General features: G+C 68.0%; 46 protein-coding genes (2 of these 46 running past the window's edge). 22 read left to right on the top strand and 24 right to left on the bottom strand.

The window, feature by feature from the left end; genetic code table 11:
• Together AC1Z3O_RS31580 and AC1Z3O_RS31575 are read left to right on the top strand one after the other, a co-directional pair.
• On the top strand, positions 1-754 hold the 3' portion of the coding sequence (locus AC1Z3O_RS31580) for an ABC transporter permease (protein WP_483520741.1). 89 nt of this gene lie to the left of the window's left edge; only the last 754 of its 843 coding nucleotides appear in the window; its start codon lies beyond the left edge, outside the window; its stop codon occupies positions 752-754.
• Positions 751-2487, top strand: a complete 1737-nt coding sequence (locus tag AC1Z3O_RS31575; RefSeq protein WP_483520739.1) for an ABC transporter ATP-binding protein — start codon at positions 751-753, stop codon at positions 2485-2487. The genes AC1Z3O_RS31580 and AC1Z3O_RS31575 overlap by 4 nt, the downstream gene beginning before the upstream one ends.
• A 47-nt stretch (positions 2488-2534) precedes the next feature.
• Here AC1Z3O_RS31575 and AC1Z3O_RS31570 read toward each other — a convergent pair whose 3' ends face one another.
• Positions 2535-3962 carry an NAD-dependent succinate-semialdehyde dehydrogenase gene (locus AC1Z3O_RS31570; RefSeq protein ID WP_483520737.1) on the bottom strand — a complete coding sequence of 476 codons (1428 nt, stop codon included), beginning with the start codon at positions 3960-3962 and terminating at the stop codon, positions 2535-2537.
• 254 nt (positions 3963-4216) lie between these two features.
• Between AC1Z3O_RS31570 and AC1Z3O_RS31565 the strand changes: the two genes are divergently transcribed.
• Positions 4217-4381 carry a hypothetical protein gene (locus tag AC1Z3O_RS31565; protein ID WP_483520735.1) on the top strand — a complete coding sequence of 55 codons (165 nt, stop codon included), beginning with the start codon at positions 4217-4219 and terminating at the stop codon, positions 4379-4381.
• Positions 4382-4383: 2 nt separating this feature from the next.
• The gene (locus AC1Z3O_RS31560; RefSeq protein ID WP_483520733.1) at positions 4384-6723 is read left to right on the top strand and encodes a molybdopterin-dependent oxidoreductase; all 2340 of its coding nucleotides are present in this window, start codon (positions 4384-4386) and stop codon (positions 6721-6723) included.
• 190 nt (positions 6724-6913) lie between these two features.
• Here the strand turns inward: AC1Z3O_RS31560 and AC1Z3O_RS31555 are convergent, their stop codons facing one another.
• A complete protein-coding gene (locus tag AC1Z3O_RS31555) occupies positions 6914-7711 on the bottom strand; it encodes an IclR family transcriptional regulator (RefSeq protein ID WP_483520731.1) in 798 nt (265 codons plus the stop codon).
• Positions 7712-7929: 218 nt separating this feature from the next.
• Here AC1Z3O_RS31555 and AC1Z3O_RS31550 point away from each other — a divergent pair, with 218 nt between their 5' ends.
• The 6 genes from AC1Z3O_RS31550 to AC1Z3O_RS31525 all read left to right on the top strand — a co-directional run bounded on the left by AC1Z3O_RS31550 (position 7930) and on the right by AC1Z3O_RS31525 (position 14586).
• Positions 7930-9108: a CaiB/BaiF CoA transferase family protein gene (locus tag AC1Z3O_RS31550; RefSeq protein ID WP_483520730.1), complete on the top strand. Its 1179-nt coding sequence runs from the start codon at positions 7930-7932 to the stop codon at positions 9106-9108.
• A 53-nt stretch (positions 9109-9161) separates the two neighbouring features.
• Positions 9162-9710 (top strand): cysteine dioxygenase family protein, encoded by a 549-nt coding sequence (locus AC1Z3O_RS31545; protein WP_483522104.1) that lies wholly within the window; start codon positions 9162-9164, stop codon positions 9708-9710.
• An 8-nt stretch (positions 9711-9718) separates the two neighbouring features.
• Positions 9719-10483, top strand: coding sequence for an enoyl-CoA hydratase/isomerase family protein (locus AC1Z3O_RS31540; protein WP_483520729.1), 765 nt, complete (start codon positions 9719-9721; stop codon positions 10481-10483).
• Between the two features lie 125 nt (positions 10484-10608).
• Positions 10609-12729 carry an acetate--CoA ligase family protein gene (locus tag AC1Z3O_RS31535; protein ID WP_483520727.1) on the top strand — a complete coding sequence of 707 codons (2121 nt, stop codon included), beginning with the start codon at positions 10609-10611 and terminating at the stop codon, positions 12727-12729.
• 100 nt (positions 12730-12829) lie between these two features.
• The gene (locus AC1Z3O_RS31530) at positions 12830-13567 is read left to right on the top strand and encodes an enoyl-CoA hydratase/isomerase family protein (RefSeq protein ID WP_483520725.1); all 738 of its coding nucleotides are present in this window, start codon (positions 12830-12832) and stop codon (positions 13565-13567) included.
• Positions 13568-13626: 59 nt separating this feature from the next.
• The gene (locus AC1Z3O_RS31525) at positions 13627-14586 is read left to right on the top strand and encodes a Bug family tripartite tricarboxylate transporter substrate binding protein (RefSeq protein ID WP_483520723.1); all 960 of its coding nucleotides are present in this window, start codon (positions 13627-13629) and stop codon (positions 14584-14586) included.
• 73 nt (positions 14587-14659) lie between these two features.
• Here AC1Z3O_RS31525 and AC1Z3O_RS31520 read toward each other — a convergent pair whose 3' ends face one another.
• Positions 14660-15211 (bottom strand): MarR family winged helix-turn-helix transcriptional regulator, encoded by a 552-nt coding sequence (locus AC1Z3O_RS31520; RefSeq protein ID WP_483520721.1) that lies wholly within the window; start codon positions 15209-15211, stop codon positions 14660-14662.
• 258 nt (positions 15212-15469) lie between these two features.
• On the opposite strand from AC1Z3O_RS31520, the gene AC1Z3O_RS31515 reads away from it, so the two are divergent.
• The 4 genes from AC1Z3O_RS31515 to AC1Z3O_RS31500 all read left to right on the top strand — a co-directional run bounded on the left by AC1Z3O_RS31515 (position 15470) and on the right by AC1Z3O_RS31500 (position 19904).
• On the top strand, positions 15470-16888 hold the full coding sequence (locus AC1Z3O_RS31515; protein WP_483520719.1) for an MATE family efflux transporter: 1419 nt from the start codon (positions 15470-15472) through the stop codon (positions 16886-16888).
• A 459-nt stretch (positions 16889-17347) separates the two neighbouring features.
• Entirely contained in the window at positions 17348-17809 is a 462-nt protein-coding gene (locus tag AC1Z3O_RS31510) for a tripartite tricarboxylate transporter TctB family protein (protein ID WP_483520717.1), read from the top strand.
• A gap of 12 nt (positions 17810-17821) precedes the next feature.
• On the top strand, positions 17822-19324 hold the full coding sequence (locus tag AC1Z3O_RS31505) for a tripartite tricarboxylate transporter permease (protein WP_483520715.1): 1503 nt from the start codon (positions 17822-17824) through the stop codon (positions 19322-19324).
• 253 nt (positions 19325-19577) lie between these two features.
• On the top strand, positions 19578-19904 hold the full coding sequence (locus tag AC1Z3O_RS31500; RefSeq protein ID WP_483520713.1) for a transcriptional regulator: 327 nt from the start codon (positions 19578-19580) through the stop codon (positions 19902-19904).
• A gap of 37 nt (positions 19905-19941) precedes the next feature.
• Here AC1Z3O_RS31500 and AC1Z3O_RS31495 read toward each other — a convergent pair whose 3' ends face one another.
• From AC1Z3O_RS31495 to AC1Z3O_RS31465, 7 genes are read right to left on the bottom strand one after another with little or no spacing between them, the layout of a single operon-like run.
• The gene (locus AC1Z3O_RS31495; protein WP_483520711.1) at positions 19942-20955 is read right to left on the bottom strand and encodes a diguanylate cyclase; all 1014 of its coding nucleotides are present in this window, start codon (positions 20953-20955) and stop codon (positions 19942-19944) included.
• Between the two features lie 52 nt (positions 20956-21007).
• Positions 21008-22042 carry a chemotaxis-specific protein-glutamate methyltransferase CheB gene (cheB, locus tag AC1Z3O_RS31490; protein ID WP_483520709.1) on the bottom strand — a complete coding sequence of 345 codons (1035 nt, stop codon included), beginning with the start codon at positions 22040-22042 and terminating at the stop codon, positions 21008-21010.
• Positions 22039-24378, bottom strand: coding sequence for a hybrid sensor histidine kinase/response regulator (locus tag AC1Z3O_RS31485; RefSeq protein WP_483520707.1), 2340 nt, complete (start codon positions 24376-24378; stop codon positions 22039-22041). The genes cheB and AC1Z3O_RS31485 overlap by 4 nt, the downstream gene beginning before the upstream one ends.
• Entirely contained in the window at positions 24375-25091 is a 717-nt protein-coding gene (locus AC1Z3O_RS31480) for a chemotaxis protein CheW (RefSeq protein ID WP_483520705.1), read from the bottom strand. Before AC1Z3O_RS31480 ends, AC1Z3O_RS31485 begins: the two co-directional genes overlap by 4 nt.
• Before the next feature lie 10 nt (positions 25092-25101).
• Positions 25102-26412, bottom strand: a complete 1311-nt coding sequence (locus AC1Z3O_RS31475; protein WP_483520703.1) for a CheR family methyltransferase — start codon at positions 26410-26412, stop codon at positions 25102-25104.
• The gene (locus AC1Z3O_RS31470) at positions 26409-26876 is read right to left on the bottom strand and encodes a chemotaxis protein CheW (protein WP_483520701.1); all 468 of its coding nucleotides are present in this window, start codon (positions 26874-26876) and stop codon (positions 26409-26411) included. The genes AC1Z3O_RS31475 and AC1Z3O_RS31470 overlap by 4 nt, the downstream gene beginning before the upstream one ends.
• 20 nt (positions 26877-26896) lie before the next feature.
• On the bottom strand, positions 26897-28516 hold the full coding sequence (locus AC1Z3O_RS31465) for a methyl-accepting chemotaxis protein (RefSeq protein WP_483520699.1): 1620 nt from the start codon (positions 28514-28516) through the stop codon (positions 26897-26899).
• Between the two features lie 265 nt (positions 28517-28781).
• Here AC1Z3O_RS31465 and AC1Z3O_RS31460 point away from each other — a divergent pair, with 265 nt between their 5' ends.
• Together AC1Z3O_RS31460 and AC1Z3O_RS31455 are read left to right on the top strand one after the other, a co-directional pair.
• The gene (locus tag AC1Z3O_RS31460) at positions 28782-30107 is read left to right on the top strand and encodes a putative bifunctional diguanylate cyclase/phosphodiesterase (RefSeq protein ID WP_483520697.1); all 1326 of its coding nucleotides are present in this window, start codon (positions 28782-28784) and stop codon (positions 30105-30107) included.
• Between the two features lie 161 nt (positions 30108-30268).
• On the top strand, positions 30269-32749 hold the full coding sequence (locus AC1Z3O_RS31455; protein ID WP_483520695.1) for a DUF6600 domain-containing protein: 2481 nt from the start codon (positions 30269-30271) through the stop codon (positions 32747-32749).
• Positions 32750-33007: 258 nt separating this feature from the next.
• On the opposite strand, the gene AC1Z3O_RS31450 is transcribed toward AC1Z3O_RS31455, so the two are convergent.
• The 5 genes from AC1Z3O_RS31450 to AC1Z3O_RS31430 form a co-directional block, all read right to left on the bottom strand.
• Complete coding sequence (locus tag AC1Z3O_RS31450) at positions 33008-34180, bottom strand: ABC transporter substrate-binding protein (protein ID WP_483520693.1); 1173 nt, start codon at positions 34178-34180, stop codon at positions 33008-33010.
• Between the two features lie 279 nt (positions 34181-34459).
• Positions 34460-35167, bottom strand: a complete 708-nt coding sequence (locus tag AC1Z3O_RS31445; RefSeq protein ID WP_483520691.1) for an ABC transporter ATP-binding protein — start codon at positions 35165-35167, stop codon at positions 34460-34462.
• Entirely contained in the window at positions 35154-35918 is a 765-nt protein-coding gene (locus AC1Z3O_RS31440) for an ABC transporter ATP-binding protein (RefSeq protein ID WP_483520689.1), read from the bottom strand. The genes AC1Z3O_RS31445 and AC1Z3O_RS31440 overlap by 14 nt, the downstream gene beginning before the upstream one ends.
• A complete protein-coding gene (locus AC1Z3O_RS31435; RefSeq protein WP_483520687.1) occupies positions 35911-36939 on the bottom strand; it encodes a branched-chain amino acid ABC transporter permease in 1029 nt (342 codons plus the stop codon). Before AC1Z3O_RS31435 ends, AC1Z3O_RS31440 begins: the two co-directional genes overlap by 8 nt.
• A 13-nt stretch (positions 36940-36952) precedes the next feature.
• Complete coding sequence (locus AC1Z3O_RS31430) at positions 36953-37816, bottom strand: branched-chain amino acid ABC transporter permease (RefSeq protein ID WP_483520685.1); 864 nt, start codon at positions 37814-37816, stop codon at positions 36953-36955.
• Between the two features lie 410 nt (positions 37817-38226).
• On the opposite strand from AC1Z3O_RS31430, the gene AC1Z3O_RS31425 reads away from it, so the two are divergent.
• The 3 genes from AC1Z3O_RS31425 (at position 38227) to AC1Z3O_RS31415 (ending at position 41065) form a co-directional block, all read left to right on the top strand.
• Entirely contained in the window at positions 38227-39120 is an 894-nt protein-coding gene (locus tag AC1Z3O_RS31425; RefSeq protein WP_483520683.1) for an IclR family transcriptional regulator, read from the top strand.
• Positions 39121-39158: 38 nt separating this feature from the next.
• Positions 39159-39971, top strand: a complete 813-nt coding sequence (locus AC1Z3O_RS31420; protein WP_483520681.1) for an SDR family oxidoreductase — start codon at positions 39159-39161, stop codon at positions 39969-39971.
• A gap of 119 nt (positions 39972-40090) precedes the next feature.
• Entirely contained in the window at positions 40091-41065 is a 975-nt protein-coding gene (locus AC1Z3O_RS31415) for a tripartite tricarboxylate transporter substrate binding protein (RefSeq protein ID WP_483520679.1), read from the top strand.
• Positions 41066-41442: 377 nt separating this feature from the next.
• Here AC1Z3O_RS31415 and AC1Z3O_RS31410 read toward each other — a convergent pair whose 3' ends face one another.
• From AC1Z3O_RS31410 to AC1Z3O_RS31375, 8 genes are all read right to left on the bottom strand, one after another.
• Positions 41443-42834 carry an MFS transporter gene (locus AC1Z3O_RS31410; RefSeq protein WP_483520677.1) on the bottom strand — a complete coding sequence of 464 codons (1392 nt, stop codon included), beginning with the start codon at positions 42832-42834 and terminating at the stop codon, positions 41443-41445.
• Positions 42835-42955: 121 nt separating this feature from the next.
• Positions 42956-44110, bottom strand: a complete 1155-nt coding sequence (locus AC1Z3O_RS31405) for an MFS transporter (RefSeq protein WP_483522102.1) — start codon at positions 44108-44110, stop codon at positions 42956-42958.
• A gap of 284 nt (positions 44111-44394) precedes the next feature.
• Positions 44395-45753: a cytochrome-c peroxidase gene (locus tag AC1Z3O_RS31400; RefSeq protein WP_483522101.1), complete on the bottom strand. Its 1359-nt coding sequence runs from the start codon at positions 45751-45753 to the stop codon at positions 44395-44397.
• A gap of 23 nt (positions 45754-45776) precedes the next feature.
• Positions 45777-47297, bottom strand: a complete 1521-nt coding sequence (locus tag AC1Z3O_RS31395) for a metallophosphoesterase family protein (protein WP_483520675.1) — start codon at positions 47295-47297, stop codon at positions 45777-45779.
• Between the two features lie 130 nt (positions 47298-47427).
• Complete coding sequence (locus AC1Z3O_RS31390) at positions 47428-48993, bottom strand: M20 family peptidase (RefSeq protein ID WP_483522100.1); 1566 nt, start codon at positions 48991-48993, stop codon at positions 47428-47430.
• A 135-nt stretch (positions 48994-49128) separates the two neighbouring features.
• Positions 49129-49860 (bottom strand): TetR/AcrR family transcriptional regulator, encoded by a 732-nt coding sequence (locus AC1Z3O_RS31385; protein ID WP_483520673.1) that lies wholly within the window; start codon positions 49858-49860, stop codon positions 49129-49131.
• A gap of 94 nt (positions 49861-49954) precedes the next feature.
• Positions 49955-51430 carry an amidase gene (locus AC1Z3O_RS31380; RefSeq protein ID WP_483520671.1) on the bottom strand — a complete coding sequence of 492 codons (1476 nt, stop codon included), beginning with the start codon at positions 51428-51430 and terminating at the stop codon, positions 49955-49957.
• An 81-nt stretch (positions 51431-51511) separates the two neighbouring features.
• Entirely contained in the window at positions 51512-52819 is a 1308-nt protein-coding gene (locus AC1Z3O_RS31375; protein WP_483520669.1) for an MFS transporter, read from the bottom strand.
• Between the two features lie 372 nt (positions 52820-53191).
• On the opposite strand from AC1Z3O_RS31375, the gene AC1Z3O_RS31370 reads away from it, so the two are divergent.
• The 3 genes from AC1Z3O_RS31370 to AC1Z3O_RS31360 are packed head-to-tail and all read left to right on the top strand — an operon-like array spanning position 53192 to position 56367.
• Entirely contained in the window at positions 53192-53674 is a 483-nt protein-coding gene (locus tag AC1Z3O_RS31370; protein ID WP_483520667.1) for a c-type cytochrome, read from the top strand.
• Positions 53667-55091, top strand: a complete 1425-nt coding sequence (locus AC1Z3O_RS31365) for a D-arabinono-1,4-lactone oxidase (protein WP_483520665.1) — start codon at positions 53667-53669, stop codon at positions 55089-55091. The genes AC1Z3O_RS31370 and AC1Z3O_RS31365 overlap by 8 nt, the downstream gene beginning before the upstream one ends.
• Positions 55084-56367: an alanine racemase gene (locus tag AC1Z3O_RS31360; protein ID WP_483520663.1), complete on the top strand. Its 1284-nt coding sequence runs from the start codon at positions 55084-55086 to the stop codon at positions 56365-56367. The genes AC1Z3O_RS31365 and AC1Z3O_RS31360 overlap by 8 nt, the downstream gene beginning before the upstream one ends.
• Before the next feature lie 98 nt (positions 56368-56465).
• Here the strand turns inward: AC1Z3O_RS31360 and AC1Z3O_RS31355 are convergent, their stop codons facing one another.
• Positions 56466-57671, bottom strand: partial view of a hypothetical protein gene (locus AC1Z3O_RS31355; protein WP_483520661.1) — the 3' portion only. The gene runs 447 nt beyond the window's last position; 1206 of the gene's 1653 nt are visible here — the last part of the coding sequence; its start codon lies beyond the right edge, outside the window — the gene reads right to left on this strand; the stop codon is at positions 56466-56468.

Below are 57671 nucleotides of genomic sequence, written 5' to 3'. Positions count from 1 at the left end.
CGCACCCTGGTTCTACCCCGGCGATCCCTGGGCCATGGTGGCGCAGCCCAACCTGCCGCCGCTGTCGCCCGGCTACTGGCTCGGCACCGACATGCTGGGGCGCGACGTGGCGGCCGGCATCGCGCACGGCGCGCGCGTGTCATTGCTGATCGGCCTGGTGGCGACCCTGATGGCGGTGCTGGTCGGCACCGTGCTGGGCGCGTTCGCCGGCTACCACGGCGGCCGTGTGGACGATGTGCTGATGCGCCTTACCGAGATCTTCCAGACCATCCCCAGCTTCCTGCTGGCCATGCTGCTGGTGGCCATCTTCGCACCCTCGCTGGCCTCGCTGGTGTTGGCCATCGCGCTGGTGTCGTGGCCATCGGTGGTGCGTCTGGTGCGGGCCGAGTTCCTGTCCCTGCGCGAGCGGGACTTCGTCAAGGCGGCGGTGGTCGGTGGCCAGTCGGCCGCGCGCATCGTCTTCATGCAGATCCTGCCGAACGCGGCTTCGCCCATCGTGGTATCGGCCTCGCTGATGGTGGCCACCGCCATCCTGCTGGAATCGGCCATCAGTTTCCTCGGCCTGGGCGACCGCAACCTGGTGTCGTGGGGCTTCATGCTGGGTGCGGGGCGCAGCATGATCCGGCAAAACTGGTGGCTGTCGGCGATTCCGGGCTTCGCCATTTTCTTCACAGTGCTCGCCCTCAACTTTGTCGGCGATGCGCTGAACCATGCGCTGAACCCGCGCAACCGGCCGGCTGGAGGCGCGGCATGAACGCACTGCTGGAAATCCGCGACCTGAGTGTCGCGCTACCGCCCGGCGCGGACCGGCCTTTTGCCGTCGAGGGTGTTTCGCTGCGCGTGGAGCGCGGCCGCACGCTGTGCGTGGTCGGCGAGTCCGGCTCGGGGAAGTCCGTGACGGCCAATGCCGTGATGCGGCTGTTGCCGCCCGGCCGGTTGACGGTGAAGAGCGGCGAAATCCTGCTCGAAGGCGAGGACCTGCTGGCCTGTGCGTCGGCACGCATGCGCACCTTGCGCGGGAAGCGCGTCGCCATGATCTTCCAGGAGCCGATGACCGCCCTCAATCCCGTGCTGAGCGTCGGCGAGCAGATCGACGAGGTGTTGCGCGTGCACGGCTGGGGTACCGCGGCCACGCGCGCGGAGCGCGTGCTCAAACTGCTGTCCGACACCGGCCTGCCGGATCCGCCCGCGATGCGCCACGCTTATCCCTTCCAGCTGTCGGGCGGCCAGCGTCAGCGGGTGATGATCGCCATGGCGATGGCGCTCGAGCCGCAACTGCTGATCGCCGACGAGCCGACCACCGCGCTCGATGTCACCACGCAGGCGCAGATCCTCGCACTGATTCGCAAGCTGCAGCAGCGGCACGGTATCGGCGTGCTCTTCATCACGCACGATTTCGGCGTGGTCGCGGACATTGCAGATAGCGTGGCCGTGATGCAGCATGGCCGCTTGGTGGAGGCGGGCAGCGCGCACGAGGTACTGGCGTCGCCGCGCCACGCTTACACGCGGCAGCTTCTGGACGCGGTACCGCGGCTTGCGGCCGGCACCCGGCAGGCGCCGCCGCGGCCGCCGCTGTTGGAGATCGAGGGCCTGTGCAAGCGCTACGCCGGCCGCCGCCAGGGCTGGTTCGGCCGGCGCCGCGAGGTGCTGGCGCTGGACGGCGTCAGCCTCAACGTGGGCGAAGGCGAGACCGTGGGCATCCTGGGCGAATCGGGATCAGGCAAGACCACGCTAGGCCAGTGCGTGGTGCGCCTGCTGGCCCCGGACGCAGGCACGCTGGCGTTCTGCGGCCAGCCTTACCAGCACCTCGGCGAGCGCGCTCTGCGCGCGCTGCGCCCGCAGATCCAGATGGTGTTCCAGGATCCCTTCGCCTCGCTCAATCCACGCCATCGGGTCGGCCGCATCATTACCGAGAACGCCATCCTGCAAGGCGTGGGCCGTGAGGAAGCGGAGCGCCGCATGCATGAGATGCTGGCCCTGGTGGGCCTCGATGCCTCGGCCGCGCGGCGTTTCCCGCACGAGTTCAGCGGCGGGCAGCGCCAGCGCATCGGCATTGCGCGGGCGCTGGTACTGCAGCCGCGCCTGATCGTCGCGGACGAGCCCGTCTCGGCTTTGGACGTCTCGGTGCAGCAGCAGGTACTGGCGCTGCTGAAGTCGATCCGGGCCCGGCTGGGCCTGTCAATCCTATTCATCACGCACGACTTGCGCGTGGCGAGCCAGATCTGCGACCGCATCGCGGTCATGCACAAGGGGCGCATCGTGGAGCAGGGGACCGTTGCACAGATCTACGGTGCGCCGGGCCACCCGTACACGCGCAGCCTGCTGGCGGCGATGCCGGGGCGGGAATGGGAGATGCGGAGGGAGGGAGAAGGCGGGGTAGGGGACGCGCCTGCCAGCGCCCTGGATGGTGCCGGAGCGGATTCGCTCCGGCCCGCCACGCCGATGACCGGCACAGGGGCGGGCCTGCCGTTGGGCCAGGGCGCCTGAGGCCCGCCGCCGGCGGCGGCCGTCTCAGGCGCCGATGTGGCCTCGGGTCAGACCTGGGTGATGAACTTGGTCACCAGGTAGCCATCGAAGGTTTCCTGGCCGCCCTCGCTGCCGATGCCGGAGTCCTTGATGCCGCCGAAGGGCGTTTCGGCCAGTGCCATGCCGAAATGGTTGATGTTGACCATGCCGGCCTCCAGCCCGTTGGATACCTGCGTCGCGGTCTTCAGCGAGTTGGTGAAGACGTAGGACGCCAGGCCGTAGGGCAGGCTGTTGGCACGGCGCAGCACCTCCTCGGTGTCCTTGAAGCGCGTGACCGGGGCCACCGGGCCGAACGGCTCGTCCACCATCAGCTTGGCATCGTCGGGGAGGTCGGTGACGACGGTGGGCGCGAAGAAGTAGCCCTTGTCGCTCAGCCGTGCGCCGCCTGCGACGATCTTGCCGCCGCGCTGGCTGGCGTCGTCCAGGAACTGCTCCATCGACAGCAGGCGGCGCTCATGCGCCAGCGGGCCCATCTCGGTGCCGGCTTCCAGGCCGTTGCCGACCTTGATCGAGCCGATCACTTCGGTGAAGCGCGCGAGGAACTTGTCGTAGGCCTTCTCCTGGACGTAGAAGCGGGTCGGCGACACGCAGACCTGGCCGGCGTTGCGCAGCTTGAAGCGGGCCAGCATCTCGGCGGCCGGCTCGATGTCGGCGTCATCGAACACCAGCACCGGCGAGTGGCCGCCCAGCTCCATGGTGACGCGCTTCATGTGCGCGCCGGCCAGCGCGGCAAGCTGCTTGCCCACCGGCACCGAACCGGTGAAGGAGATCTTGCGCACGATGGGCGATTCGATCAGGTAGGTGGAGACCTCGCTCGGCACGCCCCAGACGATGTTCAGCACACCCGGGGGCAGGCCTGCGTCCTGGAACAGCTGAGCCAGCGCCACCACTGCGCTGGGCGAGTCTTCCGGTCCCTTCAGGATCAGCGTGCAGCCCGCGCCGACGGCGGCCACGATCTTGCGGATGGCCTGGTTGAACGGGAAATTCCACGGCGTGAAGGCGGCGCACACGCCGATCGGCTCGCGCACGACGATCTGGCGCACATTGGGCTGGCGCGGCGGGATGACCCGGCCGTAGATGCGGCGGCATTCCTCGGCGTGCCAGTCGGCGTGCTCGGCGCAGACCATCACCTCGCCGACGGCTTCGGCCAGGGGCTTGCCCTGGTCCAGCGTGATATTGCGGCCGATCTCCTTGGCGCGCTCGCGCGCCAGCTCGCCGACCCGGCGCAGGATCTTGGCGCGCTCCAGCGGCGAGGTCTTCTTCCAGCTCTCGAAGGCGCGCTGCGCCGCGGCCAGGGCGCGGTCCAGGTCGGCCTTGGTGGCGTGGGGCAGCTTGCCCAGCACTTCCTGCGTGGCGGGATTGATGACGTCCTGCTCGCGCCGGTCCCCTCCCTTGACGAATTCACCATCAATGTAAAGGGCAAGATCCTGGTACATGTCTTTCTCCTTGGTGGTTTGCGGGTGCCCTCGGGGCCTTCCCGGGGCGTGGCGACGCGTGCGCCGGATCGCGGGCAAAAACGCAAGCTTAACGTGTCACGACCGTTTGTGCATGCGGCTGGGCGAATTGCCACCTTGGCGTCGAACGGGTTCCGTAAAATGGAACTGTAGTTATATTTTATGGACCTTTCTATACTCGGCAGCAAACCGGATCCGGCTGCGCGGATACGCAGCCAGGCAGCGAGGAGGAGAGGATGTCGCAAGCTATGGCAGCGGCGGGCGCGGTGGCGCTCGTGATCGGTGGCTCAGTACTGGGGGGCGGCGCGCAGGCCGTCGCCGCCAGCGCCCGTGTGCGGCCTGCGCTGGTACGTCATGGCGGCCACGCGGTGGCCTGTCCCTTCGCTCAAGCCGCCGACTGACCATGCAAAATCACCGCAGCTATACCGCCGCCCATTGGGGCATCTACGAAGTCGAGTACCAGGATGGCCGTGCCGCACGGCTGCAGCCGATCCCGCAGGATCCGCAGCCCTCGCCGATCGGCGCAGCCATGCTGGATGCCTGCCGCGATGCGCGCGTGCGGGTGGCGCGGCCGGCCGTGCGCCGCAGCTGGCTGGAGCACGGGCCCGGTGCGCGCCCTGACTTGCGCGGGCGCGAGCCCTTTGTCGAAGTGGGCTGGGACGAGGCGCTGGACCTGATCGCCAAGGAGCTGCGGCGCGTGATCGACACGCATGGCAATGCAGCCGTGTTCGGCGGCTCCTACGGCTGGTCCAGCGCGGGACGGTTCCACCATGCGCAGAGCCAGATCCATCGTTTCTTGAACGCGCTGGGCGGTTATGTCCGGCATGCCGACTCATACAGCCTGGGGGCGGCACGGGTCCTGATGCCGCATATCGTCGCCCCGATGGACGAGCTGATGACGGTCCATACCTCGTGGGACGTGCTGGAGGCGCACACCGGCCTGTTCGTCAGCTTCGGTGGTGTGCCGGCAAAGAACGCGCAGGTCAGCGCAGGCGGCCCCGGCCAGCACGCCGTGCCGGGCGCGCTGCGCCGGATGGCGGCGGCCGGCACGCGTTTCGTCAACGTCAGCCCGGTGCGCGACGACCTCGATACCGGGGCGGATTTCGAATGGCTGGCGATCCGGCCCAACACGGATACCGCACTGATGCTGGGGCTGGCACACACGCTGCTGGACGAGCGTCTGCACGACACGGCCTTCCTGGATCGCTACTGTGTGGGATTCGAGCGCTTCGCCGGCTACCTGCGCGGCGATGCCGACGGTCAGCCCAAGGATGCCCGCTGGGCCGCGGCCATTACCGGGCTGCCGGCGCCGCGTATCGCGGCGCTCGCGCGCGAGATGGCGGCCAACCGCACTATGCTGAACATCGCCTGGTCGCTGCAGCGTTCCGACCATGGCGAGCAGCCGTTCTGGATGCTGGTGACGCTGGCCGCAATGCTGGGCCAGGTCGGCTTGCCGGGCGGCGGCTTCGGCGTCGGCTACGGCGCGGTCAATATGATCGGCAGCGCCAACCCGCGCTTCTCCGGGCCGACGCTGCCGCAGGGCGAGAACGGCGTGCGCGCCTTCATCCCGGTGGCGCGGCTGGCCGACATGCTGCTGCACCCCGGCCAGCGCTTTTGCTACAACGGCGCCGAGCACGCCTACCCGGACATCCGGCTGGTCTACTGGGCGGGCGGCAATCCGTTCCATCACCACCAGGACCTGAACCGCCTGCTGCAGGCGTGGCGCAAGCCCGAGACCATCATCGTGCACGAGCCGTTCTGGACGCCGGCGGCGAAGCTGGCCGACGTGGTGCTGCCCGCCACCACCACGCTGGAACGCGACGACATCGGCTTTTCCACGCGCGAGCGCTTCATGGTGGCAATGCGCCGTGCGATGCCGCCACTTGGCGAGGCGCGCGACGACTATGCGATCTTCTCCGAACTGGCGCGCCGCCTGGGCGCCGAGCAGCGCTACACCGAGGGGCGCGACGCCGGCCAGTGGCTGCGCAAGATGTACGAAGACGGCTGCGCCCGTGCCCGCGAGGCTGGCGTGCAGCTGCCGGAGTTCGATGCCTTCTGGGCACAGGGCATGATCGACCTGGCGCCGGAACGGGGCGGCGCGGCAGGCACCGGCGCGGTACCGGTCGTCATGCTGGAAGCCTTCCGGCGCGACCCGCAGGCGCACCCGCTGCGCACGCCCTCCGGGCGCATCGAGATCTTCAGCGAGACCATCGCCGGCTTCGGGCTGGAAGACTGCCCCGGCCACCCGTGCTGGATGCCGCCCGTCGAATGGCTGGGCGCGCCCGCGGCGCAGCGCTGGCCCCTACACCTGCTCTCGGACCAACCGGCCACGCGCTTGCACAGCCAGCTCGACCACAGCGCGCACAGCCGCGCCGCCAAGGTGGCGGGACGCGAGCCGGTCATGCTGCATCCGCAGGACGCCGCGGCGCGCGGCATCCGCGCGGGCGATGTGGTGCGCGTGTTCAATGCGCGCGGCGCCTGCCTGGCCGGCGCGGTGTTGAGCGACGGGATCCGCCCCGGCGTGGTCAAGCTCTCCACGGGGGCGTGGTTCGACCCAGGCGTGCGGGACGGTGACGCGGAAAAGCATGGCAATCCCAATGTGCTGACGCTGGACCGCGGCGCTTCGGCGCTGTCGCAGGGGTGTATCGCGCAGACCTGCCTGGTGGAGGTGGAGGCGTATCACGGGGAGGTGCCGGCGGTGACGGCGTTCGAGCCGCCGGTGGTGGTGGCGCGAGCGGAGTGAGGCGGAAGGAGCAAGGGCCTTTGCGGGCCCTTCGCTTGTCGGCTTGTCGTTTCGCTCTTGTCCGGGAGAATCGGACATAGGCCGATGCCCACGAAGCCGAGGCGGGACGGGCGGCCGCCGCCCGAACGTGCGGTGCCTGGCCCTCACCCTACCCGTGGCCGGGGAAGGCGGCCGCAATGGAATCAACCGGCTACCGCAGCACCGACACCATGCTGCGCGTGGCCAGCGCCAGCGCATTGTGCTTGCTGCCACCGCCCATGCTGTCGGTGATCTCGGCAGCGGTGTTCAGCACCAGCTCGGCGAACGGCTTGATCCTGTTCGGCTTGAAGCGCTCCGCCGGACCGGAGAGCCCCACGGCGGCGATCACGTGGCCGTTGCCGTCGGTGATCGGGGCGGCGATGCCGAAGACGGTTTCGCGCCATTCCCCGCGGTTGACCGCGTAGCCCAGCTTGCGCACCTTCTCCATTTCCTGCAGGAAGCGGGCCGGCTCGACGATGCTGTTGGGCGTGGACGGTACCAGCGAGGATGACATGCGCTGCAGCGCGCTCTCGGGCTGGAACGCCAGCATGGCCTTGCCGGTGGCAACGCAGTGGGCGAGAGCGCGGCCGCCGATCTGGGTATAGGCGCGTACGGGATTGGGGCTGTCAATCTTGTGCACATAGACCACCTCGCCGCGATCGAGCACCGACAGGTGCACGCTTTCGCCGCTGGCATGCATGAGCTTGTCCATCCAGGCCTCGGCATGGCGGCGCAGGTCCAGCCGGGACAGCACGGCCGAGCCCAGCTCCCACAGCTTGATCGAGGCGCTGTAGCCATTGCCGCTGGTGTCGCGGATCACATAGTGCATCTCGGTCAGCGCCTGCAGCAGGCGGTGCACGTTGCTCTTGGCCAGGCCCAGCTCGGCGGCGATCTCGGTCAGGCCGAGCGGGCGGTCGCTGTGGGCCAGCAGCTCGATCACGCTCAGGCCCTTGATCAGCGTATTGTTCATGTCGTCATGTCCTGTTTTCACTCACCGCCGCCGCGATGGCGACAGTGTGATGTACGGCACAGGTTCCAAAAGATGGAACGATTGTAGCCTATTTTGGAACGTGAATATAATCGATCGCATCGCGGCCCAGTGGTTCCCCTGGCGCCTCCGCCCGCGCGGCAGGCTTGCTGCGCGGGGGGGCCTGCCTGCCGGGGCCGCCAACGTTTCCGGATGTTCCGATGCACGATCTCAGCGAAAAGGACCTGCCCCTGGCGGGAGTCAGGGTGGTGGAATTCTGCACGGTGGCTGCCGGCCCCTTCTGCGGCATGCTGCTGGCGGACATGGGTGCCGAGGTGGTCAAGGTGGAGGCGCCCGAGGGCGATACGCTGCGCCAGTGGCCGCCGCTGTCGAACGGCTACTCAGAGAACTTCGCTTCGCTCAACCGCAACAAGCACTCGGTCGCGCTCAACCTGAAGGATCCGGCCGACGCCGCCCTGGCGCGGCGCCTGATCCTCGATGCCGATGTGGTGGTGGAGAACAACCGCCCCGGCGTCATGGACCGGTTCGGCCTGGGCTATGCGAGCTTCCGCGATGAGAAGCCGGGCCTCGTCTACTGCTCGGTATCGGCCTACGGCCAGAGCGGCCCGCGCGCGGGGGAGGGCGGGTTCGACCTCACCATCCAGGCCGCGGCCGGCGTGATGAGCGTGACCGGCGAGCCCGACGGGGCGCCGGTCAAGTGCGGGGTGCCCTTGGCGGATTTCTCCTCCGGCCTGTACGCGGCCTTCGCCATCGCCAGCACGCTGGCGCGCGTGCGCGCCGGCGGCGCGGGCGCCCATATCGACGTGCCGATGTATGGCTGCACGCTGGGCATCGCCGCGCTGCAGACCAGTGAATACTTCGGCAACGGCAGGAGTCCGGTCAAGCTCGGCTCCGCGCATCCGCGCAATGCGCCTTACCAGGCGTTCCGCGCCGCCGACGGCTACTTCGCCATTGCCGCCGGCAACCAGAAGCTGTGGCTGGAGGTCGTGCGCGTGGTGGAAATGCCGGAGCTGGCCGAGGACCCGCGTTTCGCCAGCACGAGCGAGCGGGCGCAGAACCAGGCCGCGCTGAAGGACCTGCTGGAAGTCCGCTTCGGCCAGCAGGGCGTGGCGCACTGGATCGACGCCTTCAACGCCGCGGGCGTGCCGCATGCCCGCATCAACGACTACGCCGCCGCGCTGGACGATCCGCAGGTCGAGCACATGGACTGGGTGCGCCCACTGACGCTGCCCGGAGGGCACCGCACCCGTACCTTCGCATCGCCGCTGCGCTTCGACGGCCAGGGCCTGCCGATCCGGCTGGACCCGCCGGCGCTTGGCGAGCACAACGCCATGGTCCGCGCGCGCCACGCGCGTGGCGATACCTCCCAGGGGGAATGATGCACGACAACATCGAACGGCTGCGCGGGTTCGTGGCCACCGTCAGCACGCAGATGGAACGCGCGCAGCGCGAGGGTGTCGGCGAGGCTGCCTTGCTGGCCGCGCTCACCGGGCCGCTGCGCGAACTGGTATCGCATGACGACTGGCTGCCCGAGGCGATGGCCGTGCCGCACCCGGTCTACTACCAGCAACACCTGCTCTACGGCGATCCGCTCGACCGCTTCTCGCTGGTCAGCTTCGTCTGGGGGCCGGGCCAGCAGACACCGGTGCATGACCACACGGTGTGGGGGCTGATCGGCGTGTTGCGCGGTGCCGAGATCGACCAGCGCTTCCGCGCCGCCGACGGCCGCGTGGTGCCCGCTGGCGAGCCGGCGCGCCTGGAGGCGGGCCATGTCGCCGCCGTGTCGCCGACGCTGGGAGACGTGCATCGCGTGCGCAACGCCTTCGACGACCGCGTCTCGATCAGCATTCACCTGTATGGCGGCAATATCGGCCGCATCGACCGCCATGTCTTCGACACGCAGAGCGGGCAGGCCAAGTCCTTCGTCTCAGGCTATTCGAACGCGCTGGTGCCCAATCTGTGGGCGCGGCCGGCCGCATGAGGACCGCGATGCACGAGACCGACCCCGCGGGCAAGCCCTGGCTGCTGCTGGACAAGCAGGGACCGCTGACCCGCCTGACGTTGAACCGGCCCGCACGTGGCAATGCCCTCTCCGCCGGCCTGGTGGCAGCGCTGGCCAGCGCGGTGCAGGCCTGCCACGAAGACGGCACGCGTCTGCTCGCCATCGGCGGCGCGGGCAAGCACTTCTGCACCGGCTTCGACCTCGATGACCTGGAGCAGGAAAGCGACGATTCCCTGCTGGCCCGCTTTGTGCGCGTAGAGCTGCTGCTCCAGGCCGTGCATGCGGCGCCGTTCATCACCGTGGCCCTGGTGCAGGGGCGTGCCGTGGGCGCGGGCGCCGACCTGGTGGCGGCCTGCGCGCGGCGCTGGGCCGCCCCCGGCAGCGGCTTCGCCTTTCCCGGTGCGGGCTTCGGGCTGGTGCTGGGCAGCGAGCGGCTGGCCGCGCTGGTCGGCGTGGCGCGCGCACGCGCATGGATCGGCGGCGGCGCGGCCATCGCTTGCGAGGATGCGTTGAGCGCCGGGCTGGTCGATACGGTCGTGCCGGCCGAAGCGTGCGATGCCGCGCTCGACGCCGAGCTGGCCCGGGCGTGCCGCCTCGATGCCATGACGCAGTCGGCGATCCATGCGGCGACCCTGGGCGGCGCCGGTGGCGCCATGGCGCGCACGGGGCAGCTCGCGGATCTGGTGCATTCGGCGGCGCGCCCGGGACTGAAGGCGCGTATTGCGGCCTATCGCGCGGGACTCAAGCGCTGAGCAGCCTGACGCTGGGCGCGGCGCGGGAAGACGGACGAAATGAAGCGAAAGACCTGGCCGGAGACAAGGCCAGGATCAAGGCAGGGATCAAGGCTGAACAACGCAAAAAAGGACGGAGACAAGAGATGAACCCAGCACAGACTTCGGCGGACAACCTCGCGGCGCTGCTCAATCCGCGCTCGGTGGCGGTGATCGGCGCCTCGGAAGACCAGGGCAAGTTCGGCGGGCGGCTGTACCGCATGCTGCTCAAGCACAAGTTCGACGGCACGGTCTATCCGATCAACCCCGTGCGCGAGACGCTGTTCGGCCTGAAGACGTTCCCGAGCATCGACGCCGTGCCCGAGGCGCCCGACATGGTGATCATGGCCGTGCCGCAGCCCAAGGTGAAGGAGCAGATCGCCGCCTGCGCGGCGCGTGGTGCCCGCGCGGGCATCATCATCACCTCCAAGTTTTCCGATGCCGGCGAGGCCGGCGCGGCGCTGGAGCGCGAGATCGTGCAGATCGCCAACGCAGGCGGCATGCGCCTGATCGGGCCGAACTGCCTGGGCGTGATCAGCCCGGCCAACAAGCTGGTGCTGTGCTCGTCGCCGGCGCTGGAAGTGGACACGCTGATCGAGAGCCCGATCGGCTTCATCAGCCAGAGCGGCGCGCTGATGGCCACCTTGTTCGACCGCGCCTACGACATCGGTATCGGCTTCACGCATTGCGTGTCTGTGGGCAACCAGGCCGACCTGGAGCTGTGCGATTTCGTCGAGTTCCTGATCGCCGACGCGCGCACCCGCGTGATCTGCACCTATATCGAGGGCATCAAGTCGCCCGAGCGCTTCGTCCAGCTCGCGCGCCGCGCGCGTGCGGCCGGCAAGCCCTGGCTGGCAGTGAAAGCCGGCAAGACCGCGGACGGCAGCCGCGCCGCCTTTTCCCATACCGCCAGCCTGGCGGGCGACCATGCCAGCCTGGAGGCGATCTGCCGGCGCGAGAACGTGGTGCTGATGGATGACCCCGCCGCGATGCTGGTGCTGGCTGCCGCCATGGCGCGCTATCCGGACAGCAAGGTGGACCGCGCGGTCATCGTCACCACTTCCGGCGGCGGCGGCGCGCTCAGCGCCGACCGGCTGGCGGAAGCCAGCATTCCGCTGGCGCGCTTCTCCGAGAGCACGCAGCAGGCGCTCTCCGTCTTCTATTCCGATGGCCAGGCCGGCAATCCGATCGACCTCGGCGGCCGGCGCCACGAGGAAGCCGCCGAGGCGGTGGACGTGGGCGTGCGGACTACTGAGATCGCGATGGCCGATCCGCAGGCGGACCTGGGCCTGATCGTCATGACGACGGCGCCGGCCCTGGCCGATGTGACGGTGCAGCTTGCGCGCGGCGGTGCGCCCGCCGGCAAGCCGCTGCTGTTCGTGATGCAGCCCGGCAAGGCGGCCAACGCCGCGCGCGCCGGCCTGCTTGCCGAGTGCGTGCCGTTCACCAACAGCCTGGGCGAGGCGGTGGAGGCGATCACCGCCTGGCGGCGCTGGTCGGCCTGGCGGGCCGAGCCGGCGGCGCAGCCGGTGGCCGGCATGGCGGTGCCCGAGGGCGCACCACCGGTTCGCGGCGCGCTCGATGAGTTCGAATCCAAGGCGCTGCTGGGTGCCGCGGGCATCCCCGTCAATCGCGGCGAGGTGTTTGCCGACATCGACGCGGCCGTGGCCGGCAGCGCCGGCATTGGTTTCCCGCTCGTGGCCAAGGTGGTGTCGCCCGACATCGTGCACAAATCCGACGTCGGTGGCGTGCTGCTGGGCGTGACCGATGCCCAGACGTTGCGCGCGGGATTGCAGGCCATGCGTGAACGCATGGCCGTGCAGGTGCCGCAGGCGCGCATCCTGGGTTTCTACCTGCAGTCACAGGAGGCGGGCGAACTGGAGCTGCTGGTCGGCGCGCGGCGCGATCCGCAGTTCGGCGCGCAGGTGGTGGTGGGCAGCGGCGGCATCCTGGTCGAACTGCTGCAGGACATCGCGGTACTGCCTGCGCCGCTGTCGCACGAGAGCGCGCTGGCGGCGCTGGCGCGGCTGCGCGTCGCGCCCCTGCTGAAGGCCTGGCGGGGCCGCGCGGCGCTGGACGTCGACGCGGTGGCCGACGTCATCGTGCGCATGGGCTGGCTCGCGCACGCGCTGCGCGGGCAGGACTTCGAGATCGAGGTGAACCCGCTGAAGGTGCGCGTGGCCGGCGCGGGCTGCGTGGCGGTGGATGCGCGCGCGCGCATCGGCTAGCAGTGCGGCATTCCGCCGGCACAGAACGGACGGCCAGCCGCATCCATCGCAACGGGGCGGCGGGCCGGCAAAGATGAAGATCCACATGGAGGCAGAAAACATGAGCGTCGTAACGATCGAGCAGCACGGCAAGGTCACGCTGTTTACGCTGAACCGGCCCGAGAAACGAAACGTCATCTGCAAGGAGACCGCCGAGCTGCTGCAGCAGGGGTTCCGCGAGTTCCACGCCTCGGAACAGCGTGTGGCGGTGATCACCGGTGCCGGCAACGAGGCCTTTTCCGCCGGCGCCGACGTCACCAACCTGCCGGAACTGTGGCGCTGCATTCCGGGGTCGGGCTTCGTCACGGATAAGCCCATCATCGCCGCGACCGCCGGCTGGGTCGTGGGCGGCGCGATGGTGCTGCACATGATGTGCGACCTGGCGATAGCGGCCGACAACACGCGCTTTTCCTACCCCGAGGCGCGGCTCGGCTTTACCGGCGGCATGATCGCCGGGCTGGCCGCGCGCGTGCCGCACAAGGTCGCGATGGAACTGATGATGCTGGGCCGCACGATGGATGCCCAGCGCGCCCGCGAAGTGGGCCTGGTCAATGACGTGGTGCCGGTCGGCCAGCAGGTGGAGGCGGCGCTGAAGATGGCCGACGAGCTGTCGCGCTCAGCGCCGCTGGTGCTGGCCACGCTCAAGCGCTTCGTCGCCCAGACCGTGATGCCGAAGGGCCCGTCGGAACTGATGGCCGACGCGATGCGCGAACTGAGCGTTGTGCGCGAGAGCGAGGACATCGAGGAAGGCATGCGCGCATTCCGCGAGAAGCGCAGCGCGCATTACCAGGGACGATAGGCACAGCGACGACAACGGCAGCGGCGCCGGCGCGCGCCGCACGGAGGAGACAAGAAAAGATGAAGCGAACCCTCAGCAGGCTGGCCGCAACCGGCCTTGCGCTGGCCATCGGCTGCGCCTCGGCATTGGCGGCGGACTACAAGGGCCCGGTGCGCCTGGTGGTGCCGTATCCGGCCGGCGGCAACGCCGACACCCTCGCGCGCCTGTTCGCCGAGCGCATGAACCGCGAGCTCGATACGACCTTCGTGGTGGAGAACAAGGCCGGGGCCGGCGGTACCATCGGCGCGCAGGCAGTCGCCAATGCGCCGGCCGACGGCAGCACGCTGCTGCTGGCGCCGACCGCCGTGCATGTGATCACACCGCATCTGCGGCCGGTACCATACGACCCGCTCAAGGACTTCGCGCCGGTGGCCAAGCTGTCGTCGTCGATCGGCATCGTCACCGCGCGGCGCGACCTGCCGGCCAAGGACATGCGGGAGTTCATCGCGTACGCCAAGGCGCACGAGGGCAAGGTGTCCTACGGCTCGGCGGGCCTGGCCACGATCACTCACCTGCAGGGCGAGGTGGTCAGCCTCAAGACCGGCGTGAAGATGCTGCATGTGCCCTACAAGGGCTCGGCGGAAGCGATGAACGATCTGCTGGCCGGACGCATCGATGTGATCTACGACAGCGTGGCCCTGCCGCAGGTCAAGGCCGGCAGGCTCAAGGCGCTGGCGGTGACCGGGATCGAGCGGCATCCCGAGCTGCCCGACGTGCCGACGCTGCACGAGCAGAAGTTGGACCTGGCCTTGCCGAGCTGGTTCGCGCTCTACGCCCCGCGCGGCACGCCGCCCGCGGTGGTCGAGCGCTACGCGGCCGCGGCGGGACGCGTGATGTCGGCCCCCGACATGAAAGGCCTGCTGATTCGCTTCAGCCAGTATCCCTCGTTCCAGGGCACGGCCGAGTTCAGCCGGCAGCTCGTGCAGGACGATGCCTTCTACACGCAACTGATCCGCACGGGCAATATCAAGCTGGAATGAGGCGCGATCGCGCCAGCCGCGGCGCGATCCGTGTTGCCGGCATGCAGTGGCGCGCTGGGTTGCAGGCTGGCGCTCATTCTCCGGCGTCGCCGGCTGCCGTATCGTCGCCGGCGTCGAGCGCCAGGCTGGCCAGCCAGCGCCGTACCACGGCCTCTTCCTCGGGCGAGAGCGAAGCGCGCAGCCGCTGCTCGTTCACCATCACGCGCTCGCGGCAGCGCGCCAGCAACGCCTCGCCTGTGGCGGTCAGCGAGATCGTCTGGATGCGCCCGTGCACCGGGTGCGGTCGGCGTGCGATGGCGCCGGCCCTTTCGAGATTGCCCACGATGACGCTGACGGTCTGCGGCGTCAGCAGCGCCAGCCGCGCGACGTCCGCGCCGGACAGGCCCGGGTAGGCTCCGGCCATGGTCAATACCACGAATTGCGGCGGCGTGACGCCGAGGTCGGCAAGCGCGCGCTCCATGCGCAGGCGGTTGCCGGCGCTCGCCTGGCGCAGCAGGTAGCCCAGGTGGCCGGCTTCGCCGCGCTTGCCTTCGCCCGCACGTGGCAGCATGCGGTCAGCGAGCGGCGCCGCGCCGGCAGCGGCGGCACCGACGATGTTGCGGGAACCCTTGCTGGCGCTGCGCATGATCGGATGGGGGGCGGTTGTTCGTGGACTGACATTATCGCAGCTATCGTCCGCTCCGGGCTGACCGGTGTGATGGTGGGACGGCGTAATGGCGAGAAGCCATGGCGGACGCCCCGAAAAGGCGGGGGCGCTTGCCAGGAACATGGCAATGGCACGATCATGGTGAGTCCGCTGCGCACTCGGCGGCCCGTCTTCTGCCATCAGCTCTGCCATCCGCTCCGCCATCAGCGCTTCGCCCATCACTCCCCGCCAATGCCCATGAAGAACAAGGCGCAACTGACCACCGGCCCCATCGCGCGCACCCTGCTGTTGTTTTCGCTTCCCGTGCTGGGCAGCAACATCCTGCAATCGCTCAATGCGTCGATCAACTCGATCTGGGTCGGCCACTTCCTGGGCGAGGCGGCGCTGACCGCCACCTCCAACGCCAACATCATCCTGTTCTTCCTGCTTGGCGTGGTGTTCGGCATCAGCATGGCCAACACGATCCTGATCGGCCAGGCGGTCGGCGCGCGCGATATCGCACAGGCGCGCAGGGTGGTCGGCACCAGCACCACCTTCTTCGTGCTGATGTCGGTGGTAGCAGCCGTGCTGGGCTACGTCTGGACACCCGACATCCTGCATGCGATGCACACGCCGCCCGATGCCGCGCCGCTCGCCGTCGTCTACCTGCGCATCATCTTCATCGCGCTGCCCTTCATGTACTTCTACAACTTTGTGATGATGACGCTGCGCGGCGCCGGCGATTCGCGCACGCCGTTCTGGTTCATGCTGTTGTCGGTGGTGCTCGACGTGGCGCTCAACCCTCTGCTGATCTTTGGCGCGGGCCCGATCCCGGGGCTCGGCATCGCGGGCTCGGCGCTTGCGACGCTGATCGCCCAGCTCACCAGCCTGGCGGCGATGCTGGCGCTGCTGCACCGGCGCCGCCATTTTCTCTGGCTGCCCCGAGGGCAGCGTTCGCTGCTGTGGCCGGACCTCTCCATCCTGCGCGCACTGGTGGCCAAGGGCCTGCCGATGGGCATGCAGATGGTGGTGATCTCCTCATCGGCCATCGTGATGATGTCGCTGGTGAACCGCCATGGCTCGCAGACCACGGCCGCCTACGGTGTGGCCTCGCAACTCTGGACCTATGTGCAGATGCCCGCACTGGCCGTGGGGGCGAGCGTGTCCTCGATGGTGGCGCAGAATGTGGGCGCCGGGCTCTGGCACCGCGTCAACAGCATCACGCGCACCGGCTTGGCCTTCAACCTGGCGATGACGGGCGCGCTGGTGACGCTGATCTATGTCTTCAACCGGCATGCACTGGGCTTGTTCCTGCCAGGCGATGGCGAGGCCATCGGCATTGCGCAGCATATCAACGCGGTCGTGCTGTGGTCCTTCATCCTGTTCGGCTTCACGATCGTACTGTTCGGCACGGTGCGCGCGACGGGCGCCGTGATGGCACCGCTGGTGATTCTCTTCGTGTCGATGTGGCTGGTGCGCCTGCCGTTCGCAAGCCTGCTCACCGCGCGCTTCGGTGCTGGCGCGATCTGGTGGAGCTTCCCCGTCGGCTCGCTCGTCTCCGTGGCGCTGGCGAGCCTCTACTATCTGCGCGGTACCTGGCGCGCCAGCCATATGCTGCCAGCGCATGTCCCGCGCCAGGCACCCGGAGAGGCGCTGCCGGACCGCGCCGCGCAATAGCGCAAGGCGAGGCGCGTTCACGTGCGCGGCGCATCGCACGTCCGCTCCGTTCCTTTCCACTACCTTGCCGTTTCCCCCGCGTCGTGGGCGATGACGTCCTGCATCCATGCCGCGGCTTCGTTTGAAAGCTGTTCGTAAGGATTGGCCGATAAGCGTTCCGTTCCCGTGATGACAGGCGAGTCGCTGCTCGATGTCCTCAAGAGAAGACAAAACGCGCATCTTGTCGCGAACTTGCCTCCAGTAGCGCTGCTTGCCGCACTTTTATGCGCTGAGGCGGCGTGCAAGCGGCGTATCGGTAAATACCCCTAATTCAAGACAACTGAAAGGAGGATGAAAGCACACCTATCTAAGGTTGCACCCATTCTCGGGCGGATGGGGTCTAGTACCGGCGCTGGGGGGGAGTTGTCGTGCGGCAGAACGCGCGGCAAATGCATTTCGTGTACTTCGAGGAGAATCGTTTTGCGCATACGCAGCCAAAAGGACTTTGCCTCCGGCCTGATGTTCATTCTGGTCGGTCTGGGCTTTTCCTGGGTCGCCCGCGGCTATTCCATGGGAACGGCCGCCAAGATGGGACCTGGATACTTTCCATTCCTGCTCGGACTGGTGCTTGCCCTGCTGGGCGCGCTGGTGCTGATCGGCTCGCTGTCGAGCAGGGGCGAGGCGGACCACCTGGCCCGCTGGGACCTGAAGACCCTGCTGTGGATCCTGGGTTCGGTGGTGCTGTTCGGCCTGCTGCTCAAGCCGCTCGGCATCGTGCTGTCGGTCTTCGTGCTGGTGGTGGTGTCGTCGATGGCCAGCCATGAGTTCAGCTGGAAGGGCGCGATCCTGAACGCCATCGTGCTGGTGCTGATCAGCCTGGGCGCCTTCGTGTACGGCATCAATCTGCAGATGCCGGTGTGGCCGGCCTTCATCACCGGTTAAGGAGTCGCTTCCATGGAATTGTTCGAACACCTTGCCCTGGGCTTCTCCACGGCATTGACACTGCAGAACCTTGCATACGCCTTCCTGGGCTGCGTGCTGGGTACCCTGATCGGCGTGCTGCCGGGCCTGGGGCCGCTGGCCACCATCGCCATGCTGCTGCCGGTGACCTACACGCTGCCGCCGGTGGCCGCGCTGATCATGCTGGCCGGCATCTACTACGGTGCGCAGTACGGCGGCTCGACCACCGCCATCCTGGTGAACCTGCCCGGTGAATCGTCCTCGGTGGTGACCACCATCGACGGCTACCAGATGGCACGGCGCGGCCGCGCCGGCGTGGCGCTGGCCACCGCTGGCCTGGGCTCGTTCTTCGCCGGCTGCGTGGCCACGCTGATCCTGGCCGCCTTCGCGACGCCGCTGTCGGAACTGGCCTTCAAGTTCGGCCCCGCCGAGTACTTCTCGCTGATGTGCCTGGGCCTGATCGGCGCCGTGGTGCTGGCTTCGGGCTCGCTGCCCAAGGCGGTGGCGATGATCGTGCTGGGCCTGCTGCTGGGCCTGATCGGCACCGACGTGAACTCGGGCGCCGCGCGCTTCTCCTTCGACATCCCCGAACTGACCGACGGCATCGACTTCGTCGCGCTGGCCATGGGTATGTTCGGCTTCGCGGAAATCATCGCGAACCTGGAGCAGAAGGAAGCCCGCGAGACCTTCACCGACCACGTGACCAACCTGTGGCCGACCAAGGAAGACTTCAAGCGCATGGCTCCCGCCGTGCTGCGCGGCACCTTCCTGGGCTCGGCGCTGGGTATCCTGCCGGGCGGCGGCGCAGCGCTGGCTTCGTTCGCGGCCTACTCGCTGGAGAAGAAGACCTCGAAGTACGCGCATGAGTTCGGCAAGGGCGCGATCGAAGGCGTGGCAGGTCCGGAATCGGCCAACAACGCCGCGGCGCAGACCTCCTTCATCCCGCTGCTGACGCTGGGCATTCCGCCCAACGCGGTGATGGCGCTGATGGTGGGTGCGATGACCATCCACAACATCCAGCCGGGTCCGCAGGTCATGACCAGCAACCCCGCGCTGTTCTGGGGCCTGATCGCCTCGATGTGGATCGGCAACCTGATGCTGATCATCCTGAACCTGCCGATGATCGGTGTCTGGGTGAAGCTGCTGACCGTGCCGTATCGCTTCCTGTACCCTGCCATCCTCGTGTTCTGCGGCATCGGCGTGTACTCGGTCAACAACCAGACCTTCGACGTCTTCATGGCGGCTGGCTTCGGCGTGATCGGCTACCTGTTCCTGAAGCTCAAGTGCGAACCGGCGCCGCTGCTGCTGGGCTTCGTGCTGGGACCGATGATGGAAGAGAACTTCCGCCGCTCGCTGCTGCTGTCGCGTGGTGAGTTCAGCGTGTTCGTCACCCGTCCGCTGTCGCTTGGACTGCTGATTGCAGCCGCTGCGCTGGTCGCGGTGGTGGCGCTGCCCTCGATCAAGGCCAAGCGCGAGGAAGCGTTCCAGGAAGAGTGACGCCCCGCTTGCAGGCGCCGGCCCCGCGGCCGGCGCGCGCGAAATCTGTACTTGGGGTGCCCTGGGCACCCCGTTTTTTTTCGTCACTGCCGTTCCGCACCGCCGCAGCGCGGGCCGCCGGACGCCGTGATCGGCCGATGCGTGGGCAATGCCTAGCGCGCAAGATGGAGAAGCCGCCGACTGCCGGAGCAGTCATGGCCTGCACCAGATGTCATCCGTTCCCGCCCCCTGTCGGGGCGCGGGTACAGCGCACATGAAGATACTCCCAATCGATCGACTCGTTTCGCGTCTCTACATCCTGAAGTTCGTCAAGGCCAGGCCTTCCACCGTGCTGAACCTGGTGGACCGGCTGCGCGAACACGGCATCGAGAAGAACATCCGCTCGCTGCGCCCTATCCTGCGCAGCCTGATGATCGCCCGCGCCATCACGGCCGAGCTGGTCGAAGGCAGTGGCCGGGTCTATTGCATCACCGAGAACGGCCGTGCCGAGCTCGATGCGTATCTGGCCCACCTGGACATCCTGCAGACCGACAGGGCCGGCGAAGCCAGCGCGGAGGACAAGGCGGACGGCGGCGGATAATGCGCCCCGGCAGCGGGGCGCATTCCTCAGGCATTCCTCAGACCATGAGCACCTGGTTGCGGCCGTTTCGCTTGGCCTGGTAGAGGCCGGTGTCCGCCATTTCCACCAGGCGGCTGAATTCCTGGTCGCCCTCGGGCACGATCACGGCGCCGCCGATGCTCACGGTGACCCAGGGCGCAGTCTGCGAGCCTTCGTGCGGCAGCTGCATGCCCTCGATGGCGCGGCGTACCTTCTCGCCCAGCAGCCGGGCGCCGCCCGGCGAGGTGGAGGGCAGCACCATGGCGAACTCCTCGCCGCCGAAGCGGGCCGGCAGGTCGGCAGGGCGCGCGCAGTTCTCGCGGATCACGCGCGCCACGCGGCGCAGCACCTCGTCTCCGGCCACGTGCCCATAGGTGTCGTTGTACGCCTTGAAGGCGTCCACGTCGATCATCAGCAAGGCGAGCTGCGTGCGCTCGCGCTGGGCACGCCGCCATTCGGCGCCCAGGTATTCGTCGAAGTAGCGCCGGTTGGACAGGCCGGTCAGGCCATCCGAGTTGGTCAGGCGCTGCAGCTCCAGGTTGGTTTCCAGCAATTGCTGCTGGCTCTGGCGCAGCGCGCGATAGGCCTCGTCGCGCTGCAGCAGGTTCAGGTAGGAGCGCGAGTGGTAGCGGATGCGCGCGATCAGCTCGATGCTGTCGGGCAGCTTGACCAGGTAGTCATTGGCGCCGGCGGAGAACGCGGCGCTCTTCATCTGCGCCTCTTCCTTGGTCGACAGCACGATGATGGGAATGTCGCGCGTGACCGCGTTTTCCCGGTAGCGCTGCACCAGCGTCAGCCCGTCCATGCCGGGCATCACCAGATCCTGCAGGATCACGCTTGGACGCGTGCGCTCGGCCACGGCGATCGCTTCGTCGGGCTGCGAGCAATAGTGGAAGTCGATATCCCGCGCGCTGGAGAGCGCGCGGCGCACTGCCTCGCCCACCATCGCCTGGTCATCGACCAGCAGCACCATCGCCTGGTATTCATTCGGATTGGCGGAGTGCGCCGCCTCGATCTCACGCTTTGTTGCCATCTCGCTTACTCCTTCTCGCCAGGCGCCGCCGGCCATGCCGGTCGGCGCCTGGCTACCCCGCTTGCTTACCAAATATCCCGCTCATCGCGCACGCACTGACCAGGCGTGCTGCGATTTTGTCCAGTGGCAGGATCTCGCGTGCCGCGCCCACTGCCGCGGCGGCCTTGGGCATGCCATACACGGCGCTGGTAGCCTGATCCTGCGCGATGGTCAGGAAGCCACGCTCGCGCATGGCCTTCAGCCCGTTCGCGCCGTCGCGGCCCATGCCGGTGAGCAGCACGCCCACAGCGTCGCCGGGCCAATGCACCGCGACGCTGTCGAAGAACACATCGATCGACGGCCGGTAGAGGCAGTCTCCCGGTTGTTCGGTATAGACCATCTGGGCGGCGCTGACCAGCCGCAGATGATCGTTGGTGCCCGCCAGCAGCACCGTGCCCGGCACCGGCGCCTCGCCGGCGCGCGCCAGCCGGACCGGCAGCGCGCACTGTTCGTCGAGCCATGTCGCCATGCCGGCGGCGAAGGACTCGTCCACGTGCTGCACGACCACGATGGGGGCCGCAAAGCCGGCCGGAAGCGCGCCCAGCAGCGTCGCTAGCGCCAGCGGGCCGCCCGCCGAGGCGCCGATCGCAACCAGCCGCTGTGCCGACGGGCGGCTGGGGGCATCGGGCACGGCGGGCGCCTGGCCGGCTTGTCCCCGCACCAGGCTGGCCACCGTGCGGATCTTGCGCAGCAGCGGCGCGGCGGCGCGCTGCGGGTCGGGTTCGGACAGCGAGGGCGTGTTCACGGCGTCGATGGCGCCGTGGCCCATGGCGTCGAAGACGTGGCGCGTATTGCGCTCCATGTCGGTGGTGACCACCACGATGGCGCAGGGCGTCGCCGCCATGATGCGCTGCGTGGCCTCGACGCCGTCCATGACCGGCATCAGCAGGTCCATCAGGATCAGGTCGGGCAGGTCGCGCGCGGCCAGGTCCACGGCCTCGGCGCCGTCGCCGGCCACCCAGACGAGCATGAGCGACGAGTCCTGGGCGAGGGCGCGGCGCAGCGCCGCCACCGCGACCGGAGAATCATTGACGATGCCGATCTTCATGTGCGTGCCTCGCCGATCAGGTCCTGCACCGCGTCCAGCAGTGCAGCGTCGTGGAAACTGCCCTTGGCCAGATAGTAGTCCGCGCCGGCCTCCAGGCCGCGCCGGCGGTCCTGTTCGCGGTCCTTGTACGACACGACCATGACCGGCACCGGCCGCAGCCCCGGGTCCTGCTTCATCCGGGTGACTAGTTCGATGCCGTCCATGCGCGGCATGTCGATGTCGGTGATGACCAGGTCGAAGGCCTCGGCGCGCAGCATGTTCCAGCCGTCCATGCCGTCCACCGCCACCGCGACGTCATAGCCTCGCCCGGCCAGCAGCTTGCGCTCCAGTTCGCGCACCGTGAGCGAGTCGTCCACCACCAGCACGCGCTTGCGGCGCTGCGTGCCGGCCTCCGTGCTCGCCTGCTCGCCGCGCTCCACGCCGCCCTCGGCCACCAGTTTCTCCACCGAGCGCAGCATGTCGTCCACGTCGAAGATCAGCACCGGGGTGCCGTCGTCGGTCAGGCTGCCGGCGGCGATGTCCTTGATCTTGCCCAGTGCGTCCGCCAGCGGCTGCACCACCAGGGTACGCTCGCCCAGCAGGCGGTCGACCGCGATGCCGAAAACGCGCTCGTGCTCGCCGATCACCACGGTGGGTACCTCGTCGCGCCGCGCGGCGAGCGCCGGGCGCTGCAATACCTGCGCCGCCTCCAACAGGCCGACCTGGCGGCCCGCGAAGTGGAAGTGCTGGCGTCCTTCCAGCTGCTCGATGTCGTCGCGGCGGATGGCCGCGGCGCGCAGCACGCGGCCAAGAGGAAAGGCGTAGGCTTCGCCAGCGACCTCCACCAGCAGCGCACGGACCACCGACAGCGTCAACGGCAGTTCCATATGGACCTGCATGCCCTGGCCGCTGCGCTGGGCGAGGCGCAGGCTGCCATGCACCTGGCGGATCATTTCGTGCACGGCATCCAGCCCGACGCCGCGGCCGGAGACTTCCGAGACCGTCTCGCGCATGGTGAAGCCCGGCAGCAGAAGGAACTCGAGCAGTTCGGCCTGCGACAGCTTCTCGGCGGTCTGCTCGCTGGCCAGGCCGCGCCGCACGATGGCGCGGCGCAGGCGCTCCAGGTCGATGCCGGCCCCGTCGTCGGCGATCTCGATCACCAGCCGGCCGGCGTTGTGCCGCGCGTGCAGCTTGATGCAGCCTTCGGCCGGCTTGCCCAGCGCCAGGCGCTGCGCAGGGGGTTCGATGCCGTGGTCGACGGCGTTGCGCAGCAGGTGCGCGAGTGGGGCATCGAGCTGCTCCAGGATGTCGCGGTCGATCTGCGTCTGGGCGCCGCTCAGTTCAAGCCGTACCTGCTTGCCGAGCGCGCGGCCCAGGTCGCGCACCATGCGCGCGTAGCCGGCCACCGCGTCGGAGAGCGGGCGCATGCGGCAGGCCAGCGCCGTATCGTAGAGGCGCCGCGCCAGCCGTCCCGAGCGATGTTCGTACTGTTCGAAGGTGGCGAGATGCTCGGCGAGCTGGCGGTGCATGCCGGCCAGCAATTCCTGCGCCTCGGCCAGGGCGCCCAGGCCGCGCTGGTCGGCCGTGTCGGAGGACAGGGCAACCTGGGCCGCGTCGAGCGCGCGCGCCGCGCGCATCTGCAGTCGCCTGACCTGCAGCATTGCGGTGCCGAACTGCCTGAGGCCGTTGGATTCGACCATGCCTTCGGCCGCCATCGCCAGCAGCTGGTTCAGGGTCTCGGCATTGACGCGCAGCATGCGCTCGCGGCCATCCTGCGGCAGCGCGCGGGCCAGTGGTGCCGCATCGGGTGCGGGCGGTACCGCGTCGGCAGGCTCCTGCGGCCCGGCATCGTCGGGAGGGGAAGCTGCGACGGTGGTCGGCGCCCCGGCGGCGGGCGCTGAGGGGAGCAGCGCCGACGCGCTCTCCGGCATTTGCAGGCCGGGTCCCTCGCCCTGCGCCTGCGTGCCACCAAGCAGGCCCTGCAGGCGCACGAGCAGGGCCTCGATGCGCGCGCCTTCCTGGCCGTCCGAGCCATCGGGCTGGCCGATGCGCAGCAGCAGATCGGTGCCTTGCAGCAGTGCGTCGATATGCGGGGCCATCAGCCGCAGGCTGCCACCTTGTGCCGCGACCAGGCAGTCTTCCATCGCATGCGCCAGGCGCACGGCGTCGTCGAGGCCGATGATGCGCGCGGCGCCCTTGAGCGAATGGGCCGCGCGCATGCAGGCCTCCAGGTGCCGTGCCGCATCCGGATCGCGCTCCAGCGCCAGCAGGCCGGCGCTGAGCACGGCCGTCTGCGTTTCCGCTTCCAGCGCAAACAGTTCCAGCAGCGAGGCGTCCCGCAGTTGTTCCGAATTCATGCCAGGCTCTCCAGCAGGGCCTGCCGCAGGCGTTCGGGATCGAGCAGGCCGACGCTGCGGCCCCGGCAGTGCAGCAGCCCTTGCAGATAGGGCAGCGCGGTGCGTGACAAGGTGGTGGGCAGCGCTTGCAGACTATCCTGCGCGACGCGATCCACGCCGGCCACCTCGTCGACGGGCAGCGCGATCGCCGAGCGCCCCTGGCCGAAGATCAGCACGCGCGCGCCCTGCAGGGGGGTGTCGTCGCGCACGGCCTGCTCGCCCAGCAGCGCCGCCAGGCTGATGCAGACCAGCAGCTGGCCGCGCACGCCGGCCAGCCCCAGCACGGCGGCGTGGCGCTGATGCGGCAGGGAGTGGACCGGGCAGGGCGTGGTGATCTCGCCCAGGGCCGTTGCCGGGAGTGCCAGCCATTCCCTGCCGACGCGGAACACCAGGCAGGCCAGCGTCGCGACTTGCGCATCATCGGCGGCGCGTCCGAGTCTGTGCGTGGCCGCGTCGGCCGTCTCGGTCATGTCGGCCACATCGGTCACGGCTTGTGCGCCGGCGGCCAGGGTGTCGAGCAGCGCCACCGCGGCCTGCCCGTAGACCGGGCAGTTGCGGCAATGCACATGGGTGGCCAGCTGCGGGCAACTGCCGTCGCCCCGTACGCCGACGTGGCGCCAGCATGGATCGACCGCCTGTGCGGGGGCCAGGGACGGCAGAGCGGGCTCAAGCATGGAGGTAGGCTCAAGCATGGCGGCGGCCCTGTGCATGGCGCTGTGCCCGCTGGCGCAGGCGGGCGGCGCCGTCCGCATCGCCCTCGGCATCGAGCAGCGCCGCCAGGTGGTGCAGCGCTTCCTCGTGTGTGGGATCGAGATACAGCGCCTTGCGGTACGACTCGCGTGCGAGCGCCGGGAGCATGCTGGCATCCTGCAGGATGCCGAGCAGGCAGTAGGCCGCCGCGCTATCGCCTTGCGTCTTCAGCCAGGCCAGGCAGGCCTGCATGGCGGTGTCCAGCGCGCCGCCGTCCGCCAGCGCGGCGATTTGGGCCAGCGAAGTGTCCGGAGCGGCGGCGCCGGCTTTCGCGCTGGCCGTGCCGGCCGCGTGCTCGGTCCCGGCGTGCAAGAGCGCGCCGGGACGCGTGGCCGGTCGCGGGGCGCTTGCCCGGATGGCAGGCGCGCCGGTCAAGACAGGCTGGGCCGGACGCAGCGGTGCGGCCGGCGGCAGCTTGCCCGGCGACGCGCCCCCCGCGCCTTGTGCCTCGAAGCCCGGCATGCGGAAGGCGAAGGCGAGCGGCACGTGTGCGGACTGGAAGCCCCGCTGGGTCATCAGGCTGGCCTCGGCCGGCCCCACGAAGACCAGTCCGTCGGGGCGCGTGAAACGTGCCAGCGCCGCCGCCGCCTGGCGTTGCGTGGGCGGATCGAAGTAGATCAGCAGGTTGCGGCAGAACACGAAGTCATAGGGTGGCTCGCCCTCCAGCAGCCGGGGATCCAGCAGATTGCCATGGCGCAGCCGCACGCAGGCACGCACGCCCTCATCCAGTGCATAGCCTGCGGCCACGCGGCGAAAATAGCGGTTGCGGAAATCCAGCGGGCCGCTGCGGAAGGCGTTGTCGCCGTAGCGTCCCACGCGGGCGTGCTCGAGCGCGAGCGCGCTGATGTCGACGGCATCCACGTGAAAGCGGCCGGCGGGCACGCCGGCATCGAGCAGCGCCATCACGATCGAGTAAGGCTCCTCGCCGGTAGAGCAGGGCAGGCTCAACACGCGCAGCGGCCGCTCAGCGGCGCTGCGCAGCCGTTCCAGGGCAAAGCGGCCGAAGGCGAGCAGGGCCTCCCGGTGCCGGAAGAACCAGGTCTCGGGCACGACGACGGCCTCGACCAGCGCCTGGAACTCTTCCGGTTCGCCGTGCAGCTTCAGCCAGTAGGCCTGGTGATCGGGCACGCTGGCGGCGTCCAGCCGCTGGTGCACGGCGCGCGCGATGGCGCCCGGCCCGAGCGCGCCGGCATCCAGGCCGGTGCGCTGCTTGAGCAGTGCCGCGATATGGGCGGAGGTGGTCATGGCGCGGCGGGTTCGGTGAACAGCATGGCATGGACGGCATCGGGCAGCAGGGCGTCGACCTTGACCCACTGCACCAGGCCGGCCGCATCCGCGCGGACCGGCCCGAGGTAGCGGGCCTCGCCGGGGTCGATGCCGCCGTCGACGAACTCGGCCGGGTCGCATCGCAGCGTCTCGGTGGCGCGCTCCACCCGCAGGCCCAGGCAGCGCGGCGCGCCTTCGCCGGCGCGGCGGTAGCGCACCAGCACCGTACGCGTGCTGGTGCGCGCCGCGGCCGGCGTGCCGCAGGCAAGCGCGCTCAAGTCGATCACCGGTACCGGGCGGCCATGGCGCGTCAGCAGTCCGCTGACCCACGGGGGCGCGCCGGGGATCTGCTTGAGCGCGGTCAGCGGCAGGACCTCGTCCACTTCGCCGCCATCGATGGCATAGCGGTCGGAGCCGATGCAGAACAGGAGGAAAAGCTTCATGGCTGCGTGCGCCTGCGCGCTCAGACCTTGAAGCGCGAAACGCCGGCGCGCAGCTCGTTGGAGACCAGCGTCAGTTCATCGATGGCCTGGCCTGACTGGCGCAGCGATTCCACGGTCTGCTGCGCGGCCTCGGACAACTGCATCAGGGCCTGGTTGATCTGCTCGGCGCCGTTGGCCTGTGCCTGCATGCCTTCGTTGACCATCTGCACGCGCGGCGCCAGCGATTGCACCTGGCTGATGATCTGCGAGAGCTGGTCGCCAACCTGGGTCACCTCCGACATGCCGCGGCGCACCTCCTCCGAGAACTTGTCCATGCCCATCACGCCCGCGGCCACGGCCGACTGGATCTCGCGCACCATCTGCTCGATATCGTAGGTGGCCACCGCGGTCTGGTCGGCCAGGCGGCGGATCTCGGTGGCCACGACGGAGAAGCCGCGGCCGTACTCGCCGGCCTTCTCGGCTTCGATGGCGGCGTTCAGCGAGAGCAGGTTGGTCTGGTCGGCCACCTTGGCGATGGTCGTGACCATCTGGTTGATATTGCCGGCCTTCTCGTTGAGCGTGGCCAGCTTGGCGTTGACCGAGCCGGCCGCATCCATCACGTGCTGCATGGTGGCCTCCATGCGCGACAGCCCGGCCTGGCCGGTGCCGGCCAGGCCGGCAGTCTGCTCGGCGGCCCCGGACACCTCGGACATCGTGCGCACCAGGTCGCGCGAGGTGGCGGAAATCTCGCGCGAGGTGGCGCCGATCTCGGTGGTGGTGGCCGCGGTCTCCGTGGCCGTGGCCTGTTGCTGGCGTGCGGTGGCGGCAATCTCATTGACCGAGGTGGTGACCTGGATGGCCGAGCGCTGCGCCTGGCTGACCAGCCCGGTCAGCTCGCCGGACATCTGGTTGAAGCCCTCTTCCACCGCGAGGAACTCGTCGCGGCGCTTGAGCGCCATGCGCAGGCGCAGGTCGCCGCCGCGGATGTCGGACAGCAGCGAGACGATGGACTGCATCGGCACCGTGATGGTGCGCAGCAGCAGGTAGCCGCAGATGACGGCGGCCAGCACCGCGATCACCAGCGCAACCTCGATGGCGGTCTTTGCCGCTTCGACCGCGCCCACGATGGAACCCGACGAGCGGTTCGCCACCGCATTGTTGTCGTCCACCAGGTCCTGCACGATCTTGCGTGCCTCCGCCCAGCGTTCGTGCGCCTGTCCGCGCAGCGCCGCCTCGGCTGCCGCGCTGCCCTTCCAGGCCTCGGGCGAGGTGTAGAGGCGCGCCGCTTCCTCGTAGCGGGTGCGCATCGCGACGAAGGCGCTGAAGCGCGCGCGGTCCTCGTCACGGAACAAGGTGGACTCGTATTGCTGCTGCAGGCGGTCCAGGCGCTGAACAGCGTCATGCGTCTGTTCCTGGAACTGCTGGCGCTGGGCGTCGCCGGTGGCGCCGACGGTCTCCCAGCCGAGGACGTAGAGTTCGCCCCACACGCCACGGATGCCCGTGCTGTAGTTCAGCCCGGGCAGCGCGTCCTGCTGCGTGCGTACGGCTTCCTGCTCGATGGCGGACAGCCGGTTGTAGGCGACGACGCTCATCAGCATCATGACCAGCAGGATGAAGGAGAAGCTGGCCCGGATGCGGGTGCGGATGGTCCAGTGATTCACGGTTCGGGTTCCGGTGGCGTCCGCTGGCGGCAGGACGGAAAAGGCCCGCTGGCGGCCGCGCCGCGAGCGGGTGTGGGGTCGGATTGCATGTGCGGCGTAGGGTACTGTAACGCCCGCGTCATTTCAATGTCAGGGCGCCGCCGGATGCCGGGCGGTATTGCGCCGCAGCAATTTCTGAGCCAACGCTTGATTTTTTCCAAGTTTTCGTCACACACTTGCGAAATAGCTTGCCCGAACGATGTCGACAATCACTCACAAGGCTGGAATGGTGGCCAGGTCGGAGGCCAAGGCAACTGGTGCCTCGCCGGACGCGGATCTCGATCCGCTGACCGGGGTATCGTCACGCCAGGCATTCTTGAAGCGGCTGGAGGCGCGCCTGAAGAAGGATGCGGTGCCTCGTTTCGCCTTGCTGCTGGTCGGCATCGACGACTTCCGCGCTTTCAATGACATGCACGGCTTCGCCGAAGGCGATGCCATCCTGCAGCGCGTGGCGCGCCGCCTGCGCGACGCCTCGCCGCGCGATGCAGAGTTGGGCCGGGTGGGCAGCGACGAGTTCGGCGTGCTGTTGCCCTCGATCTCCGATCCGACGCTGGTGCGCCACGTCAGCGCGGCGATCCTGTCCATGCTGTCCGACTTCCACGAGGTCAGCGGCCAGCGCCACCATGTGCTGGCCAGCGTGGGCGCCTGCGTGCTGCCGGCCGCGGGTCAGTCGGTCTCCGAGGTGCTGGCCGCCGCGAGCCTGGCGCTTGCCCGGGCCAAGCGGGACGGCGGCCGTACCATCCGCTTCTTCAAGCCCCAGATGCGCACCGACGTGGCCACGCGCCTGTCGCTGGTGCAGGCCCTGCGCGAAGCCTATGCGCAGCGCCAGTTCGAACTGCTCTACCAGCCGCAGGTGGACCTGCGCGACGGCCGCGTGGTCGGCGCCGAGGCGCTGATGCGCTGGCGGCATCCCACACTCGGCCTGCTGCAACCGGCCAGTTTCATCGATGCGCTGGCCGCCAGCAGCGTCGCCGTCGATGTTGGCATGTGGCTGCTCCACACGGCCTGCGCCCAGGCCCGCGTCTGGGCGCTCGGCTTTGGCAACGCGCCGCGCGTGGCCATCAACCTGTTCGCCGCCCAGCTGGCCGAGAGCCGCCTGCTGACCGAGGTGCGCCACGTGCTGCGCGAGCTGCAGCTGGCGCCCGAGCGGCTGGAGCTGGAGATCACGGAGACCATTGCACTGCAGCAAGGCGACGAGATCTCCGACCAGCTCCAGGCATTGCGGCGCGACGGCGTGACGTTGACCTGCGATGACTTCGGCACCGGCTATGCGTCGCTGAGCTTCCTGAAATCCTTCCCGGTCGACCGGATGAAGATCGACCAGAGCTTCATCCGCAACGTCACCCAGGATCCGGTCGACGGCGGCATCGTCCGTTCGCTGATCAATGTCGGCGCCAGCCTGAACATCGATGTGGTGGCCGAGGGGGTGGAAACGCCCGAACAGCGCGATTTCCTGCTGGCCAACGGTTGCCACGAGGCGCAGGGCTACCTCTATGGCCGGCCCATGCCGGCCGAGCGCCTGACCGAGTTACTGCGCAGCCAGGCCGGCTGACGCCGCCGCCCGCCTTGGCCCCGCGCCGGCGGGGTCGTCCTGCCTCCCGCGGGCGACAGATCTGCTTACAAAGTCGGGTACGCGCAAACGGTGCCGAAACGTTCTTCTGTATAGGCTGACTACAGGGCGACGGGCACGGCTGCCCGCCGGGGGCACGGCACATGGACTCCTTATTCCGTATCGATCGCGGCTTCGCGGCGGCACTGCGCGTGGCGCTGCTGGGGGCGGCGCTGATGCTGGCAGCCGTCGCATCGGCGCGGGCGCAGCAAGTGGACCCGCCGGCGCGCGTCGCTACCCTGACCGAGCAGTCGGGCGGCCTGAGCTTCGCGCCGGCCGGCTCGGATACCTGGGTGCAGGCAAGTCGCAATCGCCCCATCACCAGGGGAGACAGCCTCTGGGTGAACCCCGGCGGACGTGCCGAGCTGCACATCGGCTCGACCGCCGTCCGGCTGGCCGGCAGCACCGCCATCGGCGTGCTCAACCTGGATGACACCATCACACAGATCCGGCTGACCGAAGGCACGCTGCAACTGCGCGTCCGGGCGCTGCCGGCTGGGCAATCGATCGAGATCGACACGCCCAACCTTGCCCTGGTGCCGGCCGAGCCGGGCGACTACCGGCTGGACGTGGCGGCCGACGGCAGCACCACCATGGTCACGGTGCGCCGCGGGCGGGCGGACCTCTATGGCGATACGCGTTCGCTCGAACTGCCGGCAGGCGAGCGCCTGCGCCTGGGCGGTACCGACCTGGCCGAGGCCGGGCCCGTGCCGCTGGCGGCGGAGGACGCGTTCGATCGCTGGACGCTGGCGCGTGATGCCCACGAAGATGCCTCCCGCTCCGCACACTATGTGTCGCCGGAAATGACCGGCTACCAGGAGCTCGATGCCTATGGCGGCTGGGAGCAGGACCCGGGTTATGGTGCCGTCTGGTATCCCACCGTGGTGGCCGCGAGCTGGGTGCCGTATGGTAGCGGCAGCTGGGTCTGGATCGAGCCCTGGGGCTGGACGTGGGTCGACAGCGAACCGTGGGGCTTCGCACCGTTCCACTACGGCCGCTGGGCCTTCATCGGGCACCGCTGGGGCTGGGTGCCGGGCCCGGTGGTCGCGTATCCCTGCTATGCCCCCGCGCTGGTTGCCTTCGTCGGCGCCGGGGCGGTCGGTGGGCCCGGCGTCGCCTGGTATCCGCTGGGGCCGGCCGATCCCTATCGTCCCGTCTACCATGCCAGTCCGGCCTATCTGGCGCGCGTCAATGTATTCGAGTCTGGTGGCCGCCCCTTCGGCGGACCGCAGCGGCCAGGCGTCATGGCCAACCGTGTGGTGCCGGGCGCGATCAGTGCCATGGCCGCCAGTGCTTTCGTGCAGGGCCACGCCGTGCCGCGCGGCGCGCATCGCGGCGACTGGCGTCACCTGCCGCCCGGCGAAGGGCGTGGCGCGCCTCTGCTGGCGCCCGTGCAGGCGAGCCTGACCGGCGCGGCCGCGCCGCGCCACGCTCCCGCGCCGGCACGGGCCTTCGAGCGTCCGGTGGTAGCGGTGCGCTCGCCAGCGCATCCGCAGCCGGATGCGCTGGCGAACCGCTTCGCCCGCGAGGGCGTCGCCGTGCGGGGAGCGGGGCCGGCCCTGCGCGCCGCGCCGACGGCACCCGTGCCCGCAGGCGGCGCTGCGCCCGGCGTGCGCGTCAGCCATGCCAGTGAGCCCCAGCGCATGGGCGTATCGCGCGGGCAGCCACCCGTGGGCGCGCCGCTGCCGGGCCGGCAGCCCCCGGCCGTCCCGCCGGCGCGGCAAGCGCAGGAAATGCAGCGCAGGCCGACGGAGCCGCCTCGGCCCATTCCCGTCCAGCCGCCCGCGCCGGGCCAGATGCAGGGCCAGCAGATGCAGCGCCAGCAATTCGAGCAACAGCGCCAGGCGCAGGAAACGCAGCGCCAGCAGGCCGACCAGCAACGGCAGATGCAGGAGCGGCAGCACCAGCAGATGGACCAGCAGCACCAGGCGCAGGAGACGCAGCGGCAGCAGGCCGACCAGCAACGGCAGATGCAGGAACGGCAACGCCAGCAGATGGACCAGCAGCACCAGGCGCAGGAGACGCAGCGGCAGCAGGCCGATCAGCAGCGCCAGGCGCAGGAGCGGCAACGCCAGCAGATGGACCAGCAGCGCCAAGCGCAGGAGACGCAGCGGCAGCAGGCCGATCAGCAGCGCCAGGCGCAGGAGCGGCAACGCCAGCAGATGGACCAGCAGCGCCAGGCGCAGGAGATGCAGCGCCAGCAGGCCGATCAGCAGCGCCAGGCGCAGGAGCGGCAGCGCCAGCAGATGGACCAGCAGCGCCAGGCGCAGGAGATGCAGCGCCAGCATGCCGATCAGCAGCGGCAGATGCAGGAGCGGCAGCGCCAGCAGATGGACCAGCAGCGCCAGGCGCAGGAGATGCAGCGCCAACAGGCCGATCAGCAGCGGCAGATGCAGGAAGCCCAGCGCAGGCAGGCGGATATGCAGCGCCAGGCGCAGGAGCAGCAACACCAGCAGGCCGAGCAGCAGCGCCAGCAGCAGTTCCAGCAACAGCAGCAGCGCCAGCAGCAGGAAGCGCAGCGGCGCCAGCGCGAGGTTCAGCAACCGCAGCAGTCACAGCAGCTGCCGCAGCCACAGCATCCCTAGTCCGCTGAATCATTGAAATGGGAGGTGAAGGACATGCCATGCGGGAATCAGCGCTAGGCGCAAAGCGCAGCAATAGCACGGCTATTGCGAGCATTTGCAACGACGCGATGAGCCCGCATGGCGTGGCAGGCACCGACCGATTTCAGTGATTCAGTGGACTAGCCCCAGTGCGGGCGGACTGGGGCGTTCTTGAAGCGAAACGGCGCGCGGCAGGATGATCCCGCCGCGCGCCGTTCGGCTGCCTCGTGCGGAAGGGACTTACTTGCCCAGCTCGGACAGCCTGACCTGGGCGATCTTGCCGCCCTGCACCACGCCGACGATGGTGTCGGCGACCGTGCCGCCCTTGGCGTCGATGCCTTCCACCTCGTTGGGGTTGGCATCCTTGGCCATGGTTTTCACCGCATCCGGCAGCTTGGCGCGGATGGCGTTGGCGTCGCTGGTGGTACCCGCCAGCTTCATGGCGCCGGCCAGCGCGTACACCATGGTGTAGTTCAGCGACATCTCGGTGGTGGCGTCCTTGCCGTCATGCAGCTTCTTGTAGCGGCCATTGAACGCCTGCGCAGCCGGGCGCGCATCGTTGACCAGCGGCAGCACGCCGATCGAGCCTTCCAGCATGGCCAGGCCGTTGGTGACCTTGGCCATCTCGTCGAGCTTGGCCTGGTCCATCACGATGAAGCCGCCCTTGAAGCCCAGCTCGCGCGCCTGCTTGACCACCAGCGCGGTCGGCTCGGACGGGCCGCCGACGAACATCACGTCGGGTTTGTCGGCCAGCACGCGCGACACGCCGCTGTAGAAGTCCGTCGCCTTGGTATAGGACATCGGGTTGTTGGCCACCACCTTGCCGCCCGCGGCTTCCCACGCCGGCACGAAGGCCTGCACCCAGGCCTTGGCATAGTCGTGGTCGGCCGGCGCCAGCGCCACGTTCTTGCCGAAGCGCTTCATCTCCGCCTTGATGAAGGGCTCGATGTAGCCGGTATAGGCCGGCGGGATGCGGATGGTGAGCTTGTTGCCGGCGTCGGTGATGCGCGGCACGCTCGAATAGGCCATCACCAGGAACTTCTCCTGCTCGTTGAAGGCCTGCAGCGCGAAGATGCCGCCGGAATGCGGCACGAACACGGCTGGCGTCTTGTACTGCTGCACCAGCCGGCGCGCGTTGATGGCGGCGTCGGCAGGCGAGTACTTGTCGTCGAGCGACACCACCTCGAGCTTGACCTTCTTGCCGCTGACTTCCAGGCCCTTGGCGTTGATCTCGTCCACCGCCATCTGGATGCCGGACAGGACGTTCTTGCCATAGAGCGCGGCACCGCCGGACAGCGGGCCGGTATAGCCGAGCTTGACCACCTCCTGCGCCAGTGCGGCGCCCGAGGCGAGCAGGGCGGCCATCGCCGTGGCGGCCAGCGGGAAGAAGCGGCGGATCATCTTTTGCTGCATGAGGCTGTCTCCTGTTGTCGTTGCGTATTGCTTGGGTGTTGCTTGCTTGTTCATTGCCTTGCGGCGGTGCATTGCGTGCCGCTGTATTGCTCCCCTCTCCCGCCTGCGGGAGAGGGGCCGGGGGAGAGGGCCGGCGCTGGCAGACCGTGGCGAGTGGGATCACACCGTCGGCTTCGCTTGGCGTGGCCGCTTGCTATCCCACCCCTCTCCCCGGCCCTCTCCCCATGAGGGGAGAGAGAGAACACCTGTCGGTTCGTTCGTATGGCGCTGGCGCACCCCTTATCCACCGATATACGCCTTGCGGATGCCCTCGTCCTTGAGCAGCGTGTCGCGGTCGCCCTCCATCACGATGCGCCCGCCCTCGATCGCATAGGCGCGGTGGGCGATGCCCAGCGCCGCGTAGGCGTTCTGCTCGGCCAGCAGCACGGTGGTGCCGGCGCGGTTGATGCGCTGGATCACCTCGAACATCTGCTTGACCACCAGCGGCGCCAGCCCGAGCGAGGGTTCGTCGAGCAGCAGTGCGCGCGGGCGGCCCATCAGCGCGCGGCCCAGCGCCACCATCTGCTGCTGCCCGCCGGACAGCGACCCGGCGGCCTGGTCCTTCTTCTCGCGCAGGATCGGGAACATCTCGTAGACCTCTGCCAGCGTGCGCTGGATGCCGGCGCGGTCGTGCCGGTGGACGTAGGCGCCCAGCACGAGGTTCTTCTCCACGCTCATGGTGGGGAAGAGCTTGCGTCCCTCGGGGCAGTGCACCAGTCCCGCTTGCACGATCTGCGACGGCTTCATGCCGCCCAGCTCGCGCCCGTCGAAGCGCATGCTGCCGCCGCTGGCGCGATGGATGCCGCTCATGGCCAGGAAGATCGAGCTCTTGCCGGCACCGTTGGCGCCCAGCAGCACCACCAGTTCGCCGGCGCCGGCGTGCAGGCTGATATTGTCCAGCGCGCGGAAGCTGCCGTAGGAAAGCGAGACGCGCTCAAGCTGCAACATGGTCGGCTCCCAGGTAGGCTTCGATGACGAGCGGATCGCGCTGGATCTGCTCGGGCGTGCCTTCGGCGATCTTCTCGCCGTAGTTCAGCACCATGATCTTGTCGGCCATGCGCATGATCATGTCCATCTTGTGTTCGATCAGGCAGACGGTCTTGCCATGCCGCACCATCTTGCGGATCAGCTCGGCCAGGCCGACCGTCTCCTCGGGGTTGACGCCGCCGGCGGGCTCGTCGAGCAGCAGCAGGTCGGGCCCGGTGGCCAGCGCCAGCGCGAAGGCGACGCGCTTGCGCTGCTCCTGTGTGATGTCGGCCGCCACCTCATGCGCCAAGTGGGAGAGGCCGACGAAGTCCAGCGCCTCCTCGGCCTTGGCGCGGCACAGGTGCTCTTCCTCGCGCAGCCGCCGCGTGTTGAAGATCACGTCGGCCAGCCCGGCGCGCGTGCGCAGCCGGTGCCCGACGATCAGGTTGTCGAGCACGGTGGCGCGGTCGAACAGGTGGGTGGCCTGGAAGGTGCGCGCCACGCCCAGACGGGCGATCTGGTCGGCGCGCAGGCCGGCCACGTCGGTGCCCTTGAACAGGATCTGGCCCGAGCTCGGCGCATGCGTGCCGGCGATCAGGTTGAAGAAGGTGGTCTTGCCGGCGCCGTTGGGGCCGATGATGGCGTTGATGTGGCCGGTCTCGAACTTGACCGAGACATCGTGCACGGCGGTCAGGCCGCCGAACTTCTTCGTCAGGTTGCGGATCTCAAGCACGGTCTGCTCCGGCGGAAGGATTGACGGTTGCACGCGCGGCCTGCGCCTGCCCCTGAGGGCGCGCGGAACGCCGCGCCGCCGCCTCGCGGCGGGCCTGGCGCTTGAGCCAGGAGCCGACGATGCCGTCGGGGACGAAGATGATCAGCAGGATCAGCACCGGGCCGAACACCAGCATGCGGTAGTCCTGCAGGAACTGCAGCGTCTGCGTGACCCAGGGCACCAGCACCGAGCCCAGCAGCGGCCCCAGCAGCGTGCCGGTACCGCCCACCAGCATGGCCATCACCATGTCGAAGGTGAGGTCGGTGCGGGCGATGTCCGGACCCAGGAAACGCACCTGGCCCGCGTACAGCGCGCCGGCGAAGCCGGCGTAGCCGACCGACAGCACGAAGGACAGCACCTTGGTGCGCATCAGGTTGACGCCGAGCGCCTCGGCCAGCGCCTCGCTGTTGCGCACGGCCATGAAGCTGCGGCCCAGCAGCGAGCTGACGATGCGGTGCATCAGCCAGGTGCCGACCACCAGGAAGAACAGCACCAGGTAGTACTGCGCCAGCACGCTGTCGAAGGTGAGCGGCCCGATCGCCGCCGGCACCGGGATGCCGATCAGGCCTACCGTGCCGTGCGTCAGGCTTTCCCATTTCTCGATCAGCAGGTAGATGATGTAGCCGATGCACAGCGTGAAGATCGAGAAATAGTGGCCGCGCAGCCGCAGCGAGACCACGCCGACCACGTAGCCGATCGCCATGCAGACCACGCCGGACAGCGCGAACGCGGTCCAGAACGGCACCTGGTGGTCGACCGTCAGGATGCCCAGCGTATAGGCGCCGATGGCCATGAAGCCGCCGTGCGCCAGGTTGAGCTGGCCGGTGTAGCCGGTGATCAGGTTCAGCCCGAGCGTGGCGATGGCGTAGATGTAGGCCAGCGTCATCACGGTGTGGAAGTAGCTGTTGGCGGCGACCAGGGGAAAGGCCACTGCCAGCGCCAGCAGCAGCGCCCAGCCCGTCTTGCCTTGCAATGCGTTCATTTCCAGTGACTCCTTATGCGGTCTTGCCGGCGAACAGGCCTTGCGGGCGCACCGACAGGATGGCGACCAGCAGCACGAAGGCGATGATGTCCTTGTAGTCGGTCGACACGTAGAAGCCGCCGAAGCTCTCGGCCATGCCGATGATCAGTCCGCCGGCGATGGCGCCGGGGATGCTGCCCATGCCGCCCAGGATGATGATGACGAAGGCCTTGGTGATCACCAGGTTGCCCATGCTCGGGTAGACCAGGTTGATCGGCGCGTACAGCGTGGCGGCGATGGCCGCCAGCGCGCCTGAGATGGCGAACACCAGCAGCGTCACGCGCGTGGCGTCGATGCCCACCAGTGCCGCGCCCTCGCGGTTCTGCGCCATCGCCATGATGGTCGCGCCGGTGATGGTGCGCGTCAGGAACAGGTGCAGCAGCACCATCAAGGTGAAGGCGGCGGCGATGATCAGCAGGCGCTGCGCCGGGGCGGTCAGGCCGAACAGGTCGACGATCTGGCCGTAGGGCGTGGGCATGCGCTGGAAGTCAGCGCCCCACAGGGCCTGCGCGCCGGCTTCGAGGAACAGCATGATGCCGATGGCGGCGATCATGTCGTGCAGCTCGGGCGCGTTGCGCAGCGGATGGAACACCAGCCGCTCGGCCAGCATCGACAGCAGCGCCACGGCCAGCGCCGCGCCGACCATCGCCAGCCAGTAGTTCCAGCCCAGCGCGGTCATGGCGTAGTAGGACACATAGGCGCCGGCCATGTAGAAGGCGCCATGCGCGAAGTTGGGGACGTGCAGGATGCCGTAGACCAGGGTCAGGCCCAGCGCCACCAGGCTGTAGACGCCGCCAAGCGTCAGGCCATTGAGGAATTGCTGAAGAAACAGTGCCACAGACTTGCCTCTCTCGAATCGCAAAAGGAGGACACGCGCGGGCAGAGCCCGGCGCGCGACAAAGCGGGAAAGCGTGGAGGGCGGCAGGCGCGGGCCTGCCGCGGCGTGCGCGGCCGCTGGTCGTTAGTCGTGTGGCGGATCTGCTTTGGGAAAGGTGTGAAGCATGTTGTGTCTCCTGGATGTTGCCGCCGCGCAGCGCGCGGTTGGCGGCAGAGGTGCCGTGTCGGGAAATGTCATTTCCCGCACGATCGTTCGTTTTAATTGACTGTTGCATACGCCCTGAGGCACAGTCAAGGAATACGGGGATGCGTTTCGCACAGCGAAATAGCGTGGAAACCGTGTAGAAATCATGGAGATATCCAGGTCGGCGCTCTTTGCTGCCGGCCACCGAATTCCAAGCCATTCTCATCATGAAGCGCACCATTTCGATCCCTTTGCCGACAGAAGAGAGCAAGGCTGCGGACACGCTCGATGCGGCCGAAGCGGCAGACCTGCCGCGGTCGCCAGCCGGCGGCGACGAGGATCGAAACTTCGTCACGGCCTTGGCACGCGGGCTGGAACTGCTGCGCGCCTTCGGGCCGGACGACGGCTACCTGGGCAATGCCGAGCTGTCGCGGCGCACAGGCATCCCGCGCCCCACCGTCTCGCGCCTGAGCTACACGCTGGCGCGCCTGGGCTATCTCGTCTATGCCGCCGGGCAGGAGAAGTACCGCCTCGGGCAGGGCGCGCTGGTGCTCGGCCACCGTTACGTGGCGGGCTCGCGCCTGCGCGAGGTCGCCCGGCCCATGATGCAGTCGCTGGCGTTCGCCACCGACTGCACGGTGGCGCTGGCCATGCCGGACCGGCACGAGATGATCTACCTGGAGGCCTGCCAGCCGCGCGGTGCGCTGGTCAAGCGGCTGACGCCGGGCTCGCGCCTGCCGATCGCCACCTCGGCGATCGGCCGCGCCTACCTGGCGGGGCTGCCGCCGGCGCGCCGCCAGGCGGTGCTGGCCGAGCTGGAGCGTTACTACGGGCCGCGCTGGTCCGGCGTGCGCAGCCGTATCGAGCGTGCGCTGCGCGATTTCGCCCGGCGCGGCTTCTGCCTGGCGCATGCCGAGTGGGAACGCAGCGTCGCCGGTGCGGCGGCGCCGATCCTGCTGCAAGACGGCGCCGAAGTGCTGGCGCTCAACATCGGCGGCGCGGCCGAACGCCTGGCGCCCGAGATCCTGGAAGCCAACCTGGGGCCGCGCGTGCGCGCGCTGGCCGAAGCGATCCAGGCTCGTCTGTGGCAGGCGGGCGATGACCAGGAACGCCTGCCCTGAATCAATGATTTCCCTACCACACCAAGAGGAGACGTAAGATGGATATCCGCAACAAGACGGTGATCGTGACCGGTGGTGCCACCGGCATCGGGCGTGCGCTGGTGATGGCCTGCGCCAGCGCCGGCGCACGCGGCGTGGCCGTGGCCGACATCGACGGTGCCGGCGCCGAGCAGGTCGCCGCCGAGGCCGCCGCAGCGGCGCCCGGCTGCGAGATCTTCGCCCAGCGCACCGACGTGTCCGATGCCGCCGCCGTGCAGGCGCTGGCCGACGAAGCCACCCGCCGCTTCGGCCAGGTCGACGTGTTCTGCTCGAATGCCGGCATCATCCTGCGCAAGGCGCTCGACGCCAGCGCCGAGGAGTGGCAGCGCATCTGGGAAATCAACGTGATGGCCCACATCCACGCGGCGCGCGCGGTGCTGCCGCAGATGCTCGCGCGCGGCGACGGCTATTTCGTCAACACCGTCTCGGCGGCCGGCCTGCTGTCGCAGATCGGCTCGGCGCCCTATGCCGTGACCAAGCACGCCGCCATCGGCTTCGCCGAGTGGCTCTCCATCACCTACGGCGACCGCGGCATCAAGGTGAGCTGCATCTGCCCGCAGGGGGTGCAGACCAAGATGCTGTTCGGCGAGGAGGGCGAGCGCAAGGGCTTCCTGCAGCAAGGCTCGGTGACGCCCGAGCACGTCGCCGCGGTCACGCTGGAAGGCATGGCCGACGAACGCTTCCTGATCCTGCCGCATCCCGAGGTGCTCGAGTACTACCGCCGCAAGGGCCAGGACTACGACCGCTGGATCAAGGGCATGCGCCGCCTGCACGATAAAGTGATGCAGGAGTTCGGCAACATCCCTGTCTGAGCGGGGACGCGGTCCTCCCAGCGCCGGCCACGGCGCGGCCCATGCAGGCGGCGCCGTGGCCCATCCCAGACGCAGTTCGCAAGGCCCCCGACAGAAGCGGGCCTGCAAGGAGACACTCGATGGGCATCCAATCCTTCGGCGCGGCGATGGTCGCCGCCGCCGCGCTTGCCGCCGCGTCCGCGGGACCGGCACGCGCCGACAACTACCCCAGCAAGCCGCTGCGCATGGTGGTAGGTTTTCCCAGCGGCGGCGCGCCGGACATCCTCGCACGCGTGTTCGCCGAGAAGTTCTCGCTCGGCCAGCCGGTGGTGGTCGACAACAAGCCGGGCGCCGGCGGCAACATCGGCGCCGAGGCCGTGGCGCATGCGCCGGCCGACGGCTATACGCTGGCGCTCGGCACGGTCGGCACGCATTCGATCAACGGCTCGCTGTACAGCAAGATGCAGTACGACATGGTCAAGGATTTCACGCCGATCATGCTGGTGGCCTCCACCCCCAACGTGCTGGTGGTGAACCCCTCGGTCCCCGCGAAGACCGTGGCCGAGCTGATCGCCCTGGCCAAGGCCAGGCCCGGAGCGCTGACCTTCGGTACGCCCGGCGTGGGCACCTCGCCGCACGTGGCCGGCGAGATGTTCAATACGATGGCCGGCGTCAAGCTGACCCATGTGCCCTACAAGGGGCGGGCCATGGCGATTCCCGACCTGCTCGGCGGCCATATCAGCATGATGTTCGACAACCTGCCGTCGGCGTTGCCGCTGATCCGCGAAGGCAAGCTGCGCGCGCTGGGCGTCACCAGCCTCAAGCGCTCGCCCTCGGCGGCCGACATTCCCACACTCGCCGAGCAGGGCCTGCCAGGCTTCGATGCCGATTCCTGGTTCGCCATCTTCGCGCCGGCCCACCTGCCCAAGGAGCTGCAGGCCAGGCTGAACGCCGAGGCTAACCGCATCTTCAACCTGCCCGACGTGCAGGCCAAGCTGAAGACGCTGGGGCTCGATCCCATCCTCGGCTCCCCGGACAAGCTGGCCGCGTTCCAGCACAGCGAGATCGCCAAGTGGGCCAAGGTGATCAAGGAGTCGGGGGCGAAGGCGGAGTAGCGTCATGCCGGTTGGGACGTGCTGGATAGGACGGATGGCTTCGATTCTGTGCCGACGTGCTGGATAAAACCGACGGCTTCGTTTCCGTGCCAACGTGCTGGATAAAACCGACGGCTTTGTTGTTTGTGGCGCCTTGCTAGACCACCCCTCTCCCCAACCCTCTCCCCATGAGGGGAGAGGGAGCCAAGACACTATGCTTGGCGATTGGTGTTGGCGCATCCTGTCGGCTTCGGCAAGCGCGATGGAATTGGCGCTGCGCTGGTTTGCTCCCCTCTCCCGCTTGCGGGAGAGGGGCCGGGGGAGAGGGCGGGCGCTTGCAATTTCGCCAAGCTGCGCGCCGCGCAAGCGCGGTATTCCGTCGCCGCAGGCCTCCCCGCTCAGGCGTCCGGTTCGGCCGCAGCGTGGCCGCTTGGCGCGGCATTGCCGTCGCGCAGTCGGCTCAGGCTGACCACCGCGCCCAGCGTTGCCACCGAGGCTGCCGTGAACAACGCCATGCGCGCCGCGCCGCTGCGGTCCAGGCTGAACAGCAGGGCCACCACGGCGGTGCCGGTGGTCTGGCCCAGCAGCCGCGTGGTGGCCTGCGCGCCGCTGGCGCCGCCGCTGCGCTCGCGCGGCGTGGCGCCGATCATGGCGCGGTTGTTGGGCGACTGGAACAGCCCGAAGCCCAGCCCGCACATGGCCATGCGCCACATCACCTCCGCATTGCCCGCGCCCTTGTCGAGCAGCGCCAGGCTGAGCAGGCCGCCGGCAAGCAGGCCGAGGCCGCTGCCCGCCAGGATGCTGGCCGGGTAGCGGTCGGACAGGCGCCCGGAGAGGGGCGCCATCAGCGCCACCATCAGCGGCCACGGGGTGATCAGCAGCCCGGTCTCCTGCAGCGAGCGCCCAAGCTGGTACTCCAGGTAGAAGGGCATCGCCACGAAGGACAGCATCTGCGTCATGAAGGAGCAGAAGGAGGTGCCCACCGCCAGCGTGAAGGCGCGGCTTTTGAACAGATCCACCGGCACCAGCGGCGCGGCCTGCCCGCGTTGGCGGCGCACCAGCACCCAGCCAAGTGCGAGCGCGGCGGCCAGCCCGACCGCCCCGGCCTGGCGCAGTGCCTCGTGGCCGAGGCCGTCCACACCCAGGATGAACAGCCCGAAGACCACCGCCGACAGCGCGGCACTGGGATAGTCGAACTCGCGCGGCTGCGGTGGCGTGGCTGGCAGCGAGCGCCGGCTCAGTGTCAGCGCCAGCAGGGCCACCGGCAGGTTGACGGCGAACAGCCACGGCCAACTGGCCACCGACAGGATCACCGCGCCCAGCGAAGGGCCCACGGCCGTGGTGATGCCCACTACCAGCGCATTGAAGCCGATGCCGCGCCCCAGCCGGTTGGGCGGGTAGATGTAGCGCACCAGCGCGGTGTTGACGCTCATGATGCCGGCGCCGCCCACGCCCTGGAGCACGCGTGCGGCCACCAGCATGGGCAGGTTCACGGACAGCGCGCACAGCAGCGACGCCAGCAGGAAGATGGTGAGGCCCGCGCGGTAGACGCGCTTGTAGCCCAGGATGTCGCCCAGCGATGACAGCGGCAGCAGGCAGACCGTGACCGCGAGCTGGTAGCCGTTGACCACCCAGATGGTGCGCGACGGGTCGGCGCCCAGCTCGCGCGAGATCGAGGGCAGGGCGATATTGGCAATGGAGCCGTCCAGCACGGCAAGGATCAGGCCGCTGAAAACGGTCAGGACGGCCCAGGCGCGCTGGGGATGGGGAAGGCCTTGATGTGACTGCATGGGACGGGTGACGGCGGAGGCGGGCGCTGCGGGCCGCGGCCGGCAGCGCCCGTCATTATCTGACTGTGTGGTGCTGCCCGCAAACCGGGAAGTTGTATCGGTGCATTTCGCGCGGTCCGGCTCAGGTGGGCACGGCGCGCGGCGGCCCCGAGCGGGTGGCCAGGGCGAAGATGATCTGGGCCACGCCGGCGGTCAGGCCCATGGCCACGCCTGCCTGCCAGGCCACGGTGTACGAGCCCAGCGCGTCATAGACCAGCCCGCCGCCGAAGGCACCTACGAAGCTGCCGATCTGGTGGCTGAAGAAGGCCACGCCGCCGAGCATGGCCTGCCAGCGCAGGCCGAAGGTCTCGGCGATCCAGCCCGACACCAGCGGCGCCACGCCCAGCCAGAGAAAGCCCATGAGGGCCGCGAACACCAATGTGCTGCCGGGGGTGGGCGCCGAGGAGAAATACCACGTCAGCACCAGCGAGCGGGTCGTGTAGATGCCACCCAGCAGCAACAGCTTGTTGTAGCGTCCACCGGCCCAGCCGAAGAACAGGCTGCCCAGCACATTGAAGCCACCGATCATGCCCAGCGCCTGCGCGCTGAGCATCGGGTCCATGCCGCACACGTCCAGGTAAGTCGGCAGGTGCGTGGTCAGGAAGACCAATTGCATGCCACACACGAAGTAGGCCAGAGCCATCACCACGAAGGGTGCATGGCGCAGCGCCGAGCCCAACGCCTCACGCGCGCTCTGCTCGGGGCCTGCGGCGAGGGTCGGCAGCGGCAGCTTGTCGACCCGTCCCGCGAACCAGGCCGCGGGCAGCATCACCAGCGCCAGCACGATGAAGGCCGCCAGGCCGGCGCGCCAGCCGTGGGCCTGGCTCACCACCTGGCCGATCGGCGCGGCGATCAGCGCGCCCAGCGAGCCGGCGCCCGACACCAGTCCCAGCACCGTGCTGCGCAGCGCAGCCGGTACCGGCCGCGCCGCCACGGCCAGCGAAATCGCGCTGCCGGTGCAGGCCATGGCCGCCCCGATCGCCACGCCGGCACCCAGCGTGACGCCGATGAGGTCGTGCGCGGTGGCCAGAAGGACCAGTCCGGCCAAATAGAGCAGTGCGCCTCCCATCATCAGGCGGCGGAAGCCCAGGCGCCCGGCCCAGGCCCCGGCCAGCGGCTGCAGCAGGCCCCAGGTCAGGTTCTGTACGGCGATGGCGATGGTGAAGTCGGAAACCGAGATGCCGATGTCGCGGGTGAGCGGCGGCATGAAGATGCCCAGGCTCTGGCGCAGGCCCATCGCCAGGCTGAGCAAGGCCGAGACACCGAGCAGGATGGGGAGAGCAGGACGCAGGACGGAGAGGCGGGGTGGCACGGTGCAATGTCTCTATTGTTATTGTTTGTCTTTGTTGTTGACGCACGGCTGCCGGCCCTGTCCAGTCGGCTCCGGCAGGCAGATCCGCCGGTCGAGCGTAAGTCCGGAAGGAAGCCGCTGTCAACGCAGGCCACTGCGTTCCTGGGCGATCGGCGCGCATGAGTTCTGCATGGCAGCACGCTACGAGGCGTTGACGCAGCGTGGCCTGCCTATGGCTGGTGTATCAGCGTGCCTGCTGTGGCCTTCGTCGCGGCGCCCGCGGCGGGAGCGAGGGGCGGCATCGCGCCGACGTAAGGCGCATCCGTCAGCGTGCGCAGGAAGGCGACGATGTCGTCGATGTCCTGCTCGGACAGCGCCGCCGGCATGCCGGGCCGGCGGTTCATCGGCATCGAGTTGACGTTGACGTTGCCGCGGTACGCCGCCGGAACGTCGTCGAAGGTGTCTGCGCCGTGGTACCAATGGCGCGGGTCGGTCGAGCGCGTATTGTAGAAAGCGACGGCGTCGCGCAAGGAAGCGAAGACCGCGTTGTGCATGAAGCGCTGGCGCACCGCCACGTTGCGCAAGCCGGGCGTGCGCAGGTAGCCGCACCATTGTCCGGGCTCGGGCCAGCGTAGCTTGCGTGCAGTGTCACACAGGCCAAGGTCGAAATGGCGCGGATCGCGGTTGGCCGGCAGCGCGCGGTTGCGCGGCACGGCGATGGCGTCATAGCCGAAATCGGTGAACAGTGAGCGCTCGGGGCGCTGCGCGGTGTCCGACAAGGTGTGGCAGCTCATGCAGTTGCCTTTGTCTGGACTCTTGAACAGCGCCAGGCCGCGCGCCTCCTGTGCGCTCAGCGGCGTGCGGCGGCGCAGGTAGTCGTCGAAGCGCGAACTGAAGGGCGCCATTTCGTCGCTCTGCAGATAGGCCTGCAGCGCTTCGCCCAGCGCGGCTACCATGCGTTCGGGGTCGCGCCGCACGGCAGGCCCGAAGCGCGCCGCCAGCGCCGGCGCCAGCTCGGTCGCATTGACCTTGCGCAGCAGGCTGGCGGGCGTGGCGTTGTTCATCTCGTTGGGGTCGAACAGCGGGCCGCGTGCCTGCTCGGCGAGCGTGTCGGCGCGGCCGTCGATGAACAGTCCGCCGAACGGCGCGGGCTGAAGCGCATCGTCATCCTGGTAGAAGTAGCGGCGCGGCACGTAGCGCACGTAAAGCAGCGAGGGCGCGTTGCGCAGGCTGAAGCGCCCCGGCCGGCTGCCCTGCGGCACGCCGGGTCCGCGCAGCGCGGCCGGCGTCAGCGTGGGCGAGAACGCGCGCGCAGGGTCGTGGCAGCCGGCGCAGCTCTGGCCGCGCGGCTCGGACAGGCGAGAGTCGAAGAAGATGCGGCGGCCCAGCGCGGCCAGTTCCGCATCGGGCCGGAACATGGCCGTGGCCGGGTCCACCTTGGATGCCACCTGTGGCGTCTGCGTGCCGATGACGGCCACCACGCGAGAGGGCGGCGCGCCCGGCAGCAGCGTGGTGGTGGCCGGCGCGGGCGCGGCTGCCGCCCCGGCGCTTGCCGCGGGCGGCACGGACGGTGCGCACAGCGCCAGCATCGGCGCCAGCAGCCCCGCCGCGATCAGGGCGTGAGGAAGCCGCTCTTGTCGCATGCCAGCGTGTTGCCGGTCTGCGTGCAGGTGGCGAGCACCTTGCCGGCAATGGTGTACGCCTTGTAGGTCCAGCCGGTGGCCGGCGCCGCGCGGCGCTCCATCATCACGAAACCGAAGCTGTTGTGATGGGTGATGCCGTTGATCACCGTGCCCGGTGCCGGCACCATGTTGGCCGGCAGCGGGTCGGGCAGCGCCACGTCCAGGTTGTCGCCGCCGTTGCCGGAGACGATGGCGGCCGGATGGTTGGAGGAGAAGTTGATGGCCTGGAAGTCATGCACGTGGCCGTGCAGCGCGACCTGCACGCCGGGCGGGTAGTAGGCCTGGGCGTTCAGGTCCTGCATTACGGATTGCAGCGCCAGGTTGCCGGGTGCCGGCGCGCTGCCTGCGATCGGGGCGAAGGCCAGGATCGGATGGTGGTTGGTGAACATCGTGGTGCTGATGCCCGGCTTGGCGGCGAGCGCGGCCACCGTCTGGAACTGCTTGCGGTAGATCTGGAACTGCGCGTCGGTCGTCTTCAGCGCGGACTTGCTCACCTTGGCCGTATCGAACACGACAACCTGAGAGCCGGTGCCCAGCGGTACGGCGTAGGGCTCGGAATAGTTGGCGATGTTGTCGTTGGCCGGGTCGTTGCAGGAGTTGGCCTCCGCGTAGGGGCGCGTATCGAGGAAGCGGTACCAGCCCTGGCCGGCCCGTGCGCATTCCTCGTGATTGCCGCGCACCATGATCCAGGGCGCCTTGGCCAGCAGCGGGCGTGCCGGCTGGAACAGGTCGGCCTGCCAGGTGTCCCAGCCGTAGCCCCAGGGGCTGCCCTTGCAGCCCGCGATATCGTCCGGGCAGGCGTTCTCGCGATAGTGGTAGTCGCCGATATGCAGCACCAGGTCGGGATTCAAGCCCGCGGCGGTGGTGGCGAGGGCGGCGAAGGGCCAGGCGTTGCCGTCCGCGCAGGCCTGGTAGGCGTTGTCAGCCTTCTTCAGGCGGCAACCTGTATCGGCGAGCACCAGGATGCGCTGCGGCTCAGCCTTGGGCAGCGGCAGCGATTGCCCGGCCACGCTGGCCTGGGCGGCGCCGGCTGGCAGCTTGGCCTCGCAGACATTGACCGGGAAGGCCGACGCCTTCGAGTCGGCCGGGTCGCTGGCCGTCGGGCGCAGGGGCACGCTGCCGGCCGCCACGCGCAGCGACATGCGGCTTTGCTTGCCGTCGACGCTCAGCAGCGGGCAGGACGCGTTCGGGTCGGCGCTGCCGGAAGCGGGCGCCGGCGCGCTGTAGCTGGTGACCACGCGGGCGGTCGCCTGGTTGTTCTCGCCGACCACTACCCAGGCGGACTGGATGTTGACGGCGGCGCTGGCGGCATCCGCCGGCTGCTGGGGATTGGTGGGGGGCGAGGCGGGCGTATCGCCGGGCGGGTTGTCGGTGCCGCAGCCATGCAGGATACCTGCGGTGGTCAGCGCGGCGAGTACGGCCAGCAGGCCGCCTTTTTCTTGTTTGCGCATGGGGTTCCTCCCTGATCGGAGCCCGCAAGGTATCCCACGACTGTGTAAGGGATATGACGGATTGTTTGCAGGGGCGATCAGGCAAGGCCATGCGGCCGGGGGAAGCCGGGCAGCGACGTCTGATCCTGCGTCAGGCTTGCGCCCCCGCCGCCTGGTGGATCAGCCGGTGGTAGAAGCGGATCAACCCGACCAGGTTCGCCTCTGTCATGCGCTCGTTGGTGCCATGAAAGCGCGGAATGTCTTCCGGCTTGGTCCGCACAGGTGAGAAGCGGTACACGTGGTCGCTCAGGCCAACCATATAGCGAGAATCGGTTGCCCCCACCATCAGCCCTGGCGCCACCACGGTTCCGGGAAACAGCTCACGCACCGTCTTGTTGATCAACTGATAAGACGCCGCTTGTGTGGGCGACACCGGCGACGCCTCGCTCATGCCGGGTAGCACAGTTAAATCAAAATGCCCTTTGGGCGCGGCAGCCTTGGTGGCGTCTTCGACATGGGCCATCACGGCAGACGCGCTGTCGCCGGGCAGCAGACGGAAATTGACCGTCGCCTCCGCACGGCCGGGCAGCACGTTGTCCTTGTTGCCTGCCTGGAAGATGGTCAGCGCGGTGGTCGTCTGCAGCATGGCATTGGAACTGGCCGAGGCCGCCAGCTTCTTCTCCAGCAGCGGCCCGAACAGCCACAGGTTGGACAGCGCCACACGGTTGAAGCCGTCCATTTCCGGCGCCAGCGTTTCGAACATCTCTCGCGGCACGCCGCGAATGCCAGCGGGGAATTGCTCGTCATCCAGATGCTTGAGCGCGGCGCTCATCATGGCGATGGCGCTCTCGCCGGGATGCGAGGGGGGCATGGAAGAATGGCCAGGCGTCGCGCGAAGCTTCAACGCCACTGACAGAAAGCCCTTTTCGGCAACGCCGATCAGCGCGGCCGGCTTGGTTAGCCCCGGCACCACGCCTTCGGTGATCAGCAGCCCTTCATCAATCACGAATTCGAGATGCTCGCCGCGCGACTGCAGCAGCGCGGCGATCTTCTTGGCGCCGCGTTCGCCGCCCACCTCTTCGTCGGCACCAAAGGCGAAGTGAATGGTGCGGCGTGGCTGGAAGCCGCCCGCTGCCAGCAGTTCAGCCGCCTCCATCTGGGCGATCAGATTGCCTTTGTCGTCCCACGCGCCGCGGCCCCAGACCATGCCGTCCTTGACCACACCGGCGAACGGAGGCTCGGTCCAGTCCCCTTCCGTGCCGGGCGCGATGGGCACCACATCCTGGTGCGCCATCAGCAGGATCGGCTGCAGCGACGGGTCGGAACCCTTCCACGTATAAAGCAGGGCAAAGTCGCCCACCTGTTCGCGCTGCATGACGGCATGGGCTTTGGGGTAGCGCGCCGCCAGCATCGCATGTAGTTGGCGAAACTGGTCGGCATTCTGCTGGGCGTCGGTTGCGCTGGATACCGTGCGGGCGCGGATGGCCTCACCCAGATGCGCTGCCGCTGCGGCACCATCCACGGCCAGCAGCGGAGCGGGCGGCACCTCAAGCTGTCGGGAGTTCTGGCGCCACGTGTTGAAAGCCACGCAGGCGACCAGCACGACAACCGCGGCGAGCAGCACTAGCAAGATGCGTCCGATGGCCCGCCACGTTGTTGCGCCACGGCTGTTGATGGCTGTATTCATTAGATGTCTCCTCCCTTTGTAATTTGACAGACGTGACGGGGCGCTGGGCAACGGAACGGCCGAGTCCTGCGCGGTCTGTTCATGCAAAATGCTTGGTCTGGCGCGGGCACAATTCGCTCGCCGCTGGCGCGCACCTTCAACCTGCGCGACGCTTGAGCGGGCCGCCTAGCCGGCCGATACCGGTGGTGACAGGATCGCCTTGACCGCGGCAGCGTGACGCTTTCCCGGCCACTTTGCGAGGATGCCGAGCAGCAGCGAATCGATCAAATGATGCGCGTGGGTATCGGCGCCCGCCCTCGGGATCCATGGATCATCTCCAGAGGTAATGCGCAACGAAGTCATCCCGTGGGCGCCCTCCCAAAGCACCTGTGTGATGGTGTGCAGATCTTGTGGCGCCGCCGCAACGAATCCTTCATCCACCAGCCCCGAAACCAAGCCATAGACGAACTGGTAAGGGTCCATCTTGGGGTTGCCGAACTCGAGTGTGGAGGACTCGACCGGTGCAGGCGGGCGCGGCTCCATGAACACCAGTTCGTACTGCCGTGGATTCTTCAAACCGAACTCGATATAGGCCAGCCAAGCCAGCTTCGTTTTCTCGAGGATCGTGGTGCCTTGCGCTGTGGCCTGCTCCATGGCGCGATTGAGCCTGAGGAGGTCGTCATCCATGGCCTGCGCAATCAACGTGGCCTTGTCATTGAAGATGGAATAGACGATCGTCGTGGAAAACCCAGCCTCTTCCGCGACCTTGCGCATCGATATGGCGTGCGCGCCTCCCTGAAGCACGCGCTTTCGGACAATTTTGAGTATCGCCTTTCTTCGCTGCTCGAGCTCGCGCTGCTTGCGCTCCTGTATCGGATCAGGGCGCACTTCGCGCCTTGCGCCAGTTGTCTTGCTCACCTCGTTGTTCCTCGTCCGTGATGGTGAAAAGCCTGATGCGCCGATGGCGCTCGATGTGAGCCCAATAGTACGATATTTGCCTTCTCCCCCCGCCTCATGCGAGCGCCCTCAACAAGGCTGGCGGCAATTCCTGCGGGAAGTTGCTCACTTGTTCGTAGGCGCGCGTCAGCTGCAGGAGCGAGAGGTCGCCACGCGGCCGGCCGATGATCTGCACGCCCATTGGCAATCCATCGGCATTGCGGCCCACTGGCAGGCTGATGACCGGGCACCCCGACAGCGTGCCGGGCGTTACGACCTCCATCCAGCGGTGGTAGCTGTCCATCTTGCGGCTGCCGATCGAATCAGGCCAGTGCTTGCTGATTTCAAAGGGGAAAACCTGGGCGCTCGGCAAAGCCAGGAAGTCATAAGTCTCGAACAGCTTCAGCGCCTGGTCATACCAGGCTGTGCGGTCCTGGACAGCCGTATTGAGCTGCTCGACCGACATCGCGTTGTAGCCTTCAATTTCCCACTGCAGTTCAGGTTTCATCAACGCACGCAGTCCTGGGTCACGGTAACTGGCTTCGAAATTGGTCCCGATCGCGAACTGGCGCAGTACGACGAATGCGCGCCAGACCCGCTCCCAATCGAAGTCCAAGCGCACCGACTCGACCTCGATGCCGGCAGGCTGCAGCAAGCCGAGCGCCGACTCGCACATGCTGAGGATGCCCGGCTCGAAGGGCAGGTGCCCCCCGAGATCGCCTAGACAGGCAATGCGCTGCCCCCCAAGGTCGGCATCCAATTGGTCATGCCAATCCGGCACCGCAGAATCGAGCGACAACGGCGCGCGCGCGTCGTATCCCGACTGGACCGCGAGCAGCAATGCCAGATCGCTTGCGCTGCGCGCCATCGGTCCCTCGGTGACCAGTTGGTTGAAGAAGGCATCGGTGCGCGGCCAACCCGGTACGCGGCCTTGCGAGGGACGCAGTCCGAGCACATTGTTAAAGGCAGCCGGATTGCGCAGCGAGCCCCCCATATCCCCGCCGTCCGCCACCGGCAGCATGCGCAGCGCCAGCGCCACAGCGGCGCCACCGCTGGAGCCGCCGGCGCTGCGGGCGGGGTCGAAGGCATTGCCCGTGGCGCCGAACAGCGGGTTGTAGGTGTGCGAGCCCAGCCCGAACTCCGGCGCATTGGTCTTGCCGATAAGGATTGCACCAGCAGCGCGCATCCGCTCGACCATGATGGCATCCACGTCCGGCACGTGGTCCTTGAACAGCGGGGAGCCGAACGTGGAGCGAATGCCCTTGGTCAGTGCGAGGTCCTTGATTGCCTGGGGCAGGCCATGCAGGGCGCCCACGGCTTCGCCTCGCGCAACCGCCGCGTCCGCCTTGTCCGCGTCGGCCAGCACCGCTTCCCGGGTGCGCATGGAGATGATCGCGTTGACACGCGGATTGTGCGCTTCAATCTGATCGAGAAAGGCCCCAACCACCTCGCGCGATGAAAGCTCGCGCTCCCTGATCTTGCTGGCAAGTTCGCGAGCGGAGAGCAGGCAAAGCTCCGGTGTCGTGGACGAAACGGTAGAGAATGGATTCATGAAATGGATTGGACGAGAACGGTGTGACGAACGAGGAGAGCGCAGCGCGCCGACGCCGGCTCAATACCTGCGGCGTGATGTTCAGTCCCGACCGGGATGACTCGGATACAGCGTCATCGCGACAAGGCTGATGGCGAGGGTTGCCATCAAATACCACGCGGGCGCGATCACGCTTCCCGTCTTGCCGATCAACCAGGTTGAGATCAAAGGCGAGAAGCCGCCAAACACGGTCACGCTCACACCGACGATGATCGACAGCCCGGTCGCTCGATGATGGCGTGACAGCCCTTCCATGATGAGGGCGAGGCCGGCGCCGGTACTGGCCGACAGGAACGTAACGGCGACCCCCACCGCCATGATCTTGAACGGCAGCCCAACGCCGGAGGAAAGCAGCAAGAAGGTCGGCAAGCTCCAGACCAGCGAAGAGATCACGGAAAAGTAGACGATCGGCTTGCGCGTGTCATACCTGTCTGCAAGGCGCCCGAACAACGGCGACATGATCAGGATGACCGCCCCAGACACACTCCCGACGAGCAGCGCGCTCGATGCCGGCAAGCGTAGCGAATGCACCAGGTACGTCGGCATGTAGAAGACATTGATGTAGATGCCGGCAGTTCCTCCCGCAAGCAGCAACGTGCCCAGGAGCATCTCGCGCCAATGCTGGCTGAAGAGCGCTGCAATGCTCGCCTTGGCTGCCTTTGTGTCGTAGCCATCATCGAGGTTGCGCCGGATATACATTCCGACGGGCGCGATCAGCAGCCCGATGAGAAATGGTATGCGCCAGCCCCAACCAAGCAGTTGCTCTGGCGTCAGCGACACAGACAGCCCGGCACCGATCAATGCACCGAACAGCGCAGCTCCACCTTGCGTCGCGGTCTGCCAACTGACGAAGTAGCACCGATTGTTCGTGGCTGCCGACTCCATCAGCAGAGCCGATGCCGCGCCGACTTCCCCGCCCGCAGCCAACCCTTGCAGCAAGCGGCCAAGCACGACCATGGTCGTGCCGAGAAGGCCGGCCGTCTGGTAGTCAGGCGCAAACGCGATCAAGGCAGTGCCGCCTGCCATGAGCCAGATGGTGAGAGTCAGCGCCACCTTGCGGCCCCGACTGTCGGCAAAATGTCCGATGCATACAGCGCCTAGCGGACGCATGAGGAAGCCCGCGCCAAAAATGGCGAAGGAAAGCATCAGCGATGACAGCGGGTTGTCGCTAGGGAAATACAGGCGGCCGATGGTCGCGGCAAACAGGCTGTAGATGGTGAAGTCGTACATCTCCAGGCCATTGCCTATGACCGCCGCTACCAGCGCGCGACGGCGTCGCGCGCGGCCGCCAACGTGCAGCGTTGCGTCATCCGTCGGCGGACGGATAGACGACGAGTGTGTTGCCTCCATGTTTCCCTCTTGATGTGGGGTTAGTGTCGATCAGGGGGGCTTGTCGATCCGGTATCCGGTTGGTCCCCGCCGCTGGGTGGAAGACGGCTGCATGTTGACGTTGGCACTTGCATGACTATCGCCTCGTGAAGCGTGCCTCGAACGCTCTGGATCGCCTCCCATTCCAATAAATATAACATCGTTATTTTTGAGTACAACGTTTTTCCTACGGGACTGACAACGATCGAGCTTTTGGATGCACCCGTTCGGGCGCAGCGCTCCTCATAGGGAAAGTGGCTTTAGGCGTATACCCGCAGTTCCCAACATCGGACACTTTGATATAACGGTGTATCCATAAATAACAGTGTTATCGAAACGCGAGCTGAGGAAGACATGTCTGCCCCCGTTTGTAGCAATTCCGTGCATGGCACCAGTGGCCTGCGCGCAGCGTCCATAGAGATCAGCACACATCGGGCCCGATGGATCGGCACAAGAAAGGCAGTGCGCTCGCTTGCCCTTCCGTGGCTCGCCGTGACGATTGCGCTGGCGGGATGCGGACAAGAAGCCCCGCACCAACCCGATGCCACGACGTTGCAGCGAGCTGAAGCGCTTCGGCCTGCAAATGCCGCGCTCTCGGCTCAGTACGAACGTTCCTGTTTCACCTGTCATGCAAATGCAGGCAGCGGTGCTCCACTGGCGGGCTCCCTGGTGCAATGGGAGCCACGCCTGCGCCAGGGGCTCGACACCTTGGTGCGCCATGCGCAGGAAGGCTACAAGTCGATGCCGGCAAAAGGACTATGCAGCGACTGCACCGACCCTGATATGCGCGCTCTGATCAGTTTTATGGCCTATGGGGACGATGCAAAACATGACTGACGCAAGAAAGCAGGCACGCGTGAGCCGAAGGGATGCCCTCAAGGTTGGTGCGAGCGCCGGTTTGGCGTTCGCGATTGCCGGACACACACGTGCGGCGCCAAATTCCGTGGTTACGGCGCAAGCGACAGGAGGCGCCAAAGCCCAGGCGTGGCGAAGCTGGTCCGGCATCAACTCCTGTGCGCCAGCCCGGATGGCAACGCCGGCGAGTGAGGCGGACCTGGCGGAACTACTGCACACGACAGGCGCCAAGGTCCGCTGTGTAGGCGCTGGACACTCCTTCAGCGGCCTGGTTCCGACAGACGGCACCTTGGTATCGCTTGATCGAATGTCCGGCCTGATCTCGGTGGATAAGGCCGCGAGCACCGCCACACTGCACGGCGGCACCCGGCTGGCCTTGCTGTCTCGGCAATTGGATCAGCAGGGCATGGCGCTGCGCAACCTGCCGGATATCGATTCGCAGTCCTTTGCCGGCGCGATAGCGACGGCAACGCACGGCACCGGCATCGCACTTCCCGCACTACACGCCGAGGTCGTCAATATTCGACTGATGACAGGCAACGGCAACGCCATCGAGTGCAGCACAAAAAATAACCGCGACCTCTTCGACGCCGCACGCGTATCACTCGGATCGCTGGGCATCGTGACGCAGGTGACGGTGCGCACCGTACCGGCTTACAACCTGCGTCGACAGGTCTTCCTGAAGCCGGTCGATGAATTGCTGGATGAAGCGCCTCGCCTCGCCCGGCAACATCGCAACTTCGAGTTCTATTACCTGCCGTTCACCGGCTACGCCGTCGGCATCGTTCACGACGTCTATAACGGCTCCGACCAGGTCTATCCACCGTCAGAGGACGAGAAGACCTTGAGCGATCTGCTCCGCTTACGCGACTGGCTCGGCAGCGTCCCGCAGCTTCGCCGATGGGTCGCGAGCAAGCTGATCGACACCGGAAAAACCGAGGTGTCCACGGGCAAATCCTGGAAGCTGCTTGCGAGTCAGCGGGCGACCCGGTTCAACGAAACAGAGTGCCACGTCCCGCGCGAGGTCGGTATTGATTGCGTACGCCAAGTCATCAAGACGCTGGAGAAGCGAAACGACGTGTTCTTTCCACTCGAATTTCGTTTCGTGAGCGCCGACGATTCTTGGCTGAGCCCGTTCTATCAGCGCGACAGCTGTTCCATCGCCGTACACGCCTTGCAAGGCGAACCCTATGACTACCTGTTGACCGAGATCGGGCCTGTCTTCCGCAAATACGAGGGCAGGCCCCATTGGGGGAAGCTCCACAATGTTCGGGCGACGCAGTTTGCTGCGCTCTATCCCCGCTGGAATGACTTTCTCGCATTGCGGCGCGAACTGGACCCGCATGAACGCATGCTCAATCCCTACCTGCAACAAATGTTTGGAGTTTCCCATGGTTAATATTCGGCGCCGGGGCATCCTTCTGTCTGCTGGCGGAGTCGCTGCACTTGCCGGCATCGCGGCACTACGTCCGCGCGACCAAGGTGGGCCGCACAGCCCCTACTTCTCCGCGATCTCGACCAATCTGGCGCGCGCGGGAATCGGCATGCCAGTCATGATCATCGATCACGACCGCATGCTGGCCAACGCGAAACGGGTGGTCAACAATATCAATGGCCGCATTGCGCTTCGCCTGGTTGCCAAGTCGCTGCCGTCACTGCCGCTGCTGGACGCGCTGATGGAAGCCACCGGAACGCAACGCCTGATGGTGTTCAACCTACCGTACCTGCTGACGATAGCGGAGCAGCGACCGCGCACCGACCTGCTTCTCGGCAAGCCTCTGCCTGTCTTGGCGGCCAAGACCTTCTACGAACGCTTCCGACCGAGCGGATTCGACCCATCGCGGCAATTGCAGTGGCTGGTAGATACGCCTGCGCGCCTTGTCGAGTATCGGGATCTCGCGCGCGCGCGGGGCGTACCGATCAAGGTGAATATCGAGATCGATGTCGGGCTGCATCGTGGTGGCGTTGCGGACGAGAAAACGATGGCGGAGATGCTGTCCATCATCGCTGGTGAGCCACTGTTGAAGTTTGGCGGGCTCATGGGTTACGACGCCCATGTGACCAAGATTCCAGATCTGCCGGGAGCGCGTGCAGGCGCCGAGCGCGACGCCAAGGCACTGTATGCGCGATATCGTGAGATTGCGCTTCGCACGCTCAAGCTCGCATCAGCTGACGGCTTGGTATTCAACGCCGCCGGTTCGCCGACATATCGGCTCCATGATGGAACGAGCGCCGCGAACGAGCTCTCGGTTGGCTCTGCAATGGTCAAGCCGAAGGACTTCGACACGCCGTTGCTGGAAGACCTGCTGCCGGCATCGTTCATCGCCACGCCGGTACTCAAATCCGGGCGCTTCCTGATGCCGGTCGGGGCAGAAGTCCTCGGCAAGGCCGTTGGAGCATGGGATGCCAACCAGCGGCATGGATACTTCATCTACGGCGGCAATTGGCTGGCCGATCCGGAATCCCCAGCAGGGCTGCGAGAAAGCGGCCTCTATGGAACCTCCTCCAACCAGCAGGTCCTGGTTGGTTCTGGCGCCCAGGGACTGAAACCGGACGACTACATCTTCCTGCGCCCACGGCAGAGTGAAGCCGTGCTGCAACAGTTCGGGGAACTAGCCATCTTGCGCAACGGGGAGTTGACGGATCGTTGGTCGGTACTGCCCGCGATGCCGTAGGCGTCCGTCGGGGCAACGGGCGAGTTGCCGTTCAGGCAACGCACTGCAATAGCAGGGCCTGCAAAACCATTGGGAGGCAGGGAGACAAACACAATGCATCAGGCCGGTGCGTTCCGCCTGCCCGTTGCACTGCGCCCCGCGTCGGCGGCGGCCCGCAGCGCGGCGGGGAAGGCGCGCACCTGCGCGGCGAAGAAGCGCCGTTCGGCCGGGCGCAGCGTCGTCATCTGCCGGCCCAGGCGCTCCATGGCGCGGTAGGCGGCGGCACTGTCGCCTTCCTCCTGTGTCAGGTGCCAGGCCGATTCCAGCAACAGGTTGGCCAGTTGCAGCGTGCCGATGCGGGCATGGCCACTGTCGTGCTCCTCGATGGCAAAGGCCGCCACCGAGGACCAGCGCACAAAGCCCTTGGCCGGCGCCAGTGGCGCGTGGAAGGGGCGCAGCGCGTCGATGGCCTCGGCCACCCGCAGCGGCTGCTGCGCACGGAAGGCGGCCACGCTGCCGTCGCGCGGAGCGCAGTTGCCGCGGGCCACGCGCAGCAGGAAGATGGTGTTCCAGGCCGAACCGCCGCCCACGCCGAAGCGGTCGCAGATCCATTCCGACAGGCCGAGCCAGCGCATCGCCTGGCATTGCACGGCGGCCAGCGCCAGCTCGCGCTTGCCATCGATCAGCCCGTGCTGCCAGAAGAGCCACAGGCACCAGCCGATGTTGGCGGCGGCGTGCTGGGCGGCCTCCACCGAATCCGCCTCGTAGGCAGCCTGCAGCGCACCGGAGAAGTCGGTCAGCGCGGCGTGCGCGGCCTTGCTGCCGTGCGCCTTGCCGGCGCCATCCAGCGTGGCGTCGATGGCGGCGCCCTTGTGCAGCAGCGCGCCGAGATTCAGGTATTCGAAACGCACGCGCGGGTTGTAGCGCAGCACCGGGCGCAGTGTGCGGGCCGCTGCAAGGCGGTCCAGCTCCGCGCGCGCCGCGGCCATGTCGCCACGCGCATAGCGTTCCCAGCCTCGCACGACATGTGCCATGGCGGAGAAAGTCGGCAGCGCGCTGCTGAGGCCGCCGCCGATGACGATACGGTCGAAGCGGCGCAGCGCGGCGCGGCTGCGGTCGAGTTCATCGTTGCGGCGCCAGGCCAGGCTTTCCTTGAGCAGCGCCAGGGCATGCTGGAAATCGTCGCCAGCGCTGCGGCGCGCCGCGGCGAAGGCCGCGCCCATGTCGCCCTCGTGCGCGCCCGCGGCGCCCAGATGCATGCCCCGCATGGCATGGGTCAGGTGGTTCCAGTAGGCCAGATCGCCAAGCGCGTAGCCGAGGCCTGG

Source organism: Cupriavidus sp. 09_S30, from assembly GCF_056930435.1.
Note: the sequence above shows the minus strand (reverse complement) of the source record. Positions and strands in the feature narration are given on the sequence as shown.

Excerpts from the sequence above, each read along its gene's own strand:
- AC1Z3O_RS31435 (WP_483520687.1), bottom strand. The coding sequence starts at position 36,939 with ATGAACGCATTGCAAGGCAAGACGGGCTGGGCGCTGCTGCTGGCGCTG.
- AC1Z3O_RS31405 (WP_483522102.1), bottom strand. The coding sequence starts at position 44,110 with ATGGGCCTGCGCCAGAGCCTGGGCATCTTCATGCCGCCGCTCACCCGC.
- AC1Z3O_RS31380 (WP_483520671.1), bottom strand. The coding sequence starts at position 51,430 with ATGAATCCATTCTCTACCGTTTCGTCCACGACACCGGAGCTTTGCCTG.
- AC1Z3O_RS31485 (WP_483520707.1), bottom strand. The coding sequence starts at position 24,378 with ATGAATTCGGAACAACTGCGGGACGCCTCGCTGCTGGAACTGTTTGCG.
- AC1Z3O_RS31555 (WP_483520731.1), bottom strand. The coding sequence starts at position 7,711 with ATGAACAATACGCTGATCAAGGGCCTGAGCGTGATCGAGCTGCTGGCC.
- AC1Z3O_RS31375 (WP_483520669.1), bottom strand. The coding sequence starts at position 52,819 with ATGGAGGCAACACACTCGTCGTCTATCCGTCCGCCGACGGATGACGCA.
- AC1Z3O_RS31570 (WP_483520737.1), bottom strand. The coding sequence starts at position 3,962 with ATGTACCAGGATCTTGCCCTTTACATTGATGGTGAATTCGTCAAGGGA.
- AC1Z3O_RS31365 (WP_483520665.1), top strand. The coding sequence starts at position 53,667 with ATGACTGACGCAAGAAAGCAGGCACGCGTGAGCCGAAGGGATGCCCTC.
- AC1Z3O_RS31515 (WP_483520719.1), top strand. The coding sequence starts at position 15,470 with ATGAAGAACAAGGCGCAACTGACCACCGGCCCCATCGCGCGCACCCTG.
- AC1Z3O_RS31545 (WP_483522104.1), top strand. The coding sequence starts at position 9,162 with ATGGAACGCGCGCAGCGCGAGGGTGTCGGCGAGGCTGCCTTGCTGGCC.
- AC1Z3O_RS31460 (WP_483520697.1), top strand. The coding sequence starts at position 28,782 with ATGGTGGCCAGGTCGGAGGCCAAGGCAACTGGTGCCTCGCCGGACGCG.
- AC1Z3O_RS31450 (WP_483520693.1), bottom strand. The coding sequence starts at position 34,180 with ATGCAGCAAAAGATGATCCGCCGCTTCTTCCCGCTGGCCGCCACGGCG.
- AC1Z3O_RS31495 (WP_483520711.1), bottom strand. The coding sequence starts at position 20,955 with ATGGCAACAAAGCGTGAGATCGAGGCGGCGCACTCCGCCAATCCGAAT.
- AC1Z3O_RS31475 (WP_483520703.1), bottom strand. The coding sequence starts at position 26,412 with ATGACCACCTCCGCCCATATCGCGGCACTGCTCAAGCAGCGCACCGGC.
- AC1Z3O_RS31535 (WP_483520727.1), top strand. The coding sequence starts at position 10,609 with ATGAACCCAGCACAGACTTCGGCGGACAACCTCGCGGCGCTGCTCAAT.
- AC1Z3O_RS31395 (WP_483520675.1), bottom strand. The coding sequence starts at position 47,297 with ATGCGCAAACAAGAAAAAGGCGGCCTGCTGGCCGTACTCGCCGCGCTG.
- AC1Z3O_RS31370 (WP_483520667.1), top strand. The coding sequence starts at position 53,192 with ATGTCTGCCCCCGTTTGTAGCAATTCCGTGCATGGCACCAGTGGCCTG.
- AC1Z3O_RS31360 (WP_483520663.1), top strand. The coding sequence starts at position 55,084 with ATGGTTAATATTCGGCGCCGGGGCATCCTTCTGTCTGCTGGCGGAGTC.
- AC1Z3O_RS31565 (WP_483520735.1), top strand. The coding sequence starts at position 4,217 with ATGTCGCAAGCTATGGCAGCGGCGGGCGCGGTGGCGCTCGTGATCGGT.
- AC1Z3O_RS31410 (WP_483520677.1), bottom strand. The coding sequence starts at position 42,834 with ATGCAGTCACATCAAGGCCTTCCCCATCCCCAGCGCGCCTGGGCCGTC.
- AC1Z3O_RS31445 (WP_483520691.1), bottom strand. The coding sequence starts at position 35,167 with ATGTTGCAGCTTGAGCGCGTCTCGCTTTCCTACGGCAGCTTCCGCGCG.
- AC1Z3O_RS31520 (WP_483520721.1), bottom strand. The coding sequence starts at position 15,211 with ATGCGCAGCGCCAGCAAGGGTTCCCGCAACATCGTCGGTGCCGCCGCT.
- AC1Z3O_RS31525 (WP_483520723.1), top strand. The coding sequence starts at position 13,627 with ATGAAGCGAACCCTCAGCAGGCTGGCCGCAACCGGCCTTGCGCTGGCC.
- AC1Z3O_RS31415 (WP_483520679.1), top strand. The coding sequence starts at position 40,091 with ATGGGCATCCAATCCTTCGGCGCGGCGATGGTCGCCGCCGCCGCGCTT.
- AC1Z3O_RS31540 (WP_483520729.1), top strand. The coding sequence starts at position 9,719 with ATGCACGAGACCGACCCCGCGGGCAAGCCCTGGCTGCTGCTGGACAAG.
- AC1Z3O_RS31500 (WP_483520713.1), top strand. The coding sequence starts at position 19,578 with ATGAAGATACTCCCAATCGATCGACTCGTTTCGCGTCTCTACATCCTG.
- AC1Z3O_RS31550 (WP_483520730.1), top strand. The coding sequence starts at position 7,930 with ATGCACGATCTCAGCGAAAAGGACCTGCCCCTGGCGGGAGTCAGGGTG.
- AC1Z3O_RS31425 (WP_483520683.1), top strand. The coding sequence starts at position 38,227 with ATGAAGCGCACCATTTCGATCCCTTTGCCGACAGAAGAGAGCAAGGCT.
- cheB (WP_483520709.1), bottom strand. The coding sequence starts at position 22,042 with ATGAAGATCGGCATCGTCAATGATTCTCCGGTCGCGGTGGCGGCGCTG.
- AC1Z3O_RS31480 (WP_483520705.1), bottom strand. The coding sequence starts at position 25,091 with ATGCTTGAGCCCGCTCTGCCGTCCCTGGCCCCCGCACAGGCGGTCGAT.
- AC1Z3O_RS31560 (WP_483520733.1), top strand. The coding sequence starts at position 4,384 with ATGCAAAATCACCGCAGCTATACCGCCGCCCATTGGGGCATCTACGAA.
- AC1Z3O_RS31420 (WP_483520681.1), top strand. The coding sequence starts at position 39,159 with ATGGATATCCGCAACAAGACGGTGATCGTGACCGGTGGTGCCACCGGC.
- AC1Z3O_RS31455 (WP_483520695.1), top strand. The coding sequence starts at position 30,269 with ATGGACTCCTTATTCCGTATCGATCGCGGCTTCGCGGCGGCACTGCGC.
- AC1Z3O_RS31505 (WP_483520715.1), top strand. The coding sequence starts at position 17,822 with ATGGAATTGTTCGAACACCTTGCCCTGGGCTTCTCCACGGCATTGACA.
- AC1Z3O_RS31400 (WP_483522101.1), bottom strand. The coding sequence starts at position 45,753 with ATGCTGGCGCTGTGCGCACCGTCCGTGCCGCCCGCGGCAAGCGCCGGG.
- AC1Z3O_RS31470 (WP_483520701.1), bottom strand. The coding sequence starts at position 26,876 with ATGAAGCTTTTCCTCCTGTTCTGCATCGGCTCCGACCGCTATGCCATC.
- AC1Z3O_RS31530 (WP_483520725.1), top strand. The coding sequence starts at position 12,830 with ATGAGCGTCGTAACGATCGAGCAGCACGGCAAGGTCACGCTGTTTACG.
- AC1Z3O_RS31575 (WP_483520739.1), top strand. The coding sequence starts at position 751 with ATGAACGCACTGCTGGAAATCCGCGACCTGAGTGTCGCGCTACCGCCC.